Origin of the sequence: Lentzea aerocolonigenes, from assembly GCF_000974445.1 — a bacterium.
Lineage (GTDB): Bacteria > Actinomycetota > Actinomycetes > Mycobacteriales > Pseudonocardiaceae > Lentzea > Lentzea aerocolonigenes.
On the sequence record NZ_BBOJ01000001.1, the window covers coordinates 564,288 to 620,795 of the forward strand.

53 protein-coding genes, 3 tRNA genes and 1 pseudogene (2 of these 57 running past the window's edge) are annotated in these 56,508 nt (G+C 68.4%); 38 read left to right on the forward strand and 19 right to left on the reverse strand.

What is annotated here, in order from left to right; genetic code table 11:
* Together AOM45_RS02815 and AOM45_RS52645 are read right to left on the reverse strand one after the other, a co-directional pair.
* Positions 1–365, reverse strand: partial view of a DUF6879 family protein gene (locus AOM45_RS02815; RefSeq protein WP_030465449.1) — the 5' portion only. It extends 160 nt beyond the left edge of the window; the window shows 365 of its 525 coding nt (coding positions 1–365); the start codon lies at positions 363–365; its stop codon lies off the left edge, out of view.
* Entirely contained in the window at positions 365–745 is a 381-nt protein-coding gene (locus AOM45_RS52645) for a hypothetical protein (RefSeq protein ID WP_236703062.1), read from the reverse strand. The genes AOM45_RS02815 and AOM45_RS52645 overlap by 1 nt, the downstream gene beginning before the upstream one ends.
* 328 nt (positions 746–1,073) lie before the next feature.
* On the opposite strand from AOM45_RS52645, the gene AOM45_RS53405 reads away from it, so the two are divergent.
* The 5 genes from AOM45_RS53405 to AOM45_RS02835 all read left to right on the forward strand — a co-directional run bounded on the left by AOM45_RS53405 (position 1,074) and on the right by AOM45_RS02835 (position 4,314).
* The gene (locus AOM45_RS53405) at positions 1,074–1,205 is read left to right on the forward strand and encodes a hypothetical protein (protein WP_269083624.1); all 132 of its coding nucleotides are present in this window, start codon (positions 1,074–1,076) and stop codon (positions 1,203–1,205) included.
* Positions 1,206–1,576: 371 nt separating this feature from the next.
* Positions 1,577–1,858, forward strand: coding sequence for a hypothetical protein (locus AOM45_RS02825; RefSeq protein WP_030465447.1), 282 nt, complete (start codon positions 1,577–1,579; stop codon positions 1,856–1,858).
* 243 nt (positions 1,859–2,101) lie between these two features.
* The gene (locus tag AOM45_RS02830; protein WP_030465446.1) at positions 2,102–3,214 is read left to right on the forward strand and encodes a radical SAM protein; all 1,113 of its coding nucleotides are present in this window, start codon (positions 2,102–2,104) and stop codon (positions 3,212–3,214) included.
* 6 nt (positions 3,215–3,220) lie between these two features.
* Positions 3,221–3,397 carry a hypothetical protein gene (locus AOM45_RS50505; protein ID WP_156093581.1) on the forward strand — a complete coding sequence of 59 codons (177 nt, stop codon included), beginning with the start codon at positions 3,221–3,223 and terminating at the stop codon, positions 3,395–3,397.
* Positions 3,398–3,504: 107 nt separating this feature from the next.
* Positions 3,505–4,314: a phosphotransferase family protein gene (locus tag AOM45_RS02835; RefSeq protein ID WP_030465445.1), complete on the forward strand. Its 810-nt coding sequence runs from the start codon at positions 3,505–3,507 to the stop codon at positions 4,312–4,314.
* A 75-nt stretch (positions 4,315–4,389) separates the two neighbouring features.
* On the opposite strand, the gene AOM45_RS02840 is transcribed toward AOM45_RS02835, so the two are convergent.
* From AOM45_RS02840 to AOM45_RS02850, 3 genes are all read right to left on the reverse strand, one after another.
* The gene (locus AOM45_RS02840; RefSeq protein ID WP_051782806.1) at positions 4,390–5,097 is read right to left on the reverse strand and encodes a class I SAM-dependent methyltransferase; all 708 of its coding nucleotides are present in this window, start codon (positions 5,095–5,097) and stop codon (positions 4,390–4,392) included.
* 157 nt (positions 5,098–5,254) lie between these two features.
* Entirely contained in the window at positions 5,255–5,656 is a 402-nt protein-coding gene (locus tag AOM45_RS02845; RefSeq protein WP_081901846.1) for a VOC family protein, read from the reverse strand.
* A 10-nt stretch (positions 5,657–5,666) separates the two neighbouring features.
* Positions 5,667–6,098, reverse strand: coding sequence for a helix-turn-helix transcriptional regulator (locus tag AOM45_RS02850; protein ID WP_030465442.1), 432 nt, complete (start codon positions 6,096–6,098; stop codon positions 5,667–5,669).
* A gap of 137 nt (positions 6,099–6,235) precedes the next feature.
* Between AOM45_RS02850 and AOM45_RS02855 the strand changes: the two genes are divergently transcribed.
* The 7 genes and pseudogenes from AOM45_RS02855 to AOM45_RS02880 all read left to right on the forward strand — a co-directional run bounded on the left by AOM45_RS02855 (position 6,236) and on the right by AOM45_RS02880 (position 20,904).
* The gene (locus tag AOM45_RS02855) at positions 6,236–8,890 is read left to right on the forward strand and encodes an SdrD B-like domain-containing protein (protein ID WP_030465441.1); all 2,655 of its coding nucleotides are present in this window, start codon (positions 6,236–6,238) and stop codon (positions 8,888–8,890) included.
* A gap of 125 nt (positions 8,891–9,015) precedes the next feature.
* A pseudogene (locus AOM45_RS53705) lies at positions 9,016–9,318 on the forward strand (SdrD B-like domain-containing protein); the annotation flags it as partial.
* Positions 9,319–9,604: 286 nt separating this feature from the next.
* Positions 9,605–11,683, forward strand: a complete 2,079-nt coding sequence (locus AOM45_RS02860) for an SdrD B-like domain-containing protein (protein ID WP_030465440.1) — start codon at positions 9,605–9,607, stop codon at positions 11,681–11,683.
* The gene (locus AOM45_RS02865; RefSeq protein ID WP_081901844.1) at positions 11,643–14,234 is read left to right on the forward strand and encodes an SdrD B-like domain-containing protein; all 2,592 of its coding nucleotides are present in this window, start codon (positions 11,643–11,645) and stop codon (positions 14,232–14,234) included. Before AOM45_RS02860 ends, AOM45_RS02865 begins: the two co-directional genes overlap by 41 nt.
* A gap of 19 nt (positions 14,235–14,253) precedes the next feature.
* Positions 14,254–16,833: an SdrD B-like domain-containing protein gene (locus AOM45_RS02870; RefSeq protein WP_030465438.1), complete on the forward strand. Its 2,580-nt coding sequence runs from the start codon at positions 14,254–14,256 to the stop codon at positions 16,831–16,833.
* 31 nt (positions 16,834–16,864) lie between these two features.
* Positions 16,865–20,032, forward strand: a complete 3,168-nt coding sequence (locus AOM45_RS02875; RefSeq protein WP_030465437.1) for an SdrD B-like domain-containing protein — start codon at positions 16,865–16,867, stop codon at positions 20,030–20,032.
* Positions 20,033–20,154: 122 nt separating this feature from the next.
* A complete protein-coding gene (locus tag AOM45_RS02880; RefSeq protein WP_030465436.1) occupies positions 20,155–20,904 on the forward strand; it encodes a sulfite exporter TauE/SafE family protein in 750 nt (249 codons plus the stop codon).
* Here AOM45_RS02880 and hisC read toward each other — a convergent pair.
* The gene (gene hisC, locus AOM45_RS02885; RefSeq protein ID WP_059362175.1) at positions 20,894–21,961 is read right to left on the reverse strand and encodes a histidinol-phosphate transaminase; all 1,068 of its coding nucleotides are present in this window, start codon (positions 21,959–21,961) and stop codon (positions 20,894–20,896) included. The two genes, AOM45_RS02880 and hisC, sit on opposite strands and share 11 nt — an antisense overlap.
* A gap of 76 nt (positions 21,962–22,037) precedes the next feature.
* Here hisC and AOM45_RS02890 point away from each other — a divergent pair, with 76 nt between their 5' ends.
* From AOM45_RS02890 to AOM45_RS02930, 9 genes are all read left to right on the forward strand, one after another.
* Entirely contained in the window at positions 22,038–22,679 is a 642-nt protein-coding gene (locus tag AOM45_RS02890) for a dienelactone hydrolase family protein (RefSeq protein WP_030469549.1), read from the forward strand.
* A gap of 135 nt (positions 22,680–22,814) precedes the next feature.
* Positions 22,815–23,330: a hypothetical protein gene (locus AOM45_RS02895; RefSeq protein ID WP_051783991.1), complete on the forward strand. Its 516-nt coding sequence runs from the start codon at positions 22,815–22,817 to the stop codon at positions 23,328–23,330.
* Positions 23,327–24,604, forward strand: coding sequence for a PPE domain-containing protein (locus tag AOM45_RS02900; RefSeq protein ID WP_030469547.1), 1,278 nt, complete (start codon positions 23,327–23,329; stop codon positions 24,602–24,604). The genes AOM45_RS02895 and AOM45_RS02900 overlap by 4 nt, the downstream gene beginning before the upstream one ends.
* The gene (locus AOM45_RS02905) at positions 24,601–25,356 is read left to right on the forward strand and encodes an ESX secretion-associated protein EspG (protein ID WP_030469546.1); all 756 of its coding nucleotides are present in this window, start codon (positions 24,601–24,603) and stop codon (positions 25,354–25,356) included. The genes AOM45_RS02900 and AOM45_RS02905 overlap by 4 nt, the downstream gene beginning before the upstream one ends.
* 75 nt (positions 25,357–25,431) lie before the next feature.
* Positions 25,432–27,378, forward strand: coding sequence for an acetoacetate--CoA ligase (locus tag AOM45_RS02910; protein WP_030469545.1), 1,947 nt, complete (start codon positions 25,432–25,434; stop codon positions 27,376–27,378).
* 155 nt (positions 27,379–27,533) lie between these two features.
* Positions 27,534–27,623: transfer RNA gene (locus AOM45_RS02915), tRNA-Ser, on the forward strand.
* A gap of 41 nt (positions 27,624–27,664) precedes the next feature.
* Positions 27,665–27,737, forward strand: a tRNA-Arg gene (locus AOM45_RS02920).
* 203 nt (positions 27,738–27,940) lie between these two features.
* Positions 27,941–28,972, forward strand: coding sequence for a hypothetical protein (locus AOM45_RS02925; protein ID WP_030469544.1), 1,032 nt, complete (start codon positions 27,941–27,943; stop codon positions 28,970–28,972).
* Between the two features lie 622 nt (positions 28,973–29,594).
* Positions 29,595–29,921 carry a hypothetical protein gene (locus tag AOM45_RS02930; protein ID WP_030469543.1) on the forward strand — a complete coding sequence of 109 codons (327 nt, stop codon included), beginning with the start codon at positions 29,595–29,597 and terminating at the stop codon, positions 29,919–29,921.
* Here the strand turns inward: AOM45_RS02930 and AOM45_RS02935 are convergent.
* Complete coding sequence (locus AOM45_RS02935) at positions 29,905–30,726, reverse strand: serine hydrolase domain-containing protein (protein WP_030469542.1); 822 nt, start codon at positions 30,724–30,726, stop codon at positions 29,905–29,907. The genes AOM45_RS02930 and AOM45_RS02935 overlap by 17 nt on opposite strands.
* Before the next feature lie 23 nt (positions 30,727–30,749).
* Here AOM45_RS02935 and AOM45_RS02940 point away from each other — a divergent pair, with 23 nt between their 5' ends.
* The gene (locus tag AOM45_RS02940) at positions 30,750–31,661 is read left to right on the forward strand and encodes a ribonuclease Z (protein ID WP_030469541.1); all 912 of its coding nucleotides are present in this window, start codon (positions 30,750–30,752) and stop codon (positions 31,659–31,661) included.
* Here AOM45_RS02940 and AOM45_RS02945 read toward each other — a convergent pair.
* On the reverse strand, positions 31,606–32,463 hold the full coding sequence (locus tag AOM45_RS02945; protein WP_030469540.1) for an NAD-dependent epimerase/dehydratase family protein: 858 nt from the start codon (positions 32,461–32,463) through the stop codon (positions 31,606–31,608). The genes AOM45_RS02940 and AOM45_RS02945 overlap by 56 nt on opposite strands.
* A 66-nt stretch (positions 32,464–32,529) precedes the next feature.
* Here AOM45_RS02945 and AOM45_RS02950 point away from each other — a divergent pair, with 66 nt between their 5' ends.
* The gene (locus AOM45_RS02950) at positions 32,530–32,730 is read left to right on the forward strand and encodes a hypothetical protein (protein ID WP_030469539.1); all 201 of its coding nucleotides are present in this window, start codon (positions 32,530–32,532) and stop codon (positions 32,728–32,730) included.
* Here AOM45_RS02950 and AOM45_RS52650 read toward each other — a convergent pair.
* Entirely contained in the window at positions 32,727–33,032 is a 306-nt protein-coding gene (locus AOM45_RS52650; protein WP_236703063.1) for a hypothetical protein, read from the reverse strand. The genes AOM45_RS02950 and AOM45_RS52650 overlap by 4 nt on opposite strands.
* On the opposite strand from AOM45_RS52650, the gene AOM45_RS02955 reads away from it, so the two are divergent.
* A complete protein-coding gene (locus tag AOM45_RS02955) occupies positions 33,012–34,307 on the forward strand; it encodes an ATP-grasp domain-containing protein (protein ID WP_236703064.1) in 1,296 nt (431 codons plus the stop codon). The genes AOM45_RS52650 and AOM45_RS02955 overlap by 21 nt on opposite strands.
* Here AOM45_RS02955 and AOM45_RS02960 read toward each other — a convergent pair.
* Positions 34,282–35,061 carry an alpha/beta fold hydrolase gene (locus AOM45_RS02960; RefSeq protein ID WP_162185692.1) on the reverse strand — a complete coding sequence of 260 codons (780 nt, stop codon included), beginning with the start codon at positions 35,059–35,061 and terminating at the stop codon, positions 34,282–34,284. The genes AOM45_RS02955 and AOM45_RS02960 overlap by 26 nt on opposite strands.
* Positions 35,062–35,200: 139 nt before the next feature.
* Here AOM45_RS02960 and AOM45_RS02965 point away from each other — a divergent pair, with 139 nt between their 5' ends.
* Positions 35,201–35,794, forward strand: coding sequence for a TetR/AcrR family transcriptional regulator (locus AOM45_RS02965; protein ID WP_051783990.1), 594 nt, complete (start codon positions 35,201–35,203; stop codon positions 35,792–35,794).
* Here AOM45_RS02965 and AOM45_RS02970 read toward each other — a convergent pair whose 3' ends face one another.
* Positions 35,795–36,553, reverse strand: a complete 759-nt coding sequence (locus AOM45_RS02970; protein WP_030469535.1) for a hypothetical protein — start codon at positions 36,551–36,553, stop codon at positions 35,795–35,797.
* Between the two features lie 62 nt (positions 36,554–36,615).
* Here AOM45_RS02970 and AOM45_RS02975 point away from each other — a divergent pair, with 62 nt between their 5' ends.
* Both AOM45_RS02975 and AOM45_RS02980 read left to right on the forward strand, forming a co-directional pair.
* On the forward strand, positions 36,616–37,821 hold the full coding sequence (locus tag AOM45_RS02975; RefSeq protein ID WP_236703066.1) for a DNA cytosine methyltransferase: 1,206 nt from the start codon (positions 36,616–36,618) through the stop codon (positions 37,819–37,821).
* Between the two features lie 310 nt (positions 37,822–38,131).
* Positions 38,132–39,346, forward strand: a complete 1,215-nt coding sequence (locus AOM45_RS02980; protein ID WP_030469533.1) for a thioester domain-containing protein — start codon at positions 38,132–38,134, stop codon at positions 39,344–39,346.
* A 123-nt stretch (positions 39,347–39,469) separates the two neighbouring features.
* On the opposite strand, the gene AOM45_RS02985 is transcribed toward AOM45_RS02980, so the two are convergent.
* The gene (locus AOM45_RS02985; RefSeq protein WP_236703068.1) at positions 39,470–40,783 is read right to left on the reverse strand and encodes a BNR-4 repeat-containing protein; all 1,314 of its coding nucleotides are present in this window, start codon (positions 40,781–40,783) and stop codon (positions 39,470–39,472) included.
* A gap of 190 nt (positions 40,784–40,973) precedes the next feature.
* On the opposite strand from AOM45_RS02985, the gene AOM45_RS49095 reads away from it, so the two are divergent.
* The 4 genes from AOM45_RS49095 to AOM45_RS03000 all read left to right on the forward strand — a co-directional run bounded on the left by AOM45_RS49095 (position 40,974) and on the right by AOM45_RS03000 (position 42,911).
* Positions 40,974–41,144 (forward strand): antitoxin, encoded by a 171-nt coding sequence (locus tag AOM45_RS49095; RefSeq protein ID WP_081902328.1) that lies wholly within the window; start codon positions 40,974–40,976, stop codon positions 41,142–41,144.
* A complete protein-coding gene (locus AOM45_RS02990) occupies positions 41,145–41,786 on the forward strand; it encodes a putative glycolipid-binding domain-containing protein (protein WP_051783989.1) in 642 nt (213 codons plus the stop codon).
* 83 nt (positions 41,787–41,869) lie between these two features.
* A complete protein-coding gene (locus AOM45_RS02995; protein WP_030469530.1) occupies positions 41,870–42,703 on the forward strand; it encodes a helix-turn-helix domain-containing protein in 834 nt (277 codons plus the stop codon).
* Between the two features lie 13 nt (positions 42,704–42,716).
* A complete protein-coding gene (locus AOM45_RS03000; protein WP_035911374.1) occupies positions 42,717–42,911 on the forward strand; it encodes a DUF397 domain-containing protein in 195 nt (64 codons plus the stop codon).
* Here AOM45_RS03000 and AOM45_RS03005 read toward each other — a convergent pair.
* Positions 42,857–44,965: a S9 family peptidase gene (locus AOM45_RS03005; RefSeq protein ID WP_035911371.1), complete on the reverse strand. Its 2,109-nt coding sequence runs from the start codon at positions 44,963–44,965 to the stop codon at positions 42,857–42,859. The two genes, AOM45_RS03000 and AOM45_RS03005, sit on opposite strands and share 55 nt — an antisense overlap.
* A 26-nt stretch (positions 44,966–44,991) precedes the next feature.
* Positions 44,992–45,597 (reverse strand): DUF4097 family beta strand repeat-containing protein, encoded by a 606-nt coding sequence (locus tag AOM45_RS03010; RefSeq protein WP_030469528.1) that lies wholly within the window; start codon positions 45,595–45,597, stop codon positions 44,992–44,994.
* Between the two features lie 198 nt (positions 45,598–45,795).
* Between AOM45_RS03010 and AOM45_RS03015 the strand changes: the two genes are divergently transcribed.
* Positions 45,796–46,509, forward strand: a complete 714-nt coding sequence (locus AOM45_RS03015) for a GbsR/MarR family transcriptional regulator (RefSeq protein ID WP_030469527.1) — start codon at positions 45,796–45,798, stop codon at positions 46,507–46,509.
* Here AOM45_RS03015 and AOM45_RS03020 read toward each other — a convergent pair.
* From AOM45_RS03020 to AOM45_RS03040, 5 genes are read right to left on the reverse strand one after another with little or no spacing between them, the layout of a single operon-like run.
* The gene (locus AOM45_RS03020; RefSeq protein ID WP_030469526.1) at positions 46,506–47,690 is read right to left on the reverse strand and encodes a thiolase family protein; all 1,185 of its coding nucleotides are present in this window, start codon (positions 47,688–47,690) and stop codon (positions 46,506–46,508) included. The two genes, AOM45_RS03015 and AOM45_RS03020, sit on opposite strands and share 4 nt — an antisense overlap.
* An 18-nt stretch (positions 47,691–47,708) precedes the next feature.
* Positions 47,709–49,433, reverse strand: a complete 1,725-nt coding sequence (locus AOM45_RS03025) for a hypothetical protein (protein ID WP_030469525.1) — start codon at positions 49,431–49,433, stop codon at positions 47,709–47,711.
* An 18-nt stretch (positions 49,434–49,451) separates the two neighbouring features.
* Positions 49,452–51,002 (reverse strand): fibronectin type III domain-containing protein, encoded by a 1,551-nt coding sequence (locus tag AOM45_RS03030; protein ID WP_030469524.1) that lies wholly within the window; start codon positions 51,000–51,002, stop codon positions 49,452–49,454.
* A 9-nt stretch (positions 51,003–51,011) separates the two neighbouring features.
* Positions 51,012–51,950: a prephenate dehydrogenase gene (locus AOM45_RS03035; protein WP_030469523.1), complete on the reverse strand. Its 939-nt coding sequence runs from the start codon at positions 51,948–51,950 to the stop codon at positions 51,012–51,014.
* 33 nt (positions 51,951–51,983) lie between these two features.
* On the reverse strand, positions 51,984–53,189 hold the full coding sequence (locus AOM45_RS03040; protein WP_030469522.1) for a M20 metallopeptidase family protein: 1,206 nt from the start codon (positions 53,187–53,189) through the stop codon (positions 51,984–51,986).
* Between the two features lie 60 nt (positions 53,190–53,249).
* On the opposite strand from AOM45_RS03040, the gene AOM45_RS03045 reads away from it, so the two are divergent.
* From AOM45_RS03045 to AOM45_RS03070, 6 genes are all read left to right on the forward strand, one after another.
* On the forward strand, positions 53,250–53,738 hold the full coding sequence (locus AOM45_RS03045) for a tRNA adenosine deaminase-associated protein (RefSeq protein WP_030469521.1): 489 nt from the start codon (positions 53,250–53,252) through the stop codon (positions 53,736–53,738).
* Positions 53,739–53,752: 14 nt separating this feature from the next.
* On the forward strand, positions 53,753–54,184 hold the full coding sequence (locus tag AOM45_RS03050; RefSeq protein WP_174517886.1) for a nucleoside deaminase: 432 nt from the start codon (positions 53,753–53,755) through the stop codon (positions 54,182–54,184).
* A gap of 32 nt (positions 54,185–54,216) precedes the next feature.
* Positions 54,217–54,301 (forward strand) — tRNA-Ser (locus AOM45_RS03055).
* Positions 54,302–54,536: 235 nt separating this feature from the next.
* Positions 54,537–54,932, forward strand: coding sequence for a GntR family transcriptional regulator (locus AOM45_RS03060; protein WP_030469519.1), 396 nt, complete (start codon positions 54,537–54,539; stop codon positions 54,930–54,932).
* Positions 54,929–55,801 (forward strand): ABC transporter ATP-binding protein, encoded by an 873-nt coding sequence (locus AOM45_RS03065; protein ID WP_030469518.1) that lies wholly within the window; start codon positions 54,929–54,931, stop codon positions 55,799–55,801. The genes AOM45_RS03060 and AOM45_RS03065 overlap by 4 nt, the downstream gene beginning before the upstream one ends.
* On the forward strand, positions 55,798–56,508 hold the 5' portion of the coding sequence (locus AOM45_RS03070; protein ID WP_030469517.1) for an ABC-2 membrane transporter-related protein. Its footprint extends 267 nt past the window's final position; 711 of the gene's 978 nt are visible here — the first part of the coding sequence; its start codon is at positions 55,798–55,800; its stop codon lies off the right edge, out of view. The genes AOM45_RS03065 and AOM45_RS03070 overlap by 4 nt, the downstream gene beginning before the upstream one ends.

The window sequence follows — 56,508 nt, forward strand, 5'->3', positions numbered from 1 at the left end:
CAGAAGTCGTGATCAGGCAGACCCAGCTCTCGCGCCACCCGATCGGACAGGAGACGGATCTCCTCACCGGCCTCGATGTTGGCTGGGGTTACCTCCATCTGCCATCGCAGGTACTCGGTCAACGGATCGGTGAGCTTCCGGACTCGCTGAAACGCCCTGCCGGCCCTGGTAGCTGCCTGGACGTCGTCCAGCCACCCGCCCAACCAGGCGAGATCGTCGGCGACTGGCACGCCATCACGCCACCGCTGCCACGGCTCGACCTCGTCCGCTTGGTGATATTCGCCCTGGGCCTCCCATCGCCACGCCGACCGCTCAAACACGCGAAAGAGATCGGCGAACGCAGTTGGACTGATCAGTTCGGCCATCAGGCCCCCATCGGCGCGAGGTCCAGTGAGGCGATCGTGATCTCGATCAGCGTCTCGGTGTCCGGCAGGCCACGCTCGTGGGCAGTCGCGAGGGCGTCGGGGTCGGTGACCTTATTGCCCTGCATGACGTAGGTGTTCCGGCCGGTTTCGTACACGTGCGGGTACGAGTCGCTGTTGATCGTGGTCGGAGCGAAGCCGAGCAACGCGACCGGGATCTCGACGAGCGTCTCGGTGTCGAGCATGTTCCGGTCGCGAGCTGCGGCGAGGGCGTCCGGGTCGGTGACCTTGTATCCCTGCACGACGTAGGTGTCTCGGTCCGTCCTGTAGAGGTTCGGACAGGAGCCGCTGTTGCTCGTAGTGCCTAGGAACTTCAGGTTCATGATCATCTCCCAAGATTGCGCACTTACCTGCATGGTGTTGCGCAATACCTGCTGTCGTCAACGGCACGTCGGGTGACCTGTGTGTTCAACCCTCGCTCTCTGTAGCCATCTGGTCAGCCAACCGGAGTAAGAATGAGCAAGATTGCTCAGATTGCTTGCTTTGCTTGGGCTGGTTCGGGATGGTGTGTGGGCGGAACTGGCGCGTTCTCCCCGACTTCGCGCCAGTTCCGTGCTCCACCGATGGAGCTCCACCGATGGACCCACCCGCAGGCGACGGATCGAACTGCGGCCTTCGGCACCACGGATCAAGAACAGGAGGTGAGGACCGATGAGCGTCACGATCGGCGAGGTCGTTGTCGCGGTCCTGGCAGGACTGATGTTCGTCGCGCGCTTGGTATTCGCCCTTGACCAGGCGAAGCGTGACGAGCGTGCTGCGGCCCTGCGCCGAGGACGGCTGTGACGATGCACCCGGATGTGCAACGCATGACGCGCGCTGGCTTCGACGTGCTGCCGATGCTCGATCACCACGGCCGAGACGACGGGCTGTTGTTCTGGCGGTGCCCAGCGGGCGGCCGTACCTCGACGTTGCGGTCGTCTTCGGCGAAGGCCTGGCGGTTGCATCGCGTCTGCCGCCTGGCCCGGACTGGACCGCCCCGTTCGGTCTCGTGGGAAGCCCGTTGGTTCACCCGACGACGTTCGCCTCGCTCGCTGCCGAGTTCGAGCGTCGCGCTATCGCGACGGACGGATCTGCTTCCCGCCCAAGAACCTAACCGTGCTGGCCGCTGCGAGCGGCGCCGGTTCGCCCCAATGCACCAGAACGGAGTTGCGACGATGGCCGCCGACGCACTGATCTTCACCGGTTCGTTCGTCTTGTTCATGCTGCTGTTGGCGGGAATCTGCCTGCACTGGTTTTTCGTCACGATGCACGGTCAGCACGCCGACGCTGACGAGGGCGCCCTCACGGTCGCCATGTTGGAAAGTCAGCTCGACGACGAGGTGCGGGAGCTGATCGAGTCACCCGTGCTGTTCGCACCACGGCAAGGTTGGTTGTTCGAGCCACCCCCGCAGGTAGCGCAGTCGGTGTGGACGCTGCCCGAGCTGGTTGCGGCGTAGGCGATGGCTACCCCAATCAGCGATATCGATCGCTGGCACAACGCGTCGATCAAGGATGGGGACTCTCACCGGGCAGAGTCGATCGTCGACGGGGTGGTCACGCCGAGGTGCGACCGCGCGCCGTTCGAGCCGATCAGCTCGCCCCCGAAGCCGACCGATCCGGCCCATGCATGTCCCGCCTGCCTCGCGACCGAGCACGGCCGTTGATCGGAACTCCACGACTTCCAACCACGGGAGAGGCTGATGCACGCGCTCATCGCAAGTCCGTTCCTGAATGACCACCTGGTGTTGAAACCGGACGACCAGCGAGCGCTGAAGATCGGTTCCGGAAGGTTCGAGGAGCTGCTCGCACTGTCGACGCGCGCGGACAGCACGTGTCCACAGTGGCTGGTCGATGCAGCCCAGCAGCGTTGGGGCATCGAAATCACGGGCAGGCCGCTTGCCGATGCGGTGAAGGTCCGCGAGCCGTCGGAGCACGGGTACGGCCGCGCGTCGTACGAGTTGAACCTCGGGTGCAACTACGACTGTCCGCACTGCTACCTCGGGGTGAAGGAGTTCGACGGGCTCGAATGGAGCGACCGTGAGCAGTTACTGCACACGATGCGCGACGCCGGGGTGCTGTGGGTGCAGCTCACCGGCGGCGAGCCGACGATCGACAAGCTGTTCCCGCAGGTCTATACGACCGCATGGGACCTCGGGATGATGGTCACCATTTCGACCAACGGGTCGCGCCTGCACTCGCCGCCGATCCTCGACCTGCTGACCGCACGACGCCCGTACCGGATCACGGTCAGCGTCTACGGAGCCAGCACCGAGGTCTACGACGCGGTGACGGCGCGGCGCGGCTCACACAAGGCGTTCACGACGGGCATCTCGGCGGCCCACGAGCACGGGTTGCCGTTGCACTTCAACCTTGTGATCACCGATCGGAACGAGCACGAACTCGCCGAGATGAAGGCGTTCGCGGAGGGCCTCGGCGCCACTTACAACGTGTACTCCAACATCTCGCCCACGATCTACGGCGGTGCGGAAACGCTGCCGTCGCAGTCGCCCGAGTTCCTGCGCGCCCGCAGGCCGTTCACCGGGTGCGGCGCCGGACACACGCACTTTCACGCTGACCCGTACGGCATGGCGAGCATTTGCAAGGTTGGTCGCGACGCACAGTTTTCGCTCGTCGACCGCGGCCTCGATGCCCTGCGTCAACTCGCCGGTGTCGCTGACTCGCTCATGGGACGTACCGGCGGCTGTTCCGGGTGCGCGCTGTCGGGAACCTGCTGGACCTGTCGCCCTCTGGCGAAGCTGTACCAGGCGGCGAAGGCACCCCTTGAGCGCTACTGCCAGCACGGGGGGAGGTGATTACGCATGTCCGTGGTGATGCTCGATCTGTTGCCGCCGTCGGCTGCTGTTGCAGTCGGCGGGACGCTTGAACAGTCGGAGGCGCCGATTGCAGCCGACGCCGTCGTGATGGTCGACGACGTCGAGGTGCTCGGTGCCTACAACCGGTGCAACTGCGCTGCATCGGACGACAACCCGTACTGATCGGGTTGTCATGAAACCAGGTGGCCGGACGCGCGTCGCGTCCGGCCACCTTTGTCGTGTCGGCTAGCCTCGCCCCGTTCACGGGCGGACGACGATGGTCGAGGAACATGCAAGAACGCATCGAGTGGGGCAGCCTGCCCGCCGGTTTGCGCAACGCGATCGGCGCACAGGTTGGGCAGATCACGGCGGCACGCACTCTGTCGCAGGGGATGAATTCAGCGCTCGCCGCAGTCCTGGAAACCCCCGGCGGACAGGTGTTCGTCAAGGGCGTCCGCACCGATCACCCTGGTGTCGTCGCGCAACAGCGCGAGGCCACGATCAACCCGCATGTGCAGCCGCTCGCCCCGGCGCTGCTGTGGCGGCTCGACGACGCCGACGGTTGGGACGTCCTGGCGTTCGAGTACGTCGCCGGACGCCATCCTGATTACGCGCCTGGCTCGCCGGACCTCCCTGCCGTCGTGGTGGCTGTCGATACGCTGACGTCGCTTCCGGTGCCGGACCTGCCGTTGAAGGATGCGCGGAAGCGGTGGCGCGGGTACATCGACGACGCCGAGGCCGAGTTGCTCGGCGGCGAGACGCTGCTGCACACCGACTACAACCCGGACAACATTCTGATCACCCCGGACGGCACGCCCCGGATGATCGACTGGGCATGGCCGACTCGCGGTGCCGCGTGGATCGATCCGTGCTGCCTCGCCCTCCGGCTGATCGCTGCCGGGCACACCGCCGCACAGGCCGAGCAACTCGTGAGCCGCACGCGCGCGTGGGCTTCTGCCCCTCGAACCGCGCTCGGCGTGTTCGCCCGCGCCAACGTCGAAATGTGGACCGACATCGCTACCAGCGACCCACAGCCGTGGAAGCAGCGTATGGCGAACGCCGCCCGCCAGTGGGCCGACGGGCAGCTCGCCTCGGTCTGACCATCGCAAACGAGAAGATCCCTCCGCTTCCGCAGTTCAGAAAGGCCGGGGCCGACGCCCCGGCCCTTCTCGTTCTCAGCGCCGAGCCACCGCCAGCAACCGGTGACTGCCGACCCCGAACGGACTCCTGTCGGTGTCCCCGAACAACGAGACCGACGCGAACCCGGCCTCCACCAACATCCGACTCAGCTCACCAGCCGTGTAAACGTGCTGCACACACGTCGACCGCTGCACCCGCGAACCGCAGGTGAACGTGAAGTCGATCAGCAGTCGGCCAGAGGCCACGTCGAACCTGTTGGCCGCGACCATGTCGACGCTGCCCGCCGACATCCGGATCTCGCCCGGCAGCGAAGGCAGCAACGACTCCGCCGCGCACCCGTAGTCGAGCACCAGCACCGGTGCGGCGGCTGCCAGGTCGGAGAGGAACCGTTGCGACTCCTCGTGGTCCAGGTAGCCGAAGCTGTTGCCCATGCACAGCGCCAGGTCAGCTTCGACGCCCAGCGAGCCCAGCGTTGTCACGTCGCCCAGCCGCCAGTCGAGCGACGGGGCTGCCGCGCGGGCGAAAGCGATGGCCTCCGGCGAGATGTCCAGGCCGGTCACCGAGTAGCCGCGGCGGGCCAGTTCGATGCTGTGCCTGCCGCTGCCGCACGGCGCGTCCAGCACGCGGTGGCCGGTCCCCAGCCCGACGACGAAGTCGATTTCGGCTGACGTTTGCGCGGGCTGGACGGCGCCGCGCCAGAAGGTGTTGGCCAGATCAGTGAAGAAAGAGGTGTACCACTTCAAGGTGGATGCTCCTGGTGATCGCACGAAGAACTACGTGGGTGTCACCGGGCACGGCAAAGGCACCCGGTGTGTCCGGGGCTGCCATGGCATCGACCTTGTCTGTGTGTGCGCCAGAGGGAACTACTGAAGCACGCCGCCGAGGAAACCAGAAGTGCTTTTACCGAGCGGACGAGAAGCGGATCATGTTGCCCGACGGGTCGCGGAACGCGCAGTCGCGGACGCCGTAGAACTGGTCGATCGGCTCCTGCAGGACCTCGGCGCCGGCCGCGCGGACCTGTTCGAACTTCGCGTCCACGTCGTCGACCTCGAAGATGATGCCCTGCAGGGATCCCTTGGCCAGCAACGAGTGCAGCGCCTCGTAGTCGGTCGGTGGGACGGGCGGGCCGATGCGGGACAGACCGATTTCCAGGTCCGGCTGGTCCGGGGAGCCGACGGTGAGCCAGCGGTAGTCGTCCTCGACGGTCTCGTCGGTGCGGACTTCGAGGCCGATGACGTCGCGGTAGAACTTCAGCGCGGCGTCCTGGTCGTGGACGAAGAGGAACGTGTGCGAGAGCTTCATGGGCAAAACTCTAGGTAGGCGGGGTTCGCGGCGCTTCTCGAAACCTGCTCGGTCGCGTCAGACCCTTGAGGTGGCAGGCCGGCACCGAGGCCAGCGCGGAGTGCGACCGCGCGCGGTAGGCCGAGGGCGTCTCGCCGACGAGTTCGGTGAAGCGGGCGGAGAACGAGCCGAGGGAGGTGCAGCCGACCTCGACGCAGACCTCGGTCACCGACAGCTTTCCCAGGCGCAGCAATGCTTTCGCGCGCTCGATCCGCCGGGTCATCAGGTAGCCGTACGGGGTTTCGCCGTAGGCCGCGCGGAACTGGCGGGAGAAGTGCGACGGTGACATCAGGGCGGCGCGGGCCATCGCGGGCACGTCCAGCGGCCTGGCGTACTCCCGGTCCATCAGGTCACGTGCCCGGCGCAGGTGTGCCAGGTCCTCCGGTGTCACGGCGACCAGCATGCCACCGCGCGACGGACGCAGTCGTCCTCGCAGTGCTCACGCTCGACGCGAGGGGCCGGTTGCCCTGGTGAGAGGAAAATCCCCGGCGCTTGGGCGGGTGCGACTCTCCGGGGTAGTTTCCGCACGTGGGGGCTTCCTTGTCTGGTAGGGCGGTCAGGTTCGCGGTTCTGACGGCCGTCGCGTTGCTGGCGTTCGGCACGACGCCCGCGTTGGCGCAGGACGAGCCGACGACCACGACACCTCCGGTCGTGACGACCCCTTCCACCCCGTCGGCCTCCGCGCCGGCGCCGCTTCAGGTTCTGTCCACGAAGGACAGCCTGACGGGCGTTCTCTACGCCGACAGGAACGCCAACACGGTGCAGGACGCCGGCGAGGCGCTCTCCGGTGTTGTCGTGACGGCTTACACCGTCCGCGTGGAGAACAGTCCCAAGACGACCACGAACGCGAACGGCGAGTTCGTCTTCCGCGACCTCGAACCCGGCTACTACCAGCCGCTGTACGAACTGGCCGACGGCTGGGTGGTGCACCACGACAGCAGCCGCGACTACGTGGTCGAGGTCACCGCCGACAACACGACCAGGGTGACGGCACGCGCCGAACGGCCGTACCGCGAGCGGCTCTCGGTGACCGGATCGCTCGACCGCGAGAGCTACCACTACCCGTCGTCCGCGACGACCACGGTGACCATCGCCAACATCTCGGATCGCCGGATCAGCGGTATCGAGGGTTCGTGCAACACCAACCACAGCGGGATCGGGCTCGGCCCCCAGCGATGGCCTGGGCTGTGGGGGTCCGGCGTCGCGCTCGAGCCCGGTGAGCAGCGCACGTTCACGGCCGTCGCGCAGCTCCCCGACAGGTCGCGCAGGGAGGGAAAGGTCACCCTGGACTGCCAGTTCGTGCCGAACTACGGCTTCAACAAGGACGGACCGACCCTGCACGACGAGGCAGTCGTGACCAGCGACAACGGCGGTTACACGATGGTGGTCGGCGAGGACCGGAACGCCGACTCGCGCATCGACGCGGACGAGGTGGTGCAGGGCGTGGAGGTCGCGTTGCTGCAGCCGCAGAACGGCAAGCAGATCGCCATGCGCACGAGCGGCGCGGACGGCAAGCTCGAGTTCGTTGATCTCCCGGTCGGCGACTACGACGCGGTGGTCCGCGGCTCGTGGGCGTTCCAGGAGACCGCCCAGGTGCGGATCACCCAGCCCGCGGGCTCCGGCCACCGGATCCTCAAGCGCGCAGTTCCCGCCGAGCTGAAGGCTTCGATCAAGTTCGGCAAGCCTCGCTACGAGGTGCACGAGACCATCAGCGTGGACCTGACGATCACGAACGTCGGCGGCCAGCCCGCCGAGCACGTCCGAGTCGCCCCGTTCAGCACGCTGGAGGTAGCCGGCGAGCAGTTCGGCGATCTGCGCGAGGACGGTCCCGGCGTGCGGATTCCCGCGGGCGAGTCCCGCACGGTCAGCGTCTCCGGCAAGATCCGCCAGCTCTGGGACGAGAAGCTGACCGTCATGGCGGAGATCTACCACGCCGGCACTTCGGGTCTCTTCAGCGCCACGGGCGATGTCGAGATCGTCCAGACCGCTGGTGACATCATCGGTGTCGTCTACACCGACAAGAACCGCAACGGGCAGATGGATCCGGGCGAGGGTGCCGTCCGCGCCGAGCTGGAGCTCGGCGGCGGTACGCCACTCAGGGGCTACGGGGGCTCGACGGACGACAACGGTCGTTTCCACTACAAGGGCATCCCGTCCGGCTACTACTCGATCAACTACACGCTGGCCGACGGCTGGGCCGTGCACCTCGACGGTGACAAACCCCGGTTCCGGGTGGAGCCGGGCAAGCCCGTCGAGCTCGTCGCACGTGCGGAGCGCCCCTTCCGCGAGTCGCTCAAGGCGACGGTGGTGCTCGACAAGTCCACCTACCAGGCCGGGGACATCGCCAAGATCACCGTCACGTTGACGAACACGAGCGACCGCGAGATCCGCGGCGTTCAGGCCGGGTGCAACCGGAACGCGGAGCTGAACCAGCTCGGCGGCCGCATGCGCATCACTCCCATGCCGGAAGGGTGGGGCGACCTGCGTCCGGGCACCAAGGGCGTGACGCTCGCTCCCGGTGAGACGCGGACGATCGTCGCCACCGAAAAGGTGCCCGCCAAGGCGCTGGAAGCGCGGGCGGTGGCCGTTGCGTGCGACTTCGCGCCGAACCCGGTGCACAACACCGACGGTCCGTCCGGCTACGACTGGGCCAGCGTTCCCGGCCGGTTCGGCGCGGTTGACCTCGTGCTCGCGCACGACGTCAACAAGAACTCGAGAGTGGACCCCGGCGAGGCCGTGCCCAACACCCGGATCGCGCTGATGACCGACCGCGAGTACGGCGCCGTGGTCGCGGACGCGGTTACCGACGCCAACGGACGTGCGTATTTGGATCAGGTTCCGCCGGGTGAGTACTGGGCGTGGATCGACGGTCCGTGGAAGGTGGAGGACGAGAACAACGCCTACATCCACGTGGGAGCCGACGCCAAGGCCCAGGGTTGGCTCGGCGTGGTTCCGGGCCCGGCTCCCGCACCGCCGGGCACCCCGGACGGCGAGCAGGTCGCGACCGGTGGCACGGGCGGCGGCGGCACGAGGGTCGCGCTGGCCAGGACCGGCGCCAGCGTGCTCGGACTCGCCTTCCTCGGCGTGCTCTTCGTGCTGGCGGGTGCGGCGCTGCGGCACGCGGGACACACGCGTCCCCGCTCTGCTCACGCTTTTCCGGAAGGCGCGGTTGCCTCCCATTCGAAAAAATCTTGAATCGCGAGTTTTTCGCCTCACGTGAACTTTTCGTGACCTCGTGACGCTTCCACGAACATGATCTGCTGAGGTACTTTTCGCCCGTCTTGTGGGGGCTCCTGGGGGAATCGTTGTCCAGAATGTCGATGAATCGTGCCGCGCTGCGGTTCGGGGTTCTGACGATCGTCGCGTTGCTCGCGTCGGGCACCACGTCCGCCGCGGCTTTCGCGCAGGAGGACCCGCCGAGCGGTGTGACCGGTGTTCTGTACGCCGACAAGAACGGCAACGGGCAGCAGGACGCCGGTGAGGCGATCTCCGGCGGCGTGGTCACCCTCACCGGGAGTTCCGAGCACAAGGCGACCAGCGACGCGGACGGCAAGTTCGCGTTCTCCGGCCTCGCTCCCGGCACCTACAAGCCGTCGTACGCGCTGGCCGACGGCTGGGTCGTGCACCACGCCAAGCCGGACGGCGACCTGGTCACGGTCACCGAGAACACGACGACCGAGCTGGTCGCACGCGCTGAGCGCCCGTACTCGGAGCAGCTCAAGGTGTTCGGGTTCTTCCACGAGAACAGCTACTTCTACCCGACGTCGGTGACCACCACGCTGATCCTGATCAACACCACCGACCGCCCGATCAGCGGCATCCAGGCGCGTTGTGACCGCAAGAACGCCCCCGGCGCGCTCGGACACGGCCCGGGGTGGGACGTCGCGGAGATGGTCGCGGAAGGACAGGATGTCGTGCGCCGCTTTGAGCGGGGAGGGCATCACGCTCGCGGCCGGTGGGAGGCGCGCACTCACGATCGTCGACGACGTCCCGGAGTCCGCGGGCAGGGCGGGCAAGGTCACGCTCGACTGCGACTTCGCCCCGAACGCCGGCTGGAACACCGACGGCCCGGTCCTGCACCAGGACGCACCGGTGATCGAAGGCCGCGGCAAGCACACGATGATCCTCGGCGAGGATCGCAACGCGAACTCCCTCATCGACGCGGACGAGGCGATCAGCGGTGCGAAGGTCCTCCTTCACGACACGACGAACCCCGCCTCGGTGCTCGAGGGCACGAGCGGCCCCGACGGCAAGATCGAGTTCATCGGTCTGGAGAAGATCGACTACCGAGTCGAGGTTCGCGCGCCTTGGGTGTTCGCGAGCGACGGGCCGCAGTTCGTTCGTGCCGCCGACCACGGTGGATCCAGCTCCAGGTTCCTGAAGCCCGTGCCACCGGCGGATGTCCGCGCCACGGTGACGTTCAGCAAGCCGCGCTTCGAGTCGCACGAGACGGTGCAGTGGGACCTGACCCTCACGAACGTGGGCGGGGAGTCCACGGGCGTCTGGGTGCAGGGCGACTCCCCGGACATGGACATCCCCGGTGAGCAGTGGGAGCACTACTGGCTTCGCTCAACGACACTCGCCCCTGGTGAGTCCCGCACCTTCACCGTCGCGGGCAAGCTCCGCGACTACCGGAACGGCAAGGTGATCGTTTCGGGGTCCTACGGGTACAGCGACCAGCCGCACACGCCCCGGAAGCCCTTCCACGCCGAGGTCGAGATCGTGCAGACGAGAGGGGCGCTGACCGGTTTCGTCCACCTCGACAAGAACAACAACGGGCAACCCGACCCCGGCGAGGCCGCCGCGGGCGCTGTGGTGGAGGCCAACGGCGGCGCGCCGTACGGCTACTACAAGGCCACGACGGACGCTGAGGGCCGTTACTCGTTCAGCGATCTCCCGGCCGGTGACTACTCGGTCGGCTACACGCTGGCCGGCAGTTGGATCGTCCACGTCCCGGACAACGTCGTCCAGAAGGTCCGGGTGGAGCCGGGGCGGCCTGTTCAGCTCGTCGCGGGTGCGCAGCGTCCGTACGCCGAGGTGCTCAAGGCGACGGTGCAGTTCGACAAGACGTCCTACGCGGTCGGTGACGAAGTCAAGATCACCGTCAGGCTGACGAACAGGGGCGGCTACGTGATCAACGGCGTCCACGCCCTGTGCAACCGCGACCGGCTGACCAACAACCTCGGCGACCACCGCTTTCCGGCCGACAGCTGGGGCGACCTGCGTCCGTCCGCGAAGGGCGTGACGGTCGGCCCCGGAGAGACGGTGACGCTCGTCGTCACCGAGGTGGTGCCGTACGAGGCACGCAGACTCAACCGGGTGGAACTGCTCTGCGAGTTCGCACCGCAGGCCGAGTTCGGCAGGGACTTCGCGTCCGCCTACGACTGGGCCCACGTTCCCGGTGGCGGGCCGGGCAGTGCCAACGTTCTGGTTGCGTACGACAAGGACGAGGACTACGTGATCGACCCCGGCGACGCCATCGGGAACGTCCGCGTCAGGTTGATGTCTCATCGCGAGAACGGCTTCCTGGTCGCCGAGGCCACCACCGACGTCTGGGGATGGGCGCGCTTCACCGGGGTTCCTGCCGGTTCCTACTGGGCGGAGGTCGACGGACCGTGGAAGTTCAGGAACGAGAACGAGAGCTCTGTCTGGATTTCAGACGGCGTCGCGTGGCCCGTTTTGTGGATGGTGCCAGGTCCTGATCCCGCACAGCCAGGTGCCGGTGACCAGCCCGCCACCGGTGGCACGAGCAACAGCGGCACGAAGGTGGCGCTCGCCAGGACCGGTGCCGGCGTTCTCGGACTCGCCTTCCTCGGTGTGCTGCTTCTCACGGCGGGCACGGCACTGAGGCGTTGGCCCCGCCACTCGGCGCTTTCCGAAACAGAGCGCGTTGGGGTACTTTCCGGGCGTCTTGCGGACGCGTGCGGGGGCTCTGACGTCGGCAGACATGATCATCGTGGGGTCTTTGGGGGATCCGTTGCCGGGTAGACCGTTCAGTGCTGCGCGCCGGTTGGGCGTGGTGGCGACCGCCGCCGCGCTCGTGTTCGCCACGACCTCGGCCGCGGCTTTCGCCCAGGACGACCCGACGAGCACGCCGTCGCCGTCGACCTCGGAGCAGGCGCCGGCTCCGCAGCAGACCGGCGTGACCGGCGTCCTGTACGCCGACAAGAACCGCAACGGTCAGCAAGACCCCGGCGAGGCGATCTCCGGCGGCGAGGTCACCGTCGCCGAGCGCAAGGCGACCAGTGACGCGGACGGCAAGTTCACCTTCGCCGACCTCGCTCCCGGCACCTACCGCCCGTCCTACCGGCTCGCCGACGGCTGGGTCGTGCACAGGGCCGAGGCCGACGTGATCACGGTCGTCGCGAACCAGACGGCACAGGTCGTCGCACGGGCGGAGCGGCCGTACTCGGAGCAGCTCAAGGCCACCGCGACGCTCGACCAGACCAGGTACCAGCAGCCGTCGACCGCGACGATCGCGCTGAGCCTCACCAACACCACCGACCGGGCGATCACCGGCATCCAGGCCGCCTGCGACGGCTCTGCGCACGCGCTCGGCCGCGGTGCGGGCTGGAAGGCGCTGAAGAACGTCACGCTCCGGGCCGGTGAAACGCGCAAGTTCACGATCTACGAGCAGATCCCTGCCGCCGCCCGCGGAACCGGCGTCGTCAAGCTCGACTGCGGCTTCGCACCGAACGCCGCCCTGAACACCGACGGCCCGTCCGTGCACGCAGAAGCGGCCGTCAGCGGCGCCTCCGCCGGCTACACGATCGTGTTCGGCCAGGACGCGAACGGCGACGGCCACATCGACGCCGACGAGGACATTCCGGTCAAGGGGTACCGCCTGGTGAACCGGCTGACCGGCGAGAAGTTCGTGAACCCGAACCCCGTCGACGACAGCAAGATCGAGCTCACCCACGTGCCGACCGGCGACTACCGGATCGAGCTGCTCGGCCCGTGGACGTTCCGCGACCTCGGTGGGGACCTGGTGACCGTCACGGAGCAGGGCGGCTTCCGCTACGGCTTCCTGAGGCCCACCGGCCCCGCGAAGGTCACCGGCACGGTGAAGTTCGACAAGCCGCGCTACCAGTCCCACGAGACGGTCGGCCTGGAGCTGACCATCACGAACGTCGGCGGTGAGGTGGCCGAGCGGGTCCAGCTGCTGCGGGATCCCGACAGCCTGGACATCGCGGCTGAGCAGTGGGGCGATTTCAGGCCGAACGGTCCCGGCATCACGCTGGCGGCCGGTGAGTCCCGCACGTTCACCGTCTCGGGCACGATCAGGTACTTCGGCAACGGCCTGCTGGGTTTCTCGGGAAGTGCCATGTACCACGCCAGCGATGGCTGGCACTGGGGCTTCGACGACATCAGCGGCGTCGTCGAGGTCGTGATGACCACAGGCGACATCACCGGCGTCGTGTACATCGACAGGAACCGCGACGGACGGCAGGGCGCGGGCGAAGCCGCCGCGGGTGCCGCGGTCGAGGTGAAGGGCGGCGCGCCGTACGGCACCTTCAAGACCACGACGGACGCCAACGGCCGTTTCACCTTCAAGGACCTTCCGACCGGCGGCTACTGGATCAGCTACACGCTGCCGGACGGCTGGGTCGTGCACCTCGAGGGGGAGGTGCGGAAGACCAAGGTCGAGCCGAACACCGTCACCCAGGTCGTGGCACGGGCGGAGCGGCCGTACCGCGAGCGGCTCAAGGCGACGGCTGTGCTCGACAAGGCCACCTATGCGATGAACGAAGAAGCCCAGATCACCATCACGCTCACGAACACGGACGACCGCCCGATCAGCGGCGTCAAGGTCAGGTGCAACGAGTTGGGCCACGGCGACCACCTCGGGGGCACCGGCTACTACGGCCCGCCGTCGAACTGGGGCGATCTGCGTCCGGCAGCCAACGGCCTGACGCTCGCGGCCGGCGAAACGAAGACCTACGTCGTCAAGGAAACGATTCCCATCTCCGCGCGTTCGTCGCGCAGGGTGTTCGTGAACTGCGACTTCGCGCCGAACCCCGACCACAACAAGGACGGCGCGCACGCCTACGACTGGGCGGCCATCACGGGTGGTGCCCAGACGCTGAAGGGCTGGATCGCCCAAGACCTCAACGGCAGCAACTGGTTCAACGAGGGCGAAGGCATCCCCAACACCCGGATCGTGCTGATGACCGACCGCGAGCACGGCTTTCCTGTCGCCGAGGCGGTGTCCGACGCCAAGGGGAACGTGCAGTTCGACAACATCCCGCCGGGCGAGTACTGGGCGTGGATCGACGGACCCTGGAAGTTCGAGGGCGAACGTGACCACGTCTCGGTCATGGACAACAACCTCCACCACCCCTACTTCTTCCAGGTGGTGCCGGACCTGACGCGCAGCCCCCGTCCGGCCATCGACCTCAGCTCGAACGTCCCTGCCGGCGGCGGCACGAAGGTCGCGCTCGCCAGGACCGGCGCGAGCGTGCTCGGCCTCGTGTTCCTCGGCGTGCTGCTCGTCGCGGCGGGTGCGGCACTCAGACGTGGAGGATCCGTTGCGAGGTAGATCGCTCAGAATCGGTGCCTTGACCACCGCTGCCGCACTCGTGTTCAGCACAGCGGCTTTCGCGCAGGACGACCCGACGAGCACAACGTCGGCGCCCACCGAAACCTCGGCACCGGTCGACACATCGACGTCGCCGACGCCGGCACCGCCCGCCGCCCCGCTTCAGCAGCAGGCGCAGGACAACGTGACCGGCGTCCTCTACGCCGACAAGAACAGCAACGAGCAGCAGGACCCCGGCGAGGCGATCTCCGGCGGCAAGATCACCCTCTTCGGCAGCCCCAAGCACGAGACGACCAGCGACGCGAACGGCAGGTTCGGCTTCGCCGGCATCGCTCCCGGTACCTACAACCTGGCCTACGAGCTGCAGGACGGCTGGGTCGTGCACCGCGCTCACAACACCGGCGACATGATCACCGTCACCGCGAACGCGACGACCGAGATCGTGGCACGGGCGGAGCGTCCCTACTCGGAGCAGTTCGACGTCACCGCGTCGCTCGATCGAACCAGCTACGAGTACCCGGGCTCCGTGAAGATCACGACGACCCTCACCAACAGGACCGGCCGCAGAATCGCCAACATCAACTCGGAGTGCAACCGCGGGCGCGCCGGGCACGCGCTCGGCGTGAGCCAGGAGTGGTACCTGCAGATGGGCCTGTCCCTCGAACCGGGGCAGCAGCGCACGTTCACCGTCGTCGAGAAGGTTCCGCAGGCCGCCCTCACCTCCGGCGTCGTCACGCTCAACTGCGACTTCGCGCCGAACATCAACTGGAACACCGACGGTCCGACCGTGTACGCCGAGGCGAAGGTGGTCGGTGGCATCGGCTACTCGATGGTGCTCGGCGAGGACAAGAACGCCGACCAGCGCATCGACGCCGGGGAAGCCGTGAGCGGCGCGAAGGTCCTGCTGCTCGACCCGAAGACCGGCGCCCAGATCGCCGAACGCACGAGCGGCGCGGACGGCAAGGCCGACTTCACCGGCTTGAAGGCCGGTCAGTACCGGGCGGTGCTCGGGGGCTCGTGGGAGTTCACCGACGAGAGTCAGCAGCTGGTGGCCGTCACCGAGCAGGGCGGCGCCGTCACCAAGTTCCTGAAGCGCGCGACTCCACCGTCGCTGAGCGGCGTGATCAAGCTCGACAAGCCGCGCTACGAGTCCCACGAGATGGTGCGCGCCGACGTGACCATCACGAACAAGGGCGGCAAGACCGCCGAGCGCTTCCGGTTGATGGACGGGTTCTACGACCTCGACCTCGGCTATCCCAGCCCGTGGGGTGACGTCCGGCGGGACGGGCCTGGCGTGCGCATTCCGGCGGGCGAGTCCCGCACGTTCAGCGTCACGGGCAAGATCCGCGGCTTCACCGGCGGCAAGCTGCGGGTCTGGGGTTCGGTGGACTACGTCGGTGTGCCGGAGTTCGGCAACCCGACCTTCAGCGCCGAGGCCGAGGTCGTGCAGACCAACGGCGACATCGGCGGTGTCGTCTACATCGACCGCAACCACAACAGGCAGCAGGATCCGGGCGAAGAGGCGGCGGACGTCCTGGTCGAGGCGAACGGCGGCGTGCCGTACAGCTACTTCAAGACCACGACGGACGCCAACGGGCGTTACTCGTTCAAGAACGTCCCGTCCGGCAACTACTGGGTCGGCTACACACCGGCCGGCGGATGGGTCGTGCACAGCGAGGGCGACCAGGAGATCCGGGTTGTGCCCGGCACTCCCGTGCAGCTCACCGCACGTGCGGAGCGCCCGTACACCGAGGCGCTCAAGGCCACGATGGTGCTCGACAAGTCGGTCTACTCGATCGGCGAGGAAGCCACGATCACCATCACCCTGTCGAACCGGGCCGCCTACGAGGTCGGGCACATCCACGCGGCGTGCGACAGGGCGGGCAACGGCCAGCTCGGCAGCGTGCCGATGGCGGAGGGCTGGGGCGATCTGCGCGACAAGGGCGTGACGCTCGCCGCCGGCGAGACGAAGACGATCATCGTCAAGGAGAAGGTGCCCGCGGCCGCGCGCTGGCAGAACCGGGTGGTCGCGGCGTGCGACTTCGCGCCGTGGGCCGCGTGGAACCTCGACGTCGTGAGCGCCTACGACTGGGCGAGCGTGCCCGGCGGGACGGGCTCGCTGGCCGGTCCGCTCGCCTACGACCGCAACAAGAACTCCGTCGTGGACCCCGGCGAGGCCATCGGCAACACCAGGATCTTCCTGATGACCGACCGCGAGTACGGCGCCATCGTGGCCGAGACGTTCTCGGACGCCGAGGGCAACGTGCGCTTCGACGGGGTTCCGGCGGGCGACTACTGGTCGGTGGTCGACGGCCCGTGGAAGTTCGAGGGCGAGTGGGGCGGCCATCACCTGATCACCGCCGATCAACTGCAGCGAACCGCGTTCTTGGTGGTGCCCGGCCCGGCTCCCGCACTGCCGGACGACGCAGGCAACGGCCAACGGGATGAACCGACCGTTGGTGGCGGCTCCACCGGCGGTGGCACGAAGGTCGCGCTCGCCAGGACCGGCGCCAGCGTGCTCGGCCTCGCAGGACTCGCCGTGCTGCTGATCGCGCTCGGCCTGGGCGCCCGCGCCGCCGGCCGCCGCACGACCACCTGATCAACCCACAACAACTGCAACTGGGGGAGAGATGTCAGACAGACCTGCCAGACGAGGCCTGCTCAGATTCACCGCGATAGCCACCGCCGCGCTGCTCGCGTTCGGCGGCGCCACCACCGGAGCCCTCGCACAGGAGCCGGAAACCCCGACGTCGACCGTCGAGCCGACCCCGACGAGCGAGCCGAGCGCTCCTCCGTCCACAACGGACCCGACGCCTCCGCCGACGTCCACGACCGAGCCCGCGCCGCCGTCGTCCAGCGACCCCGCGCCGCCCTCGTCGACGCCGAGCAGCGAGCCTTCCACGCAGCCGCCTGCTCCCACCACGTCCGCCGAGACGCCCAAGGCGCCGGCGCAGCCGACTCCCGGAGAGCAGAGGAACGAGCCGCAGAAGCCCGCGGCCGAACTGCCGAACCTCAAGGTCACGGCGTCGATCGACAAGACGCACTACCAGTCGCACGAGCCGGTGCGGCTGAAGATCACGGTCACCAACCAGAGCTCGTTCGCCGCCGAGCGCGTCACTGCGAGCGCCTGGGGCATTCAGGTGCCCTACGAGTCGTGGGGCGACTTCGCGTACCCCGGAACGACCCTCGCACCCGGTGAGACCCGCACCGTCGAGGTCTCCGGCTCCATCGCGACCCTCAACGGCGACAAGCTCGACGTCAGCGGCTACGTGCTGGCACAGGCGGGCGACGCCAACCAGAACGACAACCACTTCCACCTCAACGCGACCGTCACGCAGACCGTCGGCAACGCGAGCGGCCTCGTCTACGCCGACGTGAACCGCAACGGCAAGCCGGACGCGGGCGAGCCGATCGAGGGCGCGAAGGTCAGCATCTACGGCGGCAGCCCCACCGCGGAGCACCGCACGACGACGGATGCGAACGGCCGGTTCAGCTTCACCGGGATCCCGTCCGGCACGTACTACAACCCGTACTACGAGCTGCCCGGCGGCTGGGTCGTGCACATCCCCAGCGGCCAGCAGAACTTCACGGTCGCCCCGAACCAGACGGCCGAGCTGGTCGGCCGCGCCGAGCGGCCGTACTCGGAGCTGATGACGGCGAAGGTGTCGCTCAACAAGAGCACCTACGCCTACCCGGCGACCGCGCGGATCTCCGTGACGCTCTCCAACACCAGCCAGTACTCGCTCACGGGCATCCAGGCCGGCTGCAACCGGGTCGGCGACAGCAACCACCTCGGCTTCGGCCCGGAGTGGAACGCGATCTTCGACAAGGGCGTCGACCTCGCGCCCGGCGAGACGAAGTCGTTCACGATCAACGAGGCCATTCCGGAAGGTGCCGCCAAGGCGGGCGTGGTCTGGCTCGCGTGCGACTTCCAGCCGAACCCCGGCTGGAACACCGACGGTCCGTTCGCCGGCGCCAAGGCGGCGGTGACCGGTGGCAAGGGCCGCTACACGATGTGGCTCGCGGACGACAAGAACCAGAACCACACGCGTGACGCCGGCGAGGAGGTCGCGGGGCTGAAGATCGCCCTGGTCCACCCGAACACGGGTGCCCAGGTCGCCGAGGCCACGAGCGACTCCACGGGCACGCTGGAGTTCGTCGACGTGCCGGTGGGCACCTATCGCGCCGTGCTCCTCGGTCCGTGGGACTTCCGGTACGGCCCCGACGCCGACCAGGTGACCGTCGTCGGCTGGGGCTCGACCGCCTTCGTCGGCCTCAAGCCGGGAGCTGCTCCCGCGGACATTCGCGCTGCGGTGAAGTTCGACAAGGCGCGCTACGAGTCGCACGAGATCGTGCACATGTCGTTGACCGTGACCAACGTCGGTGGCCGCACCGCCGAGAAGGTCCGCTTGTTCGGCTCGCCCTTCATGCTGGACATCCCCAACGAACAGTGGGGCGACTTCCGGCCGTACGACGGCCCTGGCGTCCAGATCCCTGCCGGGGAGTCCCGCACGTTCGAGGCTTCCGGACCGTTCCGCGAGGCCGGCACCAACGGCAGGCTCACGGTCTGGGGCAGCATCGACTACCTCGGCCGGCCGAACCCGTCCAACAGCGGCTACAACGGTGAGATCGAGGTCGTGCAGACCAAGGGCGCCATCACTGGTGTCGCCTACACCGACAAGAACCACAACGGACAGCAGGACGCGGGCGAGGCCGCTGCGGGCGTCGTGGTCGAGGCCAGTGGTGGTGTGCCGCAGGGATACTTCAAGACCACCACGGACGCCGACGGTCGCTACTCCTTCAAGGATCTGCCGTCGGGCAACTACTACGTGAGCTACACCTTCGCCGACGGCTGGCTTGTCCACTACGACGAGAAGCACACGAAGGTTCGTGTGCAGCCGGGTGCGCCGGTCCAGCTGACCGGCCGTGGTGAGCGTCCGTACCACGAAGTGCTCAGTGCCAAGATCGAACTCGATCAGGACGTCTACGAGGTCGGCGAAGACGCCAAGATCACGATCACGCTGACGAACCGGGGCGACCAGGTGATCAGCGGCATCCGGGCGTCCTGCAACGCCGCCGGCAACTCGAACCAGCTCGGCAGCTGGCAGGGCGATGGTTTCCCCAAGGGCTGGGGCGACCTGCTTCCACCCGGTAAGGGCGTGACGGTCGGCCCCGGTGAGACCAAGACCTTCACCGCGATCGAGGCGGTGCCGGAGGGCGCCTTCGAGTTCGGCACCGTGGTCGTGGGCTGCGGCTTCGCGCCCGATCCCGACCGGAATGTGGACGGTGCCTACGCGGGCGATTCCGCGCGCGTTCCCGGCGGTTTCGGATCGGTCACGGGCGAGCTCTACTACGACCGCAACGGCAACGGGGAGGTCGACCAGGGCGAGGCGATCGGCAACACCGGGATCTTCCTGCGTGATGACCAGGGCGTCGACGTCGCCAAGGCTGTTACAGATGACAAGGGCACCGTGCGCTTCCCCAAGGTGCCTGCCGGCGACTACGTGGCGAGAGTCGACGGACCGTGGAAGTTCGACCACGAGTACGGCGGCTTCGTGCGGGTCCTCACCGATCGCGAGTCGCACACCGGCTTCCTCGTGGTGCCGGACGTCAAGACGCAGCCCAAGCCCGGTGGTGGCGACACCACGCCGGCCGCCGGTGGCGGTACGGCAGGTGGTTCGGGTGACGCCCTGGCCAAGACGGGCGCCTCCGTGCTCGGCCTGGGCCTCGTCGGCGCCCTCCTGGTGGCGTTCGGCTTCGGCGCGAGCGTGCTCGGCAGGCGTCGTCAGACCATCTAACTGAAGATCGCTGAGCAGGGTCGGTACTCCCACCGAGTGCCGGCCCTGCTGTCATGAGCACCACACTTCACGGTCCCGAGTGGAGTGTTAGCGTCGCTAACCATTGGGTACCTGGGGGTGACATGACGGTCTGGGAAGCAATCGCGGTGGTCATCGCGGGTGTGTTCGCAGGCGGCATCAACACCGTCGTCGGCAGCGGCACGCTCGTGACGTTCCCGGTGCTGCTCGCCGTCGGTTATCCGCCCGTGGTCGCGAACGTGTCGAACAGTCTCGGCCTCGTGCCCGGCTCGCTGTCCGGCGCGTGGGGGTACCGCGAGGAGCTCAAGGGGCAGAAGTCCCGCATCGCCAAGCTCCTGCCGGCCTCGATCCTCGGTGGCATCGTCGGCGCGATCCTGCTGGTGACGCTGCCGGCCCAGGCGTTCAAGGCGATCGTGCCGGTGCTGATCGTCATCGCGCTGGTCCTCGTCGTGATCCAGCCCTGGCTCAACCGCAAGCTCTCGCACAAGCGCGGCAACGGCGACGGCGGCGTGCTGCTGTGGATCGGGATCTTCGCCGCGGGCATCTACGGCGGCTACTTCGGGGCCGCGCAGGGCGTGCTCGTCATGGGGATCATGGGTGTACTCGTCAACGAGCACCTGCAGCGGATGAACGCGCTGAAGAACCTCCTGACCGCGTTCGTGAACCTGGTCGCGGGCGTCATGTTCATCTTCATCGCCGACGTGGCGTGGCTGGCCGTGCTGCTCCTGGCCGTCGGGTCCGTCGTCGGCGGTCAGATCGGCGCCAAGATCGGCCGCAAACTCCCACCCGCCGTGTTGCGCGGCGTCATCGTGGTGGTGGGAGTCGCGGCCATCGTTCAGCTGCTCATGAAGTGAACGCGCGTGCTGCCGCGAGGAAGGCGTCGTTCTCCTCTGGCTCGCCGATGGTCACGCGGGCGCCTTCGCCTGCGAACGCGCGCACGACGACCTTGTGTGCCAGGCAGTGTTCGTTGAACGCGGTGGTGCGTTCGCCCAGTGGCAGCCACACGAAGTTGGCTTGGGTCGGCGGGATGTCGTAGCCCATCGCGAGCAGTTCACCGCGGACGCGGGTGCGTTCGGCGACGATCGCGCGGCAGCGGACCATCAGTTCGTCCTCGGCGTCGAGTGAGGCCATGGCGGCGACCTGGGCGAGGGCGTTGACGGAGAACGGCACGTAGACCTTGCGCAGTGCCTCGGCGACGTGTGGCTGGGCGACGGCGTAGCCGATGCGCAGGCCGGCGAGGCCGTAGGCCTTGGAGAACGTGCGCAGCACCGCGACGTTGTCCCGACCGGCGGCCCACTGCTGCTTGGCGAGTTCGACGCCGTCGGGGATGTGGGCGTCGTCGACGAATTCCTTGTAGGCCTCGTCGATCACGACGAGCACGTCGGAGGGCACGCGGGCGATGAACGCCTCGATCTGCTCGGTGCGCAGCGCGGTGCCCGTGGGGTTGTTCGGGTTGCACACGAACACCATGCGGGTGTTGGGCGTGATCGCCGCGGCCATCGCGTCCAGGTCGTGCCCGTGCTCCGAGGTCAGCGGCACGCGGATCTGCTTGGCGCCCGCGACGTGCACGACGATCGGGTAGGCCTCGAACGAGCGCCACGCGAACAGCACCTCGTCGTTCTCGGCGCAGGTCGCCTGGACGAGCTGCTGGCACAGGGTCACCGAGCCGCAGCCGATCGCGAGGTGGTCGGCGGGGACGCCGAGCTTGTCGGCGAGCCTGCCGGTGAGTTCGACGCAGCCGGAGTCGGGGTACCTGTTGATACCGGTGGCTGCTTCGGCGATCGCCTTGACGACGCTGGGCAGCGGCCCGGCGGACACCTCGTTGCTCGCGAGCTTGATGGCGCCGGGAATGGACTTGCCGGGCACGTAGGCGGGCAAGGATGCCAGGTCAGCACGGGTTCGCACGGTCATACCCCGGATCCTCGCACTGCTCCGTCCGGTTGGTCACGTTGACTTCAGTTCACCCCGTCGTGGAAGGGTAAGAAACATGACCACTACCCGCGTCGAGACGCTTTCCCTCACCGACGGCCGTGAGCTGCGGGTGACGATCGCCGAACCCGACTCCGCCGTGCGGGGCGGACTCGTGGTGCTGCACGAGGCTCGCGGTGTGACCGAGGGGGTGCGCTCGCTCGTCAGCAGCCTTGCCGACGAGGGCTGGCTCGCCATCGCGCCGCACCTCTACGACGAGGACCGCGTGCACGGTGACAACATCAGGGACCAGGTCAGCAAGCTTTCGGGTGACCGCCTCCTGGAGGACACCGACGTCGCGTTCGTGTGGCTGGGACAGCAGGGTGTGAGCGCGGACCGGATGGGCGTGGTCGGCTTCGACATCGGTGGCACGGTCGCCATGGTGGTCGCCGCCAGCCGCACGATCGGCGCGGCGGTCACCGTGCAGGCTCCCGGAATTCTGGAGCCGCTCTCGGACGGCCTGCCCGCGCTCGTGGACGTCGCGAGCGACCTCACGTGCCCGTGGCTCGGCATCTTCCGGGACGACGACTCCGAAGAAGTGAACAAGCTTCGCGATGCCGTGATCAGTTCGGAAACCGCTTCGGATCTGGTGCGTTTCGACGTTTCCAGTGACGAAGCGTGGGCTCGTGCGTTGAACTGGTTCGACGCACACATGAGGTAAGAGTCTTTACGGCGGATTGGAACCGAACCGTCCTCCAGGTACATCTAAGGGGTGCTTCGGACGGCTGACTGGGTGTAGCTGTGAGTAACGCCCAGTGCTGCGGTGACGAGTTATGCAGTGCAGGGGGTTATGAGGATGGCTGAAGGCACTGGGACGACCGGCACGGAGACACCCGCGGTGACGCCTGCGGTCACGACGGCGACGACGACGCCGATCACCGCGGAACAGCTCGCGGCGGCGAAACCCGTTCTCCAGCAGCAGATGCTGGTGGACAAGGCGGAGGCGAGCCATGCCGCGGCCAAGCTCGACCAGGCGGCGGACACCGGCAAGCTGACGCTCGACGTCGACGCCGCGGACGCGTTGATCAAGGCGGTCGACGACGCGCGTGACCAGGTGATGGACCTGTGGGAGCGAACGAGCAAGCAGCTGGCGACGCCGCTGCAGTTCGGTGAGAACCCGGTCGCCAAGGCGATCAGCGCGCGGTTCTCCGACCTCGCCGTCGGTGAGGAGTCCGGGGCCGCGAAGGCGTTGTTCGACCTCTTCAATGTCCTCGACGACATCAGCAACGCGTTGAGCCGCAACCGCGACAACACCCGCGACGCCGACGAACAGGCAGAAGAGGCCATGAAGAAGGCCGGGGGTTCCTGGTGAGTCACGGATCGAACGACAACAAGGGCAACGACAACAACGGTCACGACAACAAGGGCCACGACAACAAAGGTCACGACGACGAGGGCAGTCCTCTGACCGCCCAGATCGACTGGATGACCTTCTCGCACGAAGACCTCTACAAGATGGTCCACACCGGCGTGAACCTCGAAGGTGCCCAGACCGCCGCCACGAACTGGAAGAAGATCGGCGAGGACATCGCCGGCGTGCGCGCGAACCTGCTCAAGGCCGTCGAGGACTCGACCGTGGGCTGGGACACCGAGTCGGCGCGGCTCGCACGTGACGGTCTGACCGAGGTCACCAACTGGGTCGACGACACGGCGAGCTACGCGCACAAGGTGTCCGCGGCCATCACGACCGAGACCAGCAACGTCGAGGCCGCCCGTGCCGCGATGCCGCCGCCTCCCGCGCCCCCGGCGTCACCGGTGCCGGTGGAACCGACGGTGCTCCGGCCGGCGCTGCGGGACCGCCTGGCGGTGGTCGACCAGGTCGACGGGTTCGGTTCGCAGACCCTGCGCGACCCGCGGCTGGTGCAGTCGCTGCAGGGCGGCGAGTTCGCCGGGTTCGAGACCGTGGGAACCAGCACGGTCGAGACCCTCGCCGCCAACGACGCCCAGCACCGTCTCGCGGCGGACGTCATGGCGTCGTTCCAGCGCAACTCGGCCGCGGTCGACCAGACCGTGCCCGCGCAGTTCACCCCGCCGGTGAACCCGCTCAACCCGACGCCGACACCCGTCAACGACCTCGGTGGACGGTCCCACAGGGGCCTTCCCGACGGCCCCGGCGCCGGCGGTGGTGGTGGCGGCACGGTCGCGACCGGAACGCAGAACCAGAACCGCGGCACCACGAACACGTCGTCGCGCTACGGCGGCGCCGGTGGTTACGGCGGTGGCCGCGGTGGTGGCGGTGGCGGTTTCGCGGGCGGCATGGCCCGGCCCTTCGGGACGAACTCCGGTAGTCAGGCCGGTGGCGGCGGTGGTGCCGGTGGTGGTTCCGCCAGCGGTGGCGCGGCCGGTGTGAACGAAGGCGTGCGCGGCGGAGCAGGCGCGGCGGCTGCGGCGTCGGCAGCGCCCGGTGGCCAGACCAAGGCGTTCCAGAACCCGCTCGCGATGGGTGGCGCGCCGATGGCCGGTGCTCCGGTGGCGGGCGGTGGCCGTGACGACAACCGCGAACACAAGACCGCGAGCTACCTGGAAGAGGACGACAACGTCTTCGGCCTGGACCGCAAGGCGGCCCCGCCGGTGATCGGTCAGTGACAGAACGCCAGTTCACGGTGAGCTCGCGGGAGTTCTTCCTGCTGTGGCAAGCCGTGCACGGCGAGGACCGCGTCGTGCCGCTCGGCACGCCCCACTTCGGGGCCACCCGAGCGGCGCGGCAACGCCTCGTCGAGGAGAGTTCGCAGGCGCTGCAGGCCCGTCGCCTCGGCACCGTGCACCGCCCCGACCCGGACCTGCGCGCGCTGGTCGCCGGTCTCGGCGAGTTCGACCGCGCGTTGGAGATCGCGTACTTCAAGGGCACCGAACTGGCCCGCGGCATCGCCTGCGCCGGCTGGAGCGGTGCGTTCGCCGCGCGCGTGAACGACGACGTGCACCTGTTCCCGTTCCGCCCGACCTCGCTGGCCTCGGCCACGGTGTCATCGTTGCCAGGCCTCGCACCGGGGACCGGCCGCGCGGTGAACGTGCGCTGGGACGACTACCTGCGGGCGGGCCAGGCGGGCCGGCAGGACGGCAAGCAGGCGTTCCTGGACGTCCTGCGCGACGCCGGCATCCGCGAGCCCGAGGCCCACACCCTGCTGCGCCTCATCACGTCCCGGATCGGCGGCGGCGAACTGGGCCTGACCGCGCGCAACCGCGACGGCGTGCCGCGCCCGACGGGCCGTTCGGTGTCGTGGCTCGACACGCGCGAGGGCCGCTACCTCCTCCGCAAGCAGGACGGCTGGCTCGTGCTGGCCCCCGCCGACGCGGCTCGGCTGACGAACGCGGTCGACGAGCTGCTCGCGGCGGGGTAACTGCACACAGGTGGGCTACCGCAAGTCCGCCAATCACACATGGACGTGCGGTTGTGCCTCAACTAGACATGGGGCATGACCGACACCGACGTCGAACTGCTGTGGCGCCCCGACCCCACGAGGGACAACGGGATGACCGCCTTTCGGTCGTGGCTCCGTTCTGAACGAGGCCACGACTTCCCCGACTACGAGTCGCTGTGGGAGTGGTCCGTCTCCGACCTCGAAGGGTTCTGGGGCGCGACAGCTGAGTACTTCGACGTCCAGTTCCACTCCCGGCCCTCGCGGGTGCTGGGGTCCGCGGAGATGCCCGGCGCCGACTGGTTCCCCGGCGCGACGCTGAACTACGCCGAGCACGCGTTGCGACGCGGCGGCGACGACGACCTGGCCGTGATCTTCCATAGAGAAGACGGCCTCGCTTCTTCTTTGACGTTCGGCACGCTGCGTTCACGCGTGGCCGCTTTCCGGGCCGCATTGGCCTCTCTGGGCGTCTCGCAGGGCGATCGGGTGGTGGCACTGGTCCCGAACGCCCCAGAAGCCCTCATCGCCTTCCTGGCGGCCGCCTCGCTCGGCGCCACGTGGTCGTCCTGCTCCCCGGACTTCGGCGCGCGAGCCGTCGCCGACCGCTTCACCCAGATCGAGCCGGCGGTCTTCGTCGCCGTCTCCGGCTACGTCTACAACGGACGCTCCTTCGACTGCCGCCCGGTCGTGGAAGAGATCCGCTCGCAGCTGCCGGGCCTGCGCGCCACGATCCTGGTCGACTACCTCGACAACGGCTCGTCGCTGCCGGACACCCTCTCGTTCGCGGAGCTGCTGGCGGCGAACGAAGGCGCCGCGCTGGAGTTCACGCCGGTGCCGTTCGGCCACCCGCTGTGGGTGCTCTACTCGTCCGGCACGACGGGCCTGCCCAAGGGCATCGTCCAGGGCCACGGCGGCATCGTGCTGGAACACCTGAAGATGCTGGGCCTGCACAGCGACCTCGGCCCCGGCGACCGCTTCTTCTGGTTCACCACCACCGGCTGGATGATGTGGAACTACCTGGTCGGTGGCCTGATGGTCGGCACCACCATCGTCCTGTACGACGGCAGCCCGGCCTTCCCGTCGCTGAACACGTTGTGGCAGCTGGCCGAACAACACCGAGTCACCTACTTCGGCACCTCCGCGCCGTACGTCCAGTCGTGCCTGAAGGAGGGCCTCGACCCGTCGTCGCGCTACGACCTGACGGGCTTGCGCGTCGTCGGTTCGACCGGTGCACCCCTTACGCCAGAAGGCTTCCGCTGGATCGCCTCGGCCGTGGGCAAGGACGTCCAGATCGCCTCGGTCTCCGGCGGCACCGACCTCTGCACGGCCTTCGTGGCGGCCTCCCCGGACCGCCCGGTGTGGCTGGGCGAGCTCTCCTGCCGAGCCCTGGGCGCCGCGGTCTTCGCGTTCGACGAGGCGGGAAACAAGCTGGAAGACGCCGTGGGAGAGCTCGTGATCACCCGCCCGATGCCGTCCATGCCGGTCTTCTTCTGGGGCGACGAAGACGGCTCACGGCTGCGCGACGCCTACTTCGACACGTACCCGGGAATCTGGCGCCACGGCGACTGGATCCGCATCACCCCACGCGGCTCGGCGGTGATCTACGGCCGCTCCGACTCGACCCTGAACCGCGGCGGCGTCCGCATGGGCACCTCGGAGTTCTACCGGGTGGTGGAGTCCGTCCCCGGCGTGGTCGACTCCCTGGTGATCGACACGTCCGGCGTCTCCGAGGGCGAACTCCTCTGCTTCGTGGTGCTCGACGGCGTGACTTTGGCCGACGTGGAACCGGTGCTGCGCAAGGAATTGCGCTCGTCCCTGTCCCCGCGCCACGTGCCGAACCGCTTCGTGGCCGTGGCCGAGATCCCGAGGACCCTGAACGGCAAGAAGTGCGAGGTCCCGGTGAAGAAGATCCTGGCCGGCGTGGACCCCGATCGCGCGGTCAGCCGCGGCGCGCTCCGCAATCCCGAGTCGCTCCAACCGTTCTTGGAACTCGCTTCGGGATGATCTAGATCACTCTCGAGCTGGCGAACAGGCGTTTAACGCCCTTCTCGAGGCCCCGGCACGTGCCCTGACCAGCACGTTCTGCGCTTCGAGGGGGGCGTTTTGCAAGTCGGTTGAGGACCTGTGTAACCTATGCGTCGTGGCCAAGGATGGTCCCGGGAGGCTTCGCCTAGTCTGGTCTATGGCGCCGCACTGCTAATGCGGTTTGGGGTAACCCCCCATCCCGGGTTCAAATCCCGGAGCCTCCGCAAGGCCGAACCTCTCGGGGATCGGTTATAATTGAAGACCTGCGCTCGTAGCTCAACGGATAGAGCATCTGACTACGGATCAGAAGGTTACAGGTTCGAATCCTGTCGAGCGCGCTACACAAACCCCAGTCAGACTTCGGTCTAGCTGGGGTTTTGTTGTTTTCGAATTTTCTGGAATCTCAGTCCGAGCCGTGGCCGAGTTCTGCACCACCAAGATCCAATGATCAGGCTTCCAGCACGAGTTTGTAACGGTCGGACCGCAGTCCTCGAAGCACGCAGCGAAGAAGAGCGGCTCGAAGACAGCGGGAGAGTTTCGGTTGTCCGGCAAGTGGATCAAACAACTGGCGGCCGCCGGGTCGCTCTTGTTCGCGTTCAGCCTCGGCGTGCTGGGCAACAAGTTCTCCAACCTCGACGCCTGGTGGGTGTTGCTGCTGTGCGGGGTGACGCTCGCCGTGGTGCTCGCTGCGTGGGTGAAGGGCCGCCGGCAAGTGGCGCCGGTGGTGAGGTTCGTGTTCTACGCCGCGTCCGTCCTGACCGTCGTGGGTGTCGTCCTCTCTGTGTCTTCGTGGTCGCCGGTGTTGCAGCGGGCCGGTGCGATCGTGGCGACCTGCTGCCTGCTGGTCCTCGGGCTGATCACGCAGGGCGTCGACCAGGCTGCTCGGCGGCTCACGGTTGTTGCCACGTTCTTCCTCGGAGTGTCGTGCGCGGCGTCCGCGTTTCAGACGAACGACGGTGAGGTGCGGAAGTTCTTGTTGATCTTCGCTGTGGTCCTGCTCGGTGCCGCCTGGGCCGGCCTGTCGGTGGATCTGAACGGACCGGCCAGCACGTACGTGCTGCTGTTTCTGGCCCTGGCGGCATACTGGGTCATGCCGCTGCGGAAGGACGGTCCGTGGGGCGCGGCGGTGGTGCTTATCGGCTGTGCGACGGCCGGTCTCCTGTCACAAGAACGCCGGTTGCGTTTGCTGGTGGGGATCTTCGGGTTGTGTGGTGCGGTGCTCGCCTACACCTTGACCCGCGGGCAGCCGGTGGTGCTCAACAGCGCTCTGGCAGGCATGGCCGTGGCCGCCGTCGGATGGGCGTTCGCGACCAGGCGCGGTAGGGACGGGCTGGCACTGGCGGCGCTCGTGGTCTTCGCGGTCTGCGTCGTCGTAGCCGGCGGGTTCATGGCCTGGTCGACGACGCTCGGACTCGGCGGTGCTTACCTCGCGATGGCCGTCGCGGTACTGCTGCACGGCGTACTTGTGTGGCTTCCGAGTCTGCCGGCGGCAAGGGCCCGGTGGGGCTATTTCCTCAACGGGGCCGACGACGAACCCGCTGCGCTGGAGGGAAATCAACCCGGAACGCCATGATCAACGGCATATCCGGGCCGCGACCTGGATCGTGGACAACCGGTTGAAGCGGACACTGCTTTGACATCCGCCGGTGCTGGTCGACTTCGGAGTGGCCGACAAGTTCTCCGCCGGCCTTTGACGAGCGACCGCGAGCTCAACACATAAGGCCGGGTTTGGTGAACACCTCCGTCGAGCAACAGGTCCGCGAGTGCTACAACCACGCTGGTCCCCGCCTACCGCGCGCTCGTGGGGCAGTTCTGGCACCACGGGGACCTGGCAGCCGAGCGGGCGGGACTGTCGCCCGAGGACGCGGCCAAGGCGCTGGCGCGCAGGGCAGTTCGACGCGGCCGGTCTGCGGCCGGATGGCGCGGGGCTCGACCTCGGCAGCGGTGTCGGCCGTACGACGGTCTACATGGCCGAGATCGCCGGTGCGAGCGTCGTCGGCATCTCCAACAACCGAGTGGTTGTCGGCGTGGGTGCGCCAGCACGTGGCCGAGCAGGGGATGGGCGACCGGGTCGCGTTCCTCACGGTCGTGGCGTGTTCTCCGTCGCGCGGTGGGTCGCGCGTGAGCCCGGCTGACGAACGGCCGCCGGGGTGTCGGAGGGTGACGAACGCGGGCGCAGAGGGCAAAGTGGCGGCGTGGAGCAGCGCGAGATCATGCAGCGGGCGCTGGGCGTCCTGACGCTCACCTACGACGGTGCCGGGTCTGAGGACTACCTGCGGACGGCCCTCAAGTCGTTGCAGGAGGGCGTGTTCAGCTACGAGGTCAAGGTCGACGGCGAGCTCAACGAGGCCGGCGCGCAGGCTCTCAAGCAGGCGATGGACCAGGTCCTGTCGCAGTTCGGGTGGTTCACGGCGGGGCTGCTCTACGCCTTCCACGGCGTTGCGCAGGCCTACGAGAACGACTACGAGGACGCCGACGTGCAGGAGGTCCTGCGGCAGTTGGCGCTCAGGCTCGCCGACTGACCAGCTCCTCGCGGACGCCGTCGGAGAACGGCGTCCAGGCCTCGACCGCCCACGGTCCAAAACGCAGATCCGTCAGGGCGACGCACGCCGCGGAGATGTCCGGGTCGACCCACAGGAACGTGCCGGACTGGCCGAAGTGGCCGAACGTCCGCGGCGAGAAGGACAGGCCCGTCCAGTGCGGTGACTTCGAGTCGCGGATTTCGAAGCCGAGACCCCAGTCGTTCGGCTTCTGCATGCCGTAGCCGGGCAGCACGCCGTTCAGGCCCGGGAAGACGACCGAGGTCGCCTCCTGCACCAGGCCGGGAGAAACCAGCTTCGGCGAGAGCAGCTCGGCGGCGAACAAGGCCAGGTCCGCGGCGCACGACTCGGCACCGGCACCCGCCGAACCGACCAGAGCCGACGAAGTCATGCCCAACGGCTCGAACACGGCCTCACGAACGTAAGTGGCGAACGGCATCTCGCAGGCATCGCCCACGAACGACGCCAGCACGTCGAAGCCCGCGTTCGAGTAGATCCGACGCTTCCCGGGCTCGGCCTGCACCTCGGCCTTGTCGAACGCGTAACCGGCCGTGTGCGCGATCAGGTGCCGCACGGTTGCGCCGGGAGGCCCTGCCGGCTGGTCCCACTCGACCGCGCCCTCCTCCACGGCCACCAGGACCGCGTAGGCCGTCAGCAGCTTCGTCACGGACGCTAGCGGGAACACGCGCTGCTGATCACCCAACGAGCCCACGACGGACCCCTCGGACACCACGGCCACCGCCACGTTCTCGACAGGCCACGACGCTGCCACTTCGACGCTTCGCATGGGACAGACGTTAACGTCAGGGGGTGACAGTCCGGGAACTGATCGTCCTGGGAACGGCCAGCCAGGTTCCCACGCGCCAGCGCAACCACAACGGCTATCTGCTGAGGTGGGACGGCGAAGGCTTCCTCTTCGACCCCGGCGACGGGTCCCAGCGGCAGCTCCTCCGATCGGGTGCCGCTGCGAGCGACATCACCCGGATCTGCATCACGCACTTCCACGGCGACCACTGCCTCGGCGTTCCCGGCATCGTGCAGAGGCTCAGTCTCGACCGGGTCCCGCACACCGTCCACGCGCACTTCCCGCGGTCGGGTTCCCACTTCTTCGAACGACTCCGCTACGCCAGCGCCTTCTACGACGCCGCGGACATCAAGGAAGACCCGGTCGACCAGGACGGCGAGTTCGCCAGCGGCAAGTTCGGCAGCCTCCAGGCCTACCGCCTCGACCACGGCATCGACAGCTTCGGCTACCGCCTGGTCGAACCCGACGGCCACCGCATGCTCCCGGAGAAGCTCAAGGAGCACGGCATCCAGGGCCCGCAGGTCCGGACGCTCCAGCAGCAGGGCGAACTCAACGGTGTCAGGCTCGAGGACGTCAGCGAGCCCCGCAAAGGCCAGAAGTTCGCCTTCGTCATGGACACGAGACTGTGCGACAACGTCTACGAGCTCGCCGACCAGGCGGACCTGCTGGTGATCGAGTCGACCTACCTCGCCCGCGACACGAAGCTCGCGGGCGACCACGGCCACCTGACCGCCCAGCAGGCCGCTCGCGTCGCGCGGGACTGCAAGGTCCGCAAGCTCGTGCTGACGCACTTCTCCCAGCGCTACGAGGACCCCGCCGAGTTCCACGCCGAGGCGGCACGGGAGTTCGACGGCGAGATCGTCATCGCGAAGGACCTGGACCGGGTGCCGGTGCCGAAGCGAGCCACTGGTCCCTGACGATCTCCGTCAGCGTCGTGAACTGCGGTTTCCAGCCCAGCGCGAGCAGCCGCGACACGTCGGCTCGCTGGTACCGCACCTCACCGGGGTGCGCGGGCTGCCAGGTCACGTCCACGGACCGTCCGGTCACCTCCGCAACGGCAGAAAGCACATCACGAACAGACGCCGGCGTCCCACCGACGTTGTAGACCGACGATTCCCCGACTGAGCACGCCTCCAGCGCCACGACGAAAGCAGCAGCAACGTCGCGTACGTGCACGAAGTCGCGCACGGCCGTGCCGTCGCCGTAGACCTCCATGCCCGGCACGGTTCCGGCGGCGCACGCCACGGCACGGGTGATCACCCGACTGGTGTCGGCGTCACCACCTCCAGCGATGTTGAAGAGACGCAGAGTGGTCGCCCCGATCCGTCCCGACCGCGCCGCCCACGCCACGAGGTCCTCGGCGGCGGCCTTGGTCGCGGCGTACGGGGAGGAGGGCTCGCGGACCGACTCCTCCGTCAGCGGCGAGTCCGACGGCCGGTACACCCCGGCAGTCGATGCGAGGAGGAATCGCTGGCCCTTCAACGCCTTCAGCAGGTTGAGCGTCCCGGCCACGTTCGTCTCGTAGTACGAAAGTGGATCAAGAAACGACTCCCGCACACGGGCCGCGCCCGCCAGATGGATGACCGCGTCCACGTCCGGCAGGTTGAACGGCTCCGAAAGGCGTTGACGGGACAAAACAGGTTCATGACCGTGAACCCGCAGCTCACACACCACGGCACGACCGACGTACCCAGTGGCGCCCGTCACCAGAACTCGCACAAGTTGACCCTAAAGGTCGACCCTCACTGCGCCGATAACACACGAGTGAGTTACCCCCATCGCGCTGTGCACACAAGCATCGCCGGTCTCCTGCACGACGTCGCCGTGCAGGAGTTCAAGCGGCAGGAGTTCCTGCGCAACGTCGCCGAGATCGTCGGAGCCGCGCCCGGTTCCGCCGAGCTCACCGCCCCGCTGCCGGCGGTCAACCCCAGGCGCAGTTTCCTCAGCCGCGTTGACCAGGTCCTTCGGGACGCGGCGCGCTCCTAGCGAGCACCGAGATCATCGCCTGATCCAAGATTCATCCGGCTGTTGCCGGACCGTGCTTCGACACACATACCGGGTGGCTCTACGCTACGCGCTACCCGGCGATCGCCGGTCGCATCCTCCGCTTCTCTCAAAGCGAGTTCTCGGCGATGAATCATGTCCTCGCAGCGCTCAACGAGCGCCTCGGCAAGTTGTTCGGTGACCGGCTGGTAATCCTGGCCGGTGGCACGCGTCTGGCGAAGCGCGCGCATGAGCTCCATACGCTCGGTGCCCGCCATACGCTCGTGCTCGATACCGACGACCATGCCCCGCTGCATGATTCGGAGATCGCCCGCTGGGTGTCGCTGGGCATCAAGGGCGGCTTCGTCGCCGTCGAACAGCGCCGCCTGGGCAAGCTGCTGACCAAGCCGGGCCCCGAGGTCAAGGCGATCCTGCGCGACTTCGACTCGAAGCGCGAGGCCGTCGTGATCAGCACGCCCTACAACGAGATCAGCACCTTCCAGGGCCGTCCCGTGCTCAACGCGCGGCAGCGCAAGTGGGTCGAGCTGGAGAACAAGACCACGATCGACGGTCTGTGGGACGAGCTCAGCGCCCGCCGCGCGCCCGCGATGGTGTTCGACCTCGACTTCGAACGCCTCTGGGGCGCCTCGGAGATCCTGGACCGCGGCGCGGGCGTCGTCTGGTCCGGTGACGGCCCGGCGATCAACGGCGGCGCGAACTTCGTGCGCCGCGTGCGGTCGTACGAGGAGGCGAAGGACGCGTTCGAGGTCCTCGCCCCCAAGTGCGAGCAGGTGCGCGTGATGCCGTTCCTGGAAGGCATTCCGGTGAGCGTGCACGGCATCGTGTTCCCCGACGGCACCGCGGTGCTGCGTCCGATCGAGATGGTCGTGCCGCGCCGCCAGGGCCAGGCCAAGTTCCTCTACGCGGGCTGCGCGTCCTACTACGACCCGCCCGTGTGGATCCGCGACGAGATGCGCAACCTGGCCCGCCGCGTCGGCGAGCACCTGCGCGAGACCGTCGGCTACCGCGGCACGTTCACGCTGGACGGCATCGCGACCGAGGACGGCTTCCTGCCGACCGAGATCAACACCCGCTACGGCGGCGCGATGGTGTGCTTCGAGGACGCCGTCCCGACGCTGCCGCTCGCGCTGGTGCAGGTCGCCCTGGTGGCTGGCTGGGACCTGGGTATCTCCTCGATGGAGTTCGAGGAGCTCGTGCTGCAGGCCGCGGACAACCACCGCGCCGGCGCGGTGGGCGCCAACGTGCGTGCCGTGCAGCCGACCGAAGTGGACGAACGCCGGGTGATCTTCACCGGCTGGGCGTGCCGCCTCGCGCACGCCGACGAGCCCGCGCACGCGACGCTGCGGCTCAGCCCGTCCCCGATCGGCGGACGTCTGGACCTCGACCTGCACCGCGAGAACATGCCCGTCGGCGCACCCGTGGCGGCGCTGACCGTCGCGGCGTTCGCGCTGGCGGACCAGGAGTGGGGGACGGGCCTCGGCGCCCTGGAGCCCGCGATCGCCGTCGAGGACAACACCCAGGTCGAGCAGACGATCATCGAAGAGGCCGTGATCGCCTGACCAGGAACTCCCGGACCAGTGCGGCGCACTGGTCCGGGTCTTCCACCCACGGCTCGTGTCCACCGGGGACCGGTGCGAACCGGCCCCGGGGCATCAGTGCGACGCGCTCCGCCGCACCGGCGACGTCGCCGTCCGACTCTCCCAACACGACCAGCACCGGCGGTTGCAAGGCCGCAAGCTCGTCGTCGGAGAGCACGTACGACCCGTGGAACATCTCGCGGAGATACCTCGACACGGTCGTCCCGAACCCACGGCGTCGCACGCCGAGATAGGTCGCACGGACCAGTTCCGGCGGCATCGCCTCCAACGCCGAACGGCCCACGGTCCCGGCGAGGATCTTGCGGTAGAAGCCGGCGGGTTTCGGCATTCCCAGCAGGACAGGACCGAGCACCGGCCGCGCGAGGATCCGCAGTCCGGGCAGCTCCGCTCCGAACGCGACAGCGGGCGTCCCGATCGCCACGAGCGACCGCACCCGGTCCGGTTCGTCGAGCGCGAGGAACAGTCCCAGCATCGCGCCCTGCGAATGACCGATCACGTCGACCGAGTCGAGCCCGAGCTCGTCCAGAACACCCGTGAGAGCGCTGCGGAACCACGCCCGCAGGTCGACGCCGCGGAAGTCGACCCCGCCGGACTGGCCGTGTCCCGGCATCTCCAGCATCAGCAGGCGGCCGGGCAGCCGCGTCGCCAACGGCGCCCAGTGCGCCGGCCCCAGGCTGAAGCCGTGCAGCAGGAGGACGGGGTCTCCTTCACCCACCTCCAACACCCTGAGGTGCGCAGAGGGGAGCTGGATCCGCCGGCTTCGCGGGCTCAACCCGTAGTGCGCGAAGGCTTCCATCGCGACCACCTCAATTTCAATAGAGGCACCCTCTATCGAGATGGGTAACGTAAGCCCGGTGGAGGAACCCGTCAAGACCCGCGCCTACAACACCTCGCGCCGCGCCGAGCAGGCGCGCCAGACCAGGCGCCGCATCGCCGAGGCCGCCAGGAAGCTCTTCGTGGAGCGCGGCTTCCACGTCGTGACGATGGCTGACATCGCCGCCGAGGCAGGCGTGGCGTACCAGACCGTCTACGCCGTCTTCGGCAACAAGAAGCGCCTGACCCACGAGATCATCTGGACCACGTTCGACGTGGAGAACGTCCACGACCTGCTCGCCGAGCTGCCCGACGCGCCGGACCGGGAGGCACGGCTGAGGTCGGCGGCGCACATCGCACGAGTGGTGAGCGAACGGCTGGGCCAGCTGCTGCGGTTCCTCCAGGAGTCGGGGGATCCGGAACTGCTGGCGGAGTACCGGGAGGTCGAGTCCCGCCGCCGGAAACAGCAGCGGCCGCTCTTCGCGGAGGTGCTGTCCGGGCAGGAGGAGCTCGACGTGCTCTGGGCGATGACGGGCAGCCACCTCTACCTGCAGCTCGTCGACGGGCGCGGCTGGTCGGCCGACCGCTACGAGCAGTGGCTCGGCGACTCGTTGGTGGCTTTGCTGCCGGCCTGACTACCAGGCGCCCTCTTCGCCGTACGCGGAGATGAGCGCGAACCGGTACCCCATCAACGCCGCCGCGACCTCGCGCGGCTGGTGTGCGGGCCGGACGAGTCCTTCGCCGAGCACCTTCGGCCGGTCCACACCGACTAACTCCGGTGCTCGCTTCAGCAGTGCCACGGCGATCTCCGCGGCGTCCGCGAGCATGTCCTCGCCCGGCAGGTCGACCATGTCGTTCATCAGGCCGCTGACGAACGACGGCAGCTTCTCCGGCACCGCGCACGCCAGCGCCACCAGGCAGGCCACCCGTTCGGACGCCAGCGCCTCGAAGATCTTCGGCGCGCCCTGGGCGACGGCGTGGCGGGTCTGCGTCAGCCAGTCCGGCGCGGTACGAGGCAGCTCACGCCCGAGGGCGTTCCACCGGCGGTGCGTGCGGCGTCCGTCCTCCGTGAACCCCTTGCCCGCCAACGCCATCGCGGCCAGCAGGAAGATCACCCGATCGCGCACGTCCCCGGTGACCTTGTACGACGCCCCCAGTTCCACGAGGTACGGCACGGCGCAGAACGAGGCCTCGGAGACCGTGTCCTCGGTCAGGAGGCGGTCGGCGAGCGTGGAGAACGCGTCCAGGCGCACGTCGGCGCTGGGGTCCATCAGGGAGCGCAGCAGACGGGGTACGCGACCGGCGCCACCCCGGCCGTCGTAGACCTCGACCCAGGAAATCCTGTCGAGTCCGCGCAACGGGTCAGGCCGTTGCCAGGCACGCGGCAGCTCCATAAGGCGGAAAGGTACGGGATGTCACGGAAAGCTCCTCGGAGCCTCGCCCGTACGATCTCGTGGTGTCCTTTTCGGTGGCCGACATCTTCTCGGGTGCGGGCGGCATGAGCTTCGGCTTCCACGCCCACCGCGACTTCCGGGTCGTCGGTGCCGCCGACGCGCAGATCGGTAAGCCGTCGAGCCGTCTGGGCTCGTTGCGCTGCAACGACACCTACCGCGCGAACATCGGCGTCGACCCGTTGGAGGTCGACCTCTCGAAGGTGTCCCCATCCGCGCTGAGAGAGGTGTGGGGCCTCAAGCGCGGTGAGCTGGACGTCTTGCTGGCGTGCCCGCCGTGCTCGGGCTTCAGCCGGATCACCGCCCAGAACCACCTGCGCGACGACCCGCGCAACTCGCTGGTCGGCCGGATCGCGGTGTACGCGCAGGAGTTGCGGCCGAAGGTCGTGCTCGTCGAGAACGCCCGCGAGCTCGTCAAGGGCAAGCAGCGTCACCACTTCGACAGCCTCGCCGAGGAACTCACCCGAATCGGTTACTCCGTCGCCGGCGGCACGCACATGCTGTCCAAGTTCGGCCTGCCGCAGCTGCGCGAACGGACGTTGATGGTCGCGGTCGACGAGGGCCTGCCGCTGCTCACGCTGGACGACCTGTGGGAGGGCAGGGTCATCCGCCCGTCCGCCATCACGGTCCGGCGCGCGATCGGGAAGCTGCCCGTCGTGGCGGCCGGTGAGGCGCACCCGGAAGACCCCATTCACGTGTCGCCGACCTTTTCCCAGGACCGCAGTCTCGAACGAATGCGTGCAATTCCCGCGAACGGTGGTTCGTGGGCGGATCTGCTCCGGTCACCGGAGACCGCGGAGTTGTTGAATCCGGCACAACGCAAGATCGTCGAACAGCAGAACTGGGGTTCTCATCCGGACGTGTACGGCCGGATGTGGTGGGACGAACCCGCCCGCACCATCAAGCGCGAATGCGGCCACGTCGGCAACGGCCGTTATGCCCACCCCGTGCAGCACCGCCTCTGCACGGTGAGGGAGATGGCACTCCTCCAGGGCTTTCCGAAGCAGTTCCGCTTCGACGTCTCGATTCTCGGCAACGCGTACCGGCACGTCGGCGACGCCGTTCCGCCGCTCATCGCCTACCAGTTGGCGGGGCTGACCCGCTGGATTCTCACGGGTCGCAGGCCTGAACCGAGAGAGATGTGTCTGCGAGGCACTTCGCTGCGTCCGGGAGACATTCGGCCGGTCGAAGTTACCGAAATGGTGGCGTAGCCCTTGAACCGTTGCCGCTGCTCATCCGTAGCGGGACGCGTCACTCGATAACTGTTCGGCAACGAATCTAACGTCACCTGACAAATCGAATGCATCGCGGACCTATCCACTGTGGACACCGTGAGTAGCTTTTTGCTGGTCACGCATGGTTTGTTGTGCGCTCTATACCTCACCCCATCGTGTGTCACCCCATCGGATAGTGTCCGCTCGCTTCCTGTCGGTTCAGTGTCGATCTTGACGTGCCGACCGTCCCGACGGGCGACTGACTTTCCCACCGCGTTCGGGCTAACTTCAGCGAGCAAGGAGACCCATGGCTTCCCGGTTGAGGATCGGCACCGCGCTGCTCGGCGCGACCGCCGCTCTGGCTTTCACGACCCTTCCGGCCCACGCTGACGTCATCATCAAGCCGGACCGCGGTGGTCAGGAGAAGGGCCACGACGTGTGGCTCAAGAACGTCGGCAACGTGAGCGACCCGAACGAGCTCAAGCAGGGCACCGAGATCATCAAGCTCCGCATCGAGGACGACGAGAAGCGCTCGAACGTCCTCACCTACTGCGTCGAGCTGCCGACCCCGCTCGAGGACTCGGACGCGCTCAAGGAAGCCCCGTGGGGCACGCACCCGAACCCCAAGTCCAAGTTCCCGGCGAACGCGGGCAAGGTCCTCTGGATCCTGCAGAACTCGTACCCCGGCAAGACCATGGACGAGGTCAAGAAGGCGTTCGGCGACCAGTTCGACAAGAAGGAGACGATCGCCGCCACGCAGGCCGCGATCTGGCACTTCTCGGACGACGCTGAGATCGACCCCGACAAGACCAACAACTCCGACATCGTGAAGCTGTACGAGCGCCTGATCAAGGACGCCGTCGCGAACGAGATCAAGGACCAGCCGAAGCCGACGCTGGAGATCGCCCCGGCGTCCAAGTCCGGCGTGTCCGGCGAGAAGATCGGCCCGTTCACGGTCACCACGACCGCGTCCGAGGTCAAGCTGACCGGCAACCTCCCCGAGGGCGTCACCGTCACCGACGCCAAGGGCAACCCGCTCGCGGTGCAGAAGCAGGGTGAGCAGCTGGCCATCCAGGCCGCGGGCGAGAAGGTCTCCGAGTTCTTCGTGAACGTCCCGGAGAAGGCGCCGGCCGGCAGCGCCACGTTCAAGCTCTCGGCCGAGGCCGAGATCGCGATCGGCCGCCTGTTCGTCGCGCACAACCCGAAGCAGGAGGACAAGGCGCAGTCGCTCGTCGTCGCGCAGCCGCAGAAGGCCAAGGTCGAGAAGGAGGCCAAGGCCGACTGGAAGCTCGAGGTCAAGCCGTCCACGCCGTCCTCGAGCACCACGACGACGACCACGACCACCACCACGACGACCACCACCGCCACCACGCCGAACAACCCGGCTCCTGGTGGCAGCGGTGACGACAACCTCGCCTCGACCGGTGCCTCGATCCTGTGGCCGCTGCTCGGCGGTCTGGCGCTCGTCGGCGCCGGTGTCGGTGCGCTGTTCGTGGTTCGCCGCAAGAAGGCCGGCGCCTGATCTGATCAGTCGCCCCCGCTGACGAACGCCCCCAGGACCCGCGCCGGTCCTGGGGGCGTTTGCCGTCTTGCACGCGGGGCCCTCTCGTGCGCTCAGAGTGAACGAAAGCTCCCCGCGTGCACATCAGCGGCGGCTGATGCCCGCCACGCTGATGTCGCCGTCGGCGATCGCCACGTCTCGTTGCGAAGACGCGCCGGAGAAGATCGCGCGGGCGGGGTCGCGGAAGTTCTCCACGATCTCGACGCGCTGCACCGGCTTGGCCGTCGGGATGATGGCCTCCAAGTCCCACGTGCGACCGAACCGGACCAGGTAGGTGTTCACGTTCGGCTTGCCGTCCTCAGTGGCGTAGACGCGCCACGTGAACGGGTCGATCTTCTCCATCTCACGGGTGCGCAGTCCCCGTGCGACTTCCTTGGTCTCCCACGAACGACCGTTCCAGGTGGACAGGTAGTTGTGCAGCGGTCCCTTGTCGGCGTCGCCCGTGAACCACAGCAGGAACGGCTGGCCGAACGTCGTGCCCACGAGCTGGATGTAGTCGGGGGACTTCACGCCGTTGGGCAAGGTCAGCGGGGTCTCCGCGACCTTCAGGTGCTTCTCCTGGTCGGCGTCGTCGATCTGGGTGCCCAGATCCTTCCCGGCGGCCGAGTAGAAGTGCAGGTTCCGCGGGTCGAACCACGCGTAGTAGATGTTGCGGTGGTACCGGTCGTGCAGATGGCCTTCGGGGCCACCGCCCGCGAGCGTGTAGACGATCCGCACGCGGCCGTTGTCCTCCTGGCGCAGCTGACCGATGTAGATCTCGTTCATGTTGTCCGCGCGGGACGTCGAACCGATCGCGAACCGGTCTCCGGTCAGGTCCGTGGAGGTCTTCCACGTCTTGCCGTTGTCCTTCGACACCACGTAGAGCATCGGACGGGTGTCCGTGGGCGTCGTGTGGTCGAGGTCGCGGGTCGTCTCGCGGTAGAAGACGTAGATCGTGCCGTCGCGGGTGACGAACGGCATCGGGTACGTGGCCGCGTTCTTCGAGATCAGCGTCTCCTCCCACACGCCGTCAGCCGAGTTGGGCTGTGGCGAGCGGGACATGCGCAGCTCGACGTTGTGCATGCCGCGGAAGATCAGCAGGTGCCCGTCCCTGGCCTGGACCATGGTCGGGTAGTTGTGCGAGTCCGCGTCACCGTCCGCGACCCGGTTGGGCGCGGACCAGGTGGCCTTGCGGTGGTCGTACGTCTGGACGTAGCTGTCCTCGTACTGGCCGGCCCACGAGATGAAGGTCTTTCCGACTTCGCGGTCGTAGACCCCACCCGCGACCGGGCGCCGGTCACTGCGTGCCGCGACGTTCGTGGCGGTGGTCGTCACCGCGAACTTCGCCTTCCCCTGCGCGTCGGCCGTGGCGTGGGCCGAGGGGACTGCGACGAGCGGCAACAGCAGTACAGCGGACATAACTCCACGCAGGAGCCGTGTCATGTGGCGTGTCCTCCTGGTTCTGGCCGCGACGGCGGCCGACCAGGCGGCGGCACGGGTCATCCTCGTTTCACAGAGCCGACTTGTCCAGGCGCGGTTAGCGTGATCGCGGGCTATCAACACGCGGGGCCTACTCGGGTACCCTGCGTCAGGAGCGGAGGAGCGCCACATGAACTTCGACGAGATCAAGAACAAGGCCATGGACCTGGCCGAGGAGCACCACGAGCAGGTCGACAAGGGCGTGGACGCCGCGGCTGATTTCGTCGCAGGCAAGTTCGGTCACGAAGAGCAGGTCGACTCGGTTGCCGAGAAGATCAAGGACATCCTTCCAGGTGGATGAGTGAACTCCTTCAACGCCACTGACGCAGGGCGGGTCACCTCGAACGGGGAGACCCGCTCTCCTTCTGCCCGCAGGCCAGAGATGATCACCTGGCAGGGCCTCCACGAGCCGCGCCTGGAGCAGGTCCGCCTGCTCCTGTCGAGCGACCAGCGCCTGCGCGCGTCCGGCCGGATGGTCGCCGCCGGGCCCGACGAGCAGTTCAACGCCTCGTTCGAGGTGTCCGTCGACGAGAGCGGCCAGGTCAACCGCCTGCTGCTCCGCACGGCCACGGTCCTCGAAGAGCGCCAGTGCTCCCTGTCGAGGACCGAGGACGGCGCCTGGCTCGTCGACCACGGCCAGGGCGCCAAGCGCGAGACGTTCAACGGTGCGCTGGACGTCGACGTGCAGTTCGCGGTGTTGTTCAACACCATCCCGATCAGGCGCCTGGGGCTGCACCGCGAGGAGGGCGAGTTCACGCTCCCCGTCGTGTGGGTGTCGCTGCCCGAGCTGACGGTGAAGGCCGTGACCCACACGTACAAGACGGTGTCCGTCGCGGACGACGTCTCGGTGGTGCGGTTCAAGAGCGCCGGGTTCGAGCAGAGCATCAAGGTCGACGCCAACGGCCTGGTGGTCGACTACCCGTTGATCTCGAAGCGGATTTAGAAGCCTTCCAAGAAGTACTTCCTTCGTGGCGAGTCGTGTCCAAACGATGGAAGCCGGTGGGGTTCGCCTTCTAGCGTCCGACCATGCCGAAACGATTCTCGAGCGTGGTGGGGCGCTCGTTCGGTGATGGCGTGCGCGAAGCCATCCAGTCAGCCGGTCTGACGCAGCGCAAGGCCGCCGAACTGCTCGACTGGGAAGAGGCCAAGGTCTCGGACCTGGTCAAGGGCAAGGGCGGGGTCACCGAGGTCGAGTTGGCGATGCTGCTCGGCCTCTGCGGCACCAAGCCGGACGAGGCGCGGCGACTGTTTGCGCTGTTCAAAGAGTCACGTGAGAAGGGCTACCTCGAATTTGCCGAGGATGGCCTGTTGAGTCCGCAGCCCACGTTGATGGAGCAGGAGCGGCACGCCAACAAGATCTTCGTGTGGTCGCTGAACCTCATTCCTGGCCTGCTTCAGATCGACGCCTACATACGTGTCGTGTGCGAGACGTCTGTCCTGGGCAGCGACCCGCTGGCCATCGAGACGGCGATCAAGACGAAACTCGCGCGGCAGGCCATCTTCCACCGCAGTCGAGAGTTCGTCTTCTTCATCCACGAACACGCCCTCCGGCTGCCGGTCGGCGGTCCAGAAGTGATGAAGGCACAACTGCTCCACCTCCTGACGATGATGGTGCGGCCGTACATCAGGATCCGCATCCTGCCCATCGAGGTCGGGGCGCATGCTGGAGTGGCCGGCTCCTTCACACGGCTGCAGTACGAGAAGTTCGAGCCAGTGATCTTCGTCGAGGGCGGCAGAACAGGCCTCTTCCTCGAAGACAAGGACAGCTTGACCTACTACGGCAACGTGGTGGAACGGCTCGATCAGTTGGCCTTGGATGAGGTTCAATCTAAGGAGCTGATCACCAGCATGGTGTCTTGAGGAGGCGCTTGGCATGTCGAGGTGGCGGAAGAGCAGCTACAGCGCGGACCAGCAGGACTGCGTTGAGGTCGGTTGCGGCATCGGCATCCGGGACAGCAAGGCGCCGACCACGCACCTGCCCCTCTCGGACAAGGCGTGGTCGGCGTTCCTCAGCTACATCATCTCGCCCAGCACCTCCGGGTCGATGAGGATCGGCGCGGGCCGGTAAGCCGGCGGCTCGACGCCCATCAGCTCTCGGACCAGGAAGTCCCAGCAGCGCGTCCGCACGTACGCGATCCGGTCGAGGTACAGGTGCTCGGCGCCCGGCACGATCAGCAGTTCGAAGTCCTTGCCCGCCGTGATCAACGCGTCGGCCAGCCGCAGCGTGTGGTCCGGGTGGGCCGTGTCGTCCAGCTCGCCGTGGACCAGCAACAGCTTGCCTTCCAACCGGTCCGCGAGCTCCGTGTTCGAGGCGCGCAGCCAGGCGTCGGGGTTGTCGGCGCCGTCGCACGACTCCGCCCAGCCCAGTCCGATCGTCCGGGCGTCGTGCGAGCCGGACAGTGCGACACCGGCGCGGTACGTCTCCGGGAAGGCCAGCATCGCCCGTCCCGCCGCGAAACCACCGCCGGAGTGGCCCATCACGCCCACGCGTGACAGGTCCATCCACGGGCGGGTGGCCGCGAGCTGGTGCAGGGCCGCGACGTGGTCCTCCAGGCTGCCGGCGTCGGCGAGGTTGCCGTACGACACGTCGAGGAAGGCCTTGCTGCGGCCGGGGGTGCCGCGGCCGTCGAGGGCGACCACGACGAAACCGACTGCTGCCAACGGTTCGGCGTCCAGGCCCATGCCGCCGGGGTCGAAGCACGGGTCGACCCTGGTGACCTGCGGGCCGGGATACACGCTGTCCACCACCGCGTAGTTGGCCGACGGGTCGAACCCGCGCGGCTTGTACAGCACGCCGTAGATGTCCGTCTCGCCGTCGGCCGCCTTGACGCAGAAGCGTTCCGGCGCGGTCCAACCGGTCTCCAGCAGCCGCGTGATGTCGGCGCTCTCCAACGAGACCAGCACCTCACCAGTCCAGGAACGCACCGTCGTCACCGGTGGAATGTCCACAGTGGACGCCGAGTCGACGAAGTACTGCTTGTTCTCCGACACGGTGACGACGTGGTCCAGCGCGTCGTCGGTGACGCGAGCGAAACCGGTGCCGTCCAAGGAAACGCGGCAGACCGAGCGGCGGTACGGGTCCTCGGGGACGAGTCCCGACGCCATGAAGTACACGACGCCGTCCGAGGCGTGCAGGATCTCGCGCACCAGGTACTGGCCCGACGTGACCTGGCCGAGCAACGAACCGGTGTGCAGGTCGTAGCGGTAGAGGTGGCCCCAGCCGTCGCGCTGCGAGAACCACAGCACCTCGTCGTCGAGCATCTTCACGATCGGCGGGCCGTACATGAACTGGTTGGGGCCCACGCGGTTGGTGCCGGTCTCGCTCACCACGACCCTGACTTCGCCGGTCGCCGCGTCCATCCGGTTCAGGGTGAGGCTGTGCTGGTCACGCGGGCGGCTGAGGAAGTAGACGGCTGAGCTGTCGGAGGACCACCACGCCCAGCCGGCCGTGATCGGCGAGAACTCCGGCATGAGCAGCGGTTCGGCCTGAGCGCGGACCATCGTTCCCGCGGAGACGTCGAACACGACCAGTTCGGCCAGCGGCACGTGCTCGTCGCCGGGGTAGGCGTAGCGCTGGGTGTGCACGCGCGGGGCGCTGCCGTCGGCTGGCCTCGACTCCAGCAGGTGCGTCTGACGGACGTTGCGCTGGTCGGTGCGGTGGGCCAGCACCTTCGTCGAGTCGGGCGACCAGGCCAGTGCGGGAGGCAGGTGCGGCAGGCCGAACTTCCGCATCAGCGTGCTGTAGCTCATGGCGTCCGGGCCGTAGCCGTAGCCGTGGCCCTCCACGCCGTCGGTGGTCAGCGCCCACTCGCGTTCGCCGGAACGTGCCCACAGGTCCTCGCCCCGGCGGGACACCGCGACCTTGCCGTCGGGGGAGGTCACCTCCAGCGGGTTGCCGGGGGTGGGCAGGAACGGGGTGGGGTCGAAGCCCGGTTCACGGGTGCCTGCGGCCGGGTCGACGAGCACGAACTGGCGGTCGGCGCCGTCGCGGACCTGGTACCAGAAGCGGGTGCCAGCGTCGATCCACTGTGGACGGACCTTGTCTCCGACGACGAGCTCGCCGGGGCTGGCGGAGCGGCGGAGCAGTTTCTCCGCGGCCTGGTAGTTCTCGGTGGTGCTCAACGGTTTCTCCCCAGTGGTCGAAGTGGTCAGAGGCTGCGGGCGGTGATGTCGCCGTAGGCCGTGGTGGCGTGGATGGTCACGTCGGTGGTGCCGTTGTTCTTGAGCGAGTTGTGGATCCGGCCGTAGGAGGTGCCGGCGTCCATCGAGGCGGACAGGCCGGCGGCGACGCCGACGGTGATGTCGCCCTTCTGCGTGCTGATCTCCGCGGATCCGTTGAGGCGGCCGATCGTGACGTCACCGGCCTGCGTGGTCAGCGAGACGCGACCGGCCTCGTCGAGCTTGACGTCGCTCTGCGCTGCCTCGAACGCGATGTCGCCGAGCCTGCCGACGCCGCGGAACTCCGCGCTGGCGGCCTTGGCCTCGACGCGGGAACCCGCGGGCAGCTGGACGGTGATCTCCACGGACCCGGACGGGCCGAGGACCTTGCCGCCGGGGTCACCGTTGATCCGCAGGACGCCGTCGGCGAACTCGACCGACGTCTTCTCCGCGGCCTTCACGTCGCGGCTCTTGCCGGCGTCCGAGGGGCGCACCTCGACGGTGGTGTCCTCGCGGTCGGCGGCGATGAACTGGACGCGGCCGGCGGGGATGTCGAGGACGGTGGTGATCGGGGCGGTGGTGGTGAAGTTCTGCATCTCTGGCTCCTGTGGCTCGTTGTTTCTGATGATGGAAAAGCTACGTTGCGTTCACGGAAGTCGCCAACAAGCTTGTTGCGTTCTGTTTGCATACCCGCAGTTCAGAGGCAAGATATTGTTGCAATGGGGCGTAGAACTAACGCAACGATCATGCCGTTGCGTTGCAATGGGATGACGGTGAACGCTATGGTCTGACGCATGCCAGGAGGTCGACTCACCCAGCAGGAACGCCAGCAGATCGCGATCGGCCTCGCCGACGGTCTCGCCTACGCCGAGATCGCGCGCGGCCTGGACCGTCCCACGTCGACGATCACCCGCGAGGTGATGCGCAACGGCGGTCCCGCCGGCTACAAGGCAGATCTCGCGCAGCTCGGCACCGAACGCCGTGCCCAGCGGCGCAAGCAGTCCACGTCGAAAGGCCGCCAGCCGCTCGAACGCGCCGACGGCCGCGACCCCGAGGCCGTGCGCGAGTTCGAGGAGGCTTTCTCCGCCATCTTCATCGCGCAGGGCCTGCCCAAGATGACGGCCAGGGCGTTGGCGTGCCTCTACGCGACGGACTCCGGCAGCCTCAGCGCGTCAGAACTGGTGGCGCACCTTCAGGTCAGTCCGGCGTCGATCTCCAAGGCGATGTCGTACCTGGAAGCTCAGGGCCTGATCGGCCGCGTGCGCGACGAACGCCGCCGCGAGCGCTACGTCGTCGACGAGGGCGACATCTGGTACCAGTCGATGATCGCCAGCGCGGCCGGGACGTCGAAACTCGCCGAGGCCGCGCGAGGAGGAGTCGGCGTCCTCGGTTCCGGCACCCCGGCCGCCGACCGCCTGGAGAACATCGCGCGGTTCCTCGACTTCGTGTCCGAGAGCATCGTCAGGGCCGCCGAACAGGCCCGCGACATCCTGCACCCCAAGGGTTAGACGCGGACTGCCACCGCAACGCCCTGTCCGACGCCCACGCACGCCGCCGCGATCCCGATGCCACCGCCACGCGCCCGCAGGTGCCGCGCCACGTCGATGATCACGCGCGGCATCGACGCCCCGAGCGGGTGCCCGTACGCGATCGCGCCGCCGTGGACGTTGACCTTCTCCTTCTCGATCTCCGGCAGGTGGTGCAACACGGACAGCGCCATGGCGGCGAACGCCTCGTTGATCTCCCAGAGGTCGACCTGGGCGGCGTCGAGGTGCAGGCGCTTCAACAACTTCCGGATCGCCGAGACGGGCGCGATCGTGAAGCGGTGCGGCTCCTCGCCGGTCGTCGCGCTGCCGAGCACTTCGCCCAGCGGTGCCACGCCCAGCTCCGCCGCGATCGCCTCCGTGCCGATCAACGCGGCCAGCGCGCCGTCGTTGAGCGGTGACGCGTTGCCCGCCGTCACCGACCCGTTCTCCGAGAACGCGGGCTTCAACTTCGCGAGCTTGTCGAGGCTGGTGTCCGCGCGGACGTTCTCGTCGCGCCGGATCGCCGTCCCGTCCGGCAGCTGCACGGGGAACGCGAAGCCCTCGTGCACGCCCGCGTCCCACGCAGCAGCAGCGCGACGGTGCGAGCGCAACGCGAAGTTGTCCATCTGCTCGCGTGTGATGCCGAGTTCGTGGGCCACGTTCTCCGCGGCCAGCCCCAACGGCACGGTGTAGTGCTTGGGCATCCGCGGGTTCACCAGCCGCCAGCCCAGCGCGGTCGACACGGTCTCCATGCGGTCGGGGAACGGCTTGTCCGGCCGGGCCGTCACGAACGGCGCCCGGCTCATCCCCTCGACGCCACCGGCGACGACCAGGTCCGCGTCGCCCGCGGCCACCGCCCGTGCGCCCTGGATGATCGACTCGCCACCGGACGCGCACAGCCGGTTCAGCGTCACGCCCGGCACCGACACCGGCAGCCCGGCCAGCAGCGCGGCCATGCGGGCGACGTTGCGGTTGTCCTCGCCGGCGCCGTTCGCGTCGCCCAGCAGCACGTCGTCGATGCGCGCGAGATCAAGTCCGGGGTAGCGGCGCAGCAGATCGACGATCGGCAGCGCCGCCAGGTCGTCGACTCTGATGCCGGAGAGCCCTCCCCGGTACCTGCCGAACGGCGTGCGGGCTGCATCGATGATCAGTGCGCGAGCCATTACTCCATATTGCGGCAATCAGGGCTTCAACAAGAAGGGGACGTAGCCGGTTTCCGGGTGAACGTCTGAATCGGTGCTGAACGCCCTCACCTCGACGGCGTGCGCACCGGGTGTCATGGCCGCCGTGTTGAGTGAAATCCGCCACCGGCCTGCGGCGGCAGGTCCGTCCGCAGTAGTCGGCACGGTGGCGACGTGCGTGCCGTCGAGCCTGATCTCGAACCCCGCGAGGCCCGCCACGGACGAGTCGAGGGCGTTGATGCGGATCTCCAGCACCACCCGGCCGCGGTTGAAGGCGGCGCCGTTCTCGATGGGCTGACCGCTCGCGTCCAGGACCTCGGGGACGGGGTCGGCGAGCAGCGGCTTGGCGTCGACGAGTGGTGTGCCGGACTGGCGCTGCGGCGGGTTCGTGGGGCCGGTGAGCTCGACGTCGGTGTGGGTGACCTGGATGCGTTCCTCGGTCACCAGCTGGACGTTCACGTTGTCGGTGAAGGCCTCTTTGGGCAGGTCGGCGACGGCGGGGAACTCCGCGCCGGGCTTCCACGGCGTGCCCTCGACGGCGGGGCGCAGGGGCACCACGACACCGTTGATTCGCACGGCCGTGAGCGGCTCGCTCTCTCGTGACGGGATGAGGGCGATGCGCAACTGCCCGCCGGTGACGTTCGCGATCGGGTTGGAGCTGACGCTCGCCGGACCGTCCACGCGGACCTGTGGCGTGGGGACGGCGGGCGGTGCGTCGGCCTTGGCCGTCCGGTAGCCGATCAGGTCGACGCCCGCGCGGATCCGATCGCCCGCGAGCGCCGCGAAGCCGAACAGGGCCGTCGCCTCGTGCCACTGCGGCACGAACGGCGAGGTGGCCACGACGTCGCCGTCCCGCACGAGCTGGGTGCCGTCCTTGGTCAGCACGATCTCCCAGCGCACGGTCACGCCGGGCAGCGCGGCGGGGAGGGCCTTGACCGCCGTGCCGTTCGGGACGAGCTCGACGACCGAGTTGCCGGAGGGGTCCGTCGAGACGGTCGCGCGGATCGTGTTGGGCGGCACCGGATCGCCCTGGACGCTCACCGGCCCCGGCACCAGGTCGAGCAGCAGCTTGCCGCCGGTGCTCGGGGCGTCCGTCTCGATCACCACGCGGCTCTCGTCGTCGCTGCGGACGAACGGCGTGCGGGACCTCAACGTGACGGCACGGGTGCCGCAGCTGCTGCTGATGATGAGCCGGTCGTGATCGTCCTCGTCGCCGGACGTGGCGCGGGCGCAGTCGGTGCGCTTGGCGAGCCGCCACCGTTGCAGATCGGGCTCGTCGGGGGCGTCGAAGCGGTCGACGAACGTGTACGGGGCGCTGTCGGCGCGTGGTGTGGCCGTGGTCCTGGCGGGCTGCGAGCGTTGGCCGAACGAGTCGACGGCGCGAATCTCGATCTGCTGCTCGCGGTCGTTGACCAGGCCGTTGAGCTGGGTGCCCTGGCGTGTGACGAGCTTCGTCCGCTCGCCCCACCGCACCTCGTACGCGGGTGCGTCGCCGGCCCAGTTGAGCTGGATCTTGTGGTGGCCGCCGCGCGCGACGACACCGGTCGGTGTGGCCGGGCGGCTCTGCGGGCTCGGCACGAGCACCTGCTCCGCCACGTACGGCTTGAGCTTCGTCGGCGGCGGGGGAGCGGTGGGCAGGGTCGAGTCGCTCCCGCCGGTGTCGCGCAGGACGATCACGCCGACCACCAGCGCGAGGCCCGCGACAGCGAAGGCGACCCGCTTCATAGCGTCACGCTAAGGCGTTCAACCCAGCTCGAACACGGTTTCCGCGATAACGGGTTCGCCATGGTCCGCCGGAAGGACGATGAGCTTGAGCCGAGCGTGTGACCTGGGCGTCAGCTTCTTCGTGTCGAGCCAGAATTCGTGCCTGCCGGGCACCCCCGGCCCCTGCTCGTCGGTGGGCAGGGAGACGATCCGCTTGCCGTCCAGTTCGAGCTCGCAGCCGCGGTGGCCGATGGCGTTGATCTCGGCCGTGACGAGGATGCGGCCGGTCGGTCGAAGTGGCTGCGGGGGCTTGGTGCCGTCCTCGTGCATCACGTGCAGCCGCGGGGCACCGGTCTTGATGCCGCCGGGCCGGTCCGTGAGCCTCGGAAGCGTGCCGGGGCGACTTTCGGGCTTGCGGATGACCACGAGCTGAGCGTCCGGGACGGCCGGGATCTTCCTGGTGCTGACCGGGATGTCGGTGACCTCGACCTGGTTGCCCGGCCTGGAGGTGACGATCTTCGCCGCGATCGCGTCCTGCGGCAGTTCGGTGTCCTGCTGGAGCCCGATCACCTCGGTCGGGACCGCTCGTTCCGGCACGCCGCCGACGCCGAACGCGTCCAGGAAGCCGCCGCCGTCGATCCTGATCCGCGGGTGCACTATCGGCGACTTGATCGCCACGGGCTCGTAGGCGACCACCACGCCGTCGCGCAGGGCGACCACCGCGTCCGGCAGCACCCGCATCTCCCACCGGTGCCGCACGCCCGCCACGAGGCCGGTCATGGGGGAGTCGCCGAGCGCGACCTGCTTGCCGGTGCGGGGAAGTTCGGGGTCGGCGATGATCCGCGTGCCCTGGGTCGTGACGTCGAGGCTGACCGTGCCGTGGGGCTGGAGGTCGGTCTCGTTGAGGTACTGCCACGGGTCCGGCAGCAACGTGAGCTGCACGTGACTCGACTCGACCGCGCCGCCGACACTGATGACCGCCCGCCCCGTCGCGCCGTCCGCCGCGGGAACCCCGAACCTGATGGGCGTGTTCGACTGGAACGCCGCCATGGGGCAGTCGACGTCGATGCGCCTGCCAGGCCCGAACGCCCGCAACCCGAGGCACTCCGGCTCGGCCTCGATCCGCCACTTGCGCGGGTCGAGCGCCTCGGGCCCGTCGAACCTGTCGACCTGGCCGACGAGCAGGTCGTCCCACTTGTCGTCGTAGAGGTCCTTGGGCGTCGCGGCGATCCTGAGCGGCTCGGACCGCTTCCCGGTCGCGCTGACCGCCCGGATCTCGACCTCGGTCTGCTGATCGGGATCGAGGTCGGCGAGCTCGACCTCGGGACCGGGCACGAGCTGCTCTTTGCCGTTCCAGCGCACCTCGTAGGCCGGCGCGGACCCGTTCCACGCGAGCTGCAGCGCGTCCGGGTCGAGCGCCTGAGCCCTGGCGTTGGCGGGTTTCGTCGGTTCCTGCAACGCGACGACCTCGACCCCGTCAGCGATTTCTCGTTTGAGGGTGTCCGGTGCGTCGCCGGTCCGGAGCGCCACGACGGCGGCGACGACGAGCGCGAAACCACCGAGCCCACCGGCGAGCGTCCGTCGATCCACCCGGCGACCTTACGACGTTTCCGCTTCGGCGGTGCTACCGTTCAGCCCAACCACGCGCCCACCCCGCGACCCGAGATTCCGGAGCGCCGCGAGCGCCCCCGGCTTGGTCAGGTCGATCGTGACTTTGGTGCGCTGAGGCTGGTTGACCAGCGCGTTCCTGCCCTCGTGCCCGGCCTCGATGGTCTTGGCGAGCCCTCCGGTGGACGCCAACGACCCCCGTGCGGCACCCAGCCGTCCGAGGGCGTCGTCGACGGCCATGAGAAGCGCGTCACGGTTCCCCTCACACATCGCCCGCACGAGCTCGGGCCTGCTGCCCGCCACCCTCGTGCCGTCCCCGAAGCTGCCCGCCGCCAGCGCCATGGCGAGCGGCCCGCCGTCCGCCCCGACCGCAGCGAGGATCGCCGCCATGACGTGGGGAAGGTGACTGATCCGCGCGACCGCCTCGTCGTGCTCCTCGGGCGTGGTCGGCACCACGTGCGCGCCGAGGTCCAGCGCGAGCTGCATGACGTCGTTGAGGTGCTCGCCGGCCTCCTCGGGCGTGACGACCCAGGCGGCGTTCTGGAAGAGAGTCTCTGATCCCGCGTCCCAACCGCTCTGGCTGGTGCCGGCCATGGGGTGGCCACCGACGAAGCGCACCTCGGGCGCGTACCGGTGGACGGCGTCGTGGACCGGCCCTTTGACGCTGGTCACGTCGGTGAGGCGGGTGTTCTTCGGGATCTTGCGCAGAAGGTCGGGCAGCGCGGGCAGCGGCACGGCGAGGACCACGAGGGCCTCGGGATTGCGGCTGAGGGCCTCGTCCACGCTCGTGATGTCGAAGCCCTCAGCGCGCGCCTTGTCCGCGTCGTCGTTGCTCGCCGTCGCACCCCACACGGTGCGCCCGGCAGCCTTGGCGGCCCGCAGCACGGAGCCGCCGATCAGTCCCAGTCCGATCACGCACACGTCTCGCACGCGTCCATCATTCCGTGCGAGGCGTGCTGGGAACTACCGCAGGGCGTCCAACGCGAACGCCGCATACGTCGCCACCCCGTGCTCCATCGCGGCTTCGTCGAACAGCACCCGGTTCGAGTGGTTCGGCGCGGCCTCCTCCAAGTCGATCCCCCGCGGGCACGCCCCGAGGAACGCCAACGCCCCCGGCACCCGTTGCAGCACGTAGGAGAAGTCCTCCGCGCCCATCAACGGGTCCTGCATCGCCTCGCTCCACGTCGGCCCCATCGCCCGCGCCGCCAGGTCCACCACGTGCTGCCCGACCACGTCGTCGTTCACCGTCACCGGATAGCCCGGCACGATGCTGACCTCGGCGTGGCACCCGTACGCGGCGGCCGTGTGCTTCACGAGCTGCTTGAGCTCCTTGTGCACCTGGGTCCGCGTGGTCTCCGACAGGGTCCGGATCGTCCCGTCCAGCGTCGCGGTCTCCGGGATGATGTTCGTCGTCGTGCCCGCCTTGATCTGCGCGACCGTCACCACGGCCGGCTGGTGCACGCTGATCCGCCGTCCGAGCATCGTCTGGATGGCGCCGACCATCGCCGCGGCGGCCGGCACCGGGTCGAGGGCGTTGTGCGGCATGGCGCCGTGGCCGCCTCGGCCCTTCACGTGGATGTGGAACGTGTCCGCGGAGGCCATCATCGGGCCCGGCCGGCACGTCACCACGCCCGACTTCATCGTCGAGGTGATGTGCAAGGCGAACGCCTTTTCCACGCCGTCGTCGAGCAGGCCTTCCTCGATCATGTAGCGGGCGCCGTGGTAGCCCTCCTCGCCCGGCTGGAACATGAAGAGCACCCGGCCGCGCAGGGCGTCGCGCCGGTCCGCGAGCAGCCGGGCGGACGAGGCCAGCATCGCCACGTGCGTGTCGTGGCCGCACGCGTGCATGTTGCCGTCCACTTCGGACGCGTAGGGCAGGCCCGTGTCCTCCTGGAGCGGGAGGCCGTCCATGTCGCCGCGCAGCAGGACCGTGGGGCCCGGCTGGTCGCCTTCGAGCACCGCCACGACCGAGGTCGTCGACTCGCCCTTCGTGACCTTGAGGGGGAGCCCCTCCAACGCGTGCAGGATCGCCGCCTGCGTCTTGGGGAGCTGGAGTCCTTGTTCGGGGTGCCGGTGGATCTGCCTGCGCAGCGCCACCGTGCGGGGCTGGAGCGCGCGCGCCCCTTCGAGCAGTCCGACGAGACGGGGGTCCGGCGTAGTTGTGCTCATCTACCGATGGTGCCACCACCTCGGCTACCGGGAAGGTCGTCTGGGCCCTACGGTGTGCACATGACAGAGCAGGAGCCGGTCAACGGCTTCGCGGTCGCGGTGGTCCGCGAGGACGGCCGCTGGCGGTGCAGCAAGATGGACAGCTCCGCGCTGTCGGAGCTGGACGCGGCGATCACTCAGCTGCGCCAACTCAGGTCGACCGGCGCGGTCTTCGGGCTGCTGGCCGTCGACGAGGAGTTCTTCATCATCCTGCGTCCCGTGCCCGGCGGCGTCGCGCTGCTGCTCTCGGACGCGGCCGCCGCGCTCGACTACGACATCGCGGCCGACGTCCTCGACCTGTTGCGCATCGAACCTCCGGACGAGGAGGACGACGAGCTCTGGCCGGAGGGTGATCTCGGCATCCTCGCCGACCTCGGCATGCCCTCGCACGAGCTCCAGATCATCGTCGACGAGATCGACCTCTACCCGGACGAGCAGCTCCAGATGATCGCCCAGCGCGTCGGCTTCATCGACGAGCTCACGAAGCTGCTTCCCACCATCCAGGCGTGATCTCCGCGGAGGACATGGTCAGAGCCGCCCTGCACGCGGCCGCCGGCTCGGGCCAGGACGTGCCGATCGGCGCCGTCGTCTACTCACCGACGGGCGAGGTGCTGGCCGAGGCCTGCAACGCACGTGAGGCGCTGGGCGACCCGACCGCGCACGCCGAGATCCTGGCCCTGCGCGAGGCGGCCACGAAGTTCGGCGACGGCTGGCGCCTCGACGGCTGCACCCTCGCCGTGACCCTGGAACCGTGCACGATGTGCGCCGGCGCGTTGGTGCTGGCGCGTGTTTCTCGTCTCGTTTTCGGCGCCTGGGAGCCCAAAACAGGCGCTGTGGGGTCGCTGTGGGACGTCGTGCGCGACCGCCGGCTCAACCACCGGCCCGAGGTGCAGGGCGGTGTGCTGGAGTCGGAGTGCGCTGACCTGCTGGAACGCTTCTTCCGGACCCAGCGTTAACCCGGTGGATCGGGCTGTGTATTGTTCTTACCGGTGGCGTGTCCGAGCGGCCGAAGGAGCACGCCTCGAAAGCGTGTGAGGTGCAAGCCTCCGTGGGTTCAAATCCCACCGCCACCGCTCATGAAGGGCCCCGGATCTGATCCGGGGCCCTTTTTGCGTTCTCAGGCGGGCGAGCTCACGTGCAGGACGTTGTCGGCGGGGTCGTGCACCCGCATCTCGTAGATCCCCCATGGCCGGACCGCGGGCGGTTCGGCGACAGCTCATCAGAACCCCCTCCGTCACAGGCACGTCTTGCCTGGTGTCGATCTTTACTGCTTTACTAGCTTCCTAGTAAAGCAGTAAAGGGGATGCCGTGTTCGTGTTCCGCATCGACAGCAACTCGGGCGTGCCGCCCTACCTCCAGCTCGTCCAGCAGGTGCGCCAGGGCGTTCTGCTGGGCTTCCTCGCCGAAGGTGACCGGCTGCCGTTGATCCGCGAGGTCTCCGAGACCGTCGCCATCAACCCGAACACCGTGGCCAAGGCCTACCGCCAGCTGGAGCAGGAGGGTCTGGTCACCGGACGTCCCGGGCAGGGCACGTTCGTCAACGCGACAGAAGCCGCTCCCGTCTCGCCTGCGACCTACACGTCGTTGCAGCGCGGCCTCGAGACGTGGCTGGGCCGGGCGCGGGCCGCCGGGCTCGACGAGCAGGCGATCAACGCGCTCTTCACCGCAGCTCTCAACAAAGCCAGGAACGAGAACATCGCATGACCGAACACGCGCTCCAGACGGACGGGCTGGGCAAGCGCTACCGCCGGACGTGGGCGTTGCAGGACTGCAGTTTGTCCGTGCCGTCCGGCCGGGTGACGGCGCTCGTGGGGCCCAACGGCGCGGGCAAGAGCACCTTCCTGCGGCTCGTGGTCGGGTTGCTCGCGCCCACGACCGGCAGCGTCGAGGTCCTGGGCCGGCCTGCCACCGACACGCCACAGGCGTTGTCCCGCATCGGTTTCCTCGCGCAGGACCACCCGCTGTACAAGCACTTCACCGTCGCGGAACTGCTGCGCGTCGGCCGCTCCTGCAACCTCCGCTTCGACCAGGAGCTGGCCGAACGGAGACTTCGGCAACTCGACATTCCGCTCGACCGCAAGGCAGGCGCGCTCTCCGGTGGTCAGCAGGCCCAGGTCGCACTGGCACTGGCGCTGGGCAAGCGGCCGGACCTGCTGGTGCTGGACGAACCCATGGCCAGTCTCGATCCCGTGGCCCGCTTGGAGTTCCTCCAAGCTCTGATGGGCGCGGTCGCCGAGGACGGCATGACCGTGCTGTTCTCCTCGCACGTGGTGCCCGAGCTCGAACGCGTCTGCGACCACCTGATCGTGCTCAACCACAGCCGGGTCACGGTCGCCGGGGACATCGACGACCTGCTGACCGAGCACCGGTTGCTCGTCGGGCCGCGCACGACCGCCGACCTCGACCGGTCCGGCACGGTCGTGGAGGCCACGCACAGCGAACGGCACACGACGTTGCTCGTGCGGGACGGTGGTGCGCCTGCCGCGCCCGGCTGGCAGGCGAGTCCCGTCGGGCTCGAAGACCTGGTCCTGTCCTACCTGCGTCAGCCCGCGCGGAAAGAGGTGGCGGCATGACCTGGCTGACCTGGCGCCAGCACCGCGCCGAGATGTACGCGCTCGGCCTGCTGGTCGCGGCGATCGGAGCCTTCCTGCTCGCGGTCGGGCTGCAGATGCACTCGCTGTTCCCCGGCGGCGCGGGGCAGTGCACGGGCATCGACCTCACCGAGGCGTGCTCGACCGCGATCAGGCGGTTGAACGACGAGCACGGCTACGCCTCCAAGATGCTGAACCTGTTCAGCCTGGTGCCGTTCCTGATCGGCGCCTTCTTCGGCGCACCGCTCGTGGCCCGCGAGCTGGAGGCCGGCACCTGGCAGTTCGCCTGGACCCAGTCCGTGCCCCGGATGCGCTGGCTGGCGGTCAAACTGGGTGCGCTGGGCTTCGCGACCGCGCTGCTCGCCGGCGTCTTCTCAGCCGTGATCACGTGGTACCGGCAGCCGATGGACGTGCTCGACGGCCGGTTCGGGGCTGACGCGTTCGACCTGGAAGGGCTCGCTCCCGCCGGGTACGCGCTGTTCGCGTTCGCCGCCGCCACGGCCGCGGGCGCGGTGCTGCGGCGCAGTCTGCCCGCGCTCGCGGTCGCGCTCGGCGCCTTCCTCGCGGTCCGCGTCCTCGTGGCGGGCTGGCTGCGGCCTAACTACCAGGACACGCAACGTCTCGTGGAGCTCGTGGCCGTCGGCGATCCCGCGGATGTCGGCAACCCGCGGATGTCGACCGGCAACCAC

What these genes read in the sequence shown, in the direction of transcription:
- hisC (WP_059362175.1), bottom strand. Translation starts at nt 21,961, where the DNA reads ATGACCGTGCGAACCCGTGCTGACCTGGCATCCTTGCCCGCCTACGTG.
- AOM45_RS02830 (WP_030465446.1), top strand. Translation starts at nt 2,102, where the DNA reads ATGCACGCGCTCATCGCAAGTCCGTTCCTGAATGACCACCTGGTGTTG.
- AOM45_RS03015 (WP_030469527.1), top strand. Translation starts at nt 45,796, where the DNA reads ATGCCAGGAGGTCGACTCACCCAGCAGGAACGCCAGCAGATCGCGATC.
- AOM45_RS02845 (WP_081901846.1), bottom strand. Translation starts at nt 5,656, where the DNA reads ATGAAGCTCTCGCACACGTTCCTCTTCGTCCACGACCAGGACGCCGCG.
- AOM45_RS02980 (WP_030469533.1), top strand. Translation starts at nt 38,132, where the DNA reads ATGGCTTCCCGGTTGAGGATCGGCACCGCGCTGCTCGGCGCGACCGCC.
- AOM45_RS03065 (WP_030469518.1), top strand. Translation starts at nt 54,929, where the DNA reads ATGACCGAACACGCGCTCCAGACGGACGGGCTGGGCAAGCGCTACCGC.
- AOM45_RS03020 (WP_030469526.1), bottom strand. Translation starts at nt 47,690, where the DNA reads ATGGCTCGCGCACTGATCATCGATGCAGCCCGCACGCCGTTCGGCAGG.
- AOM45_RS02895 (WP_051783991.1), top strand. Translation starts at nt 22,815, where the DNA reads ATGGCTGAAGGCACTGGGACGACCGGCACGGAGACACCCGCGGTGACG.
- AOM45_RS02890 (WP_030469549.1), top strand. Translation starts at nt 22,038, where the DNA reads ATGACCACTACCCGCGTCGAGACGCTTTCCCTCACCGACGGCCGTGAG.
- AOM45_RS02875 (WP_030465437.1), top strand. Translation starts at nt 16,865, where the DNA reads ATGTCAGACAGACCTGCCAGACGAGGCCTGCTCAGATTCACCGCGATA.
- AOM45_RS03025 (WP_030469525.1), bottom strand. Translation starts at nt 49,433, where the DNA reads ATGAAGCGGGTCGCCTTCGCTGTCGCGGGCCTCGCGCTGGTGGTCGGC.
- AOM45_RS03045 (WP_030469521.1), top strand. Translation starts at nt 53,250, where the DNA reads ATGACAGAGCAGGAGCCGGTCAACGGCTTCGCGGTCGCGGTGGTCCGC.
- AOM45_RS52645 (WP_236703062.1), bottom strand. Translation starts at nt 745, where the DNA reads ATGAACCTGAAGTTCCTAGGCACTACGAGCAACAGCGGCTCCTGTCCG.
- AOM45_RS49095 (WP_081902328.1), top strand. Translation starts at nt 40,974, where the DNA reads ATGAACTTCGACGAGATCAAGAACAAGGCCATGGACCTGGCCGAGGAG.
- AOM45_RS02935 (WP_030469542.1), bottom strand. Translation starts at nt 30,726, where the DNA reads ATGCGAAGCGTCGAAGTGGCAGCGTCGTGGCCTGTCGAGAACGTGGCG.
- AOM45_RS02880 (WP_030465436.1), top strand. Translation starts at nt 20,155, where the DNA reads ATGACGGTCTGGGAAGCAATCGCGGTGGTCATCGCGGGTGTGTTCGCA.
- AOM45_RS03010 (WP_030469528.1), bottom strand. Translation starts at nt 45,597, where the DNA reads ATGCAGAACTTCACCACCACCGCCCCGATCACCACCGTCCTCGACATC.
- AOM45_RS53405 (WP_269083624.1), top strand. Translation starts at nt 1,074, where the DNA reads ATGAGCGTCACGATCGGCGAGGTCGTTGTCGCGGTCCTGGCAGGACTG.
- AOM45_RS02995 (WP_030469530.1), top strand. Translation starts at nt 41,870, where the DNA reads ATGCCGAAACGATTCTCGAGCGTGGTGGGGCGCTCGTTCGGTGATGGC.
- AOM45_RS02825 (WP_030465447.1), top strand. Translation starts at nt 1,577, where the DNA reads ATGGCCGCCGACGCACTGATCTTCACCGGTTCGTTCGTCTTGTTCATG.
- AOM45_RS02985 (WP_236703068.1), bottom strand. Translation starts at nt 40,783, where the DNA reads ATGTCCGCTGTACTGCTGTTGCCGCTCGTCGCAGTCCCCTCGGCCCAC.
- AOM45_RS02970 (WP_030469535.1), bottom strand. Translation starts at nt 36,553, where the DNA reads ATGGAGCTGCCGCGTGCCTGGCAACGGCCTGACCCGTTGCGCGGACTC.
- AOM45_RS02860 (WP_030465440.1), top strand. Translation starts at nt 9,605, where the DNA reads ATGTCGTGCGCCGCTTTGAGCGGGGAGGGCATCACGCTCGCGGCCGGT.
- AOM45_RS02835 (WP_030465445.1), top strand. Translation starts at nt 3,505, where the DNA reads ATGCAAGAACGCATCGAGTGGGGCAGCCTGCCCGCCGGTTTGCGCAAC.
- AOM45_RS02850 (WP_030465442.1), bottom strand. Translation starts at nt 6,098, where the DNA reads ATGCTGGTCGCCGTGACACCGGAGGACCTGGCACACCTGCGCCGGGCA.
- AOM45_RS52650 (WP_236703063.1), bottom strand. Translation starts at nt 33,032, where the DNA reads ATGGTCGTCGGTATCGAGCACGAGCGTATGGCGGGCACCGAGCGTATG.
- AOM45_RS03050 (WP_174517886.1), top strand. Translation starts at nt 53,753, where the DNA reads ATGGTCAGAGCCGCCCTGCACGCGGCCGCCGGCTCGGGCCAGGACGTG.
- AOM45_RS02865 (WP_081901844.1), top strand. Translation starts at nt 11,643, where the DNA reads ATGATCATCGTGGGGTCTTTGGGGGATCCGTTGCCGGGTAGACCGTTC.
- AOM45_RS02910 (WP_030469545.1), top strand. Translation starts at nt 25,432, where the DNA reads ATGACCGACACCGACGTCGAACTGCTGTGGCGCCCCGACCCCACGAGG.
- AOM45_RS03000 (WP_035911374.1), top strand. Translation starts at nt 42,717, where the DNA reads ATGTCGAGGTGGCGGAAGAGCAGCTACAGCGCGGACCAGCAGGACTGC.
- AOM45_RS50505 (WP_156093581.1), top strand. Translation starts at nt 3,221, where the DNA reads ATGTCCGTGGTGATGCTCGATCTGTTGCCGCCGTCGGCTGCTGTTGCA.
- AOM45_RS03040 (WP_030469522.1), bottom strand. Translation starts at nt 53,189, where the DNA reads ATGAGCACAACTACGCCGGACCCCCGTCTCGTCGGACTGCTCGAAGGG.